At 65.0% G+C, this 42,787-nt stretch carries 44 protein-coding genes, 1 tRNA gene and 1 pseudogene; 27 read left to right on the top strand and 19 right to left on the bottom strand.

Annotated features, from left to right (window positions below; all coding sequences use genetic code 11):
- Positions 1–418: 418 nt before the first annotated feature.
- Entirely contained in the window at positions 419–2,020 is a 1,602-nt protein-coding gene (gene fadD8 / locus A5791_RS02835) for a fatty-acid--CoA ligase FadD8 (protein ID WP_067230683.1), read from the bottom strand.
- 65 nt (positions 2,021–2,085) lie between these two features.
- On the opposite strand from fadD8, the gene A5791_RS02830 reads away from it, so the two are divergent.
- The 7 genes from A5791_RS02830 (at position 2,086) to A5791_RS02800 (ending at position 10,024) form a co-directional block, all read left to right on the top strand.
- On the top strand, positions 2,086–3,690 hold the full coding sequence (locus A5791_RS02830; protein ID WP_067230681.1) for an amidohydrolase: 1,605 nt from the start codon (positions 2,086–2,088) through the stop codon (positions 3,688–3,690).
- Positions 3,690–4,667 (top strand): o-succinylbenzoate synthase, encoded by a 978-nt coding sequence (locus A5791_RS02825; RefSeq protein WP_156660967.1) that lies wholly within the window; start codon positions 3,690–3,692, stop codon positions 4,665–4,667. The genes A5791_RS02830 and A5791_RS02825 overlap by 1 nt, the downstream gene beginning before the upstream one ends.
- On the top strand, positions 4,664–5,452 hold the full coding sequence (locus A5791_RS02820; protein WP_067230675.1) for an alpha/beta fold hydrolase: 789 nt from the start codon (positions 4,664–4,666) through the stop codon (positions 5,450–5,452). Before A5791_RS02825 ends, A5791_RS02820 begins: the two co-directional genes overlap by 4 nt.
- A 206-nt stretch (positions 5,453–5,658) precedes the next feature.
- Complete coding sequence (gene menD, locus A5791_RS02815; RefSeq protein WP_067230673.1) at positions 5,659–7,308, top strand: 2-succinyl-5-enolpyruvyl-6-hydroxy-3-cyclohexene-1-carboxylic-acid synthase; 1,650 nt, start codon at positions 5,659–5,661, stop codon at positions 7,306–7,308.
- Between the two features lie 34 nt (positions 7,309–7,342).
- Positions 7,343–7,840 (top strand): DUF3592 domain-containing protein, encoded by a 498-nt coding sequence (locus A5791_RS02810; RefSeq protein WP_067230697.1) that lies wholly within the window; start codon positions 7,343–7,345, stop codon positions 7,838–7,840.
- A gap of 65 nt (positions 7,841–7,905) precedes the next feature.
- Entirely contained in the window at positions 7,906–9,060 is a 1,155-nt protein-coding gene (locus tag A5791_RS02805) for a glycosyltransferase family 1 protein (protein WP_067230670.1), read from the top strand.
- 271 nt (positions 9,061–9,331) lie between these two features.
- Positions 9,332–10,024 (top strand): demethylmenaquinone methyltransferase, encoded by a 693-nt coding sequence (locus A5791_RS02800; protein WP_067230667.1) that lies wholly within the window; start codon positions 9,332–9,334, stop codon positions 10,022–10,024.
- A 20-nt stretch (positions 10,025–10,044) separates the two neighbouring features.
- Here the strand turns inward: A5791_RS02800 and A5791_RS02795 are convergent, their stop codons facing one another.
- The 3 genes from A5791_RS02795 to menJ all read right to left on the bottom strand — a co-directional run bounded on the left by A5791_RS02795 (position 10,045) and on the right by menJ (position 12,437).
- A complete protein-coding gene (locus A5791_RS02795; RefSeq protein ID WP_067230665.1) occupies positions 10,045–10,383 on the bottom strand; it encodes a DUF732 domain-containing protein in 339 nt (112 codons plus the stop codon).
- A gap of 24 nt (positions 10,384–10,407) precedes the next feature.
- Complete coding sequence (locus A5791_RS02790) at positions 10,408–11,094, bottom strand: class I SAM-dependent methyltransferase (RefSeq protein ID WP_067230662.1); 687 nt, start codon at positions 11,092–11,094, stop codon at positions 10,408–10,410.
- 116 nt (positions 11,095–11,210) lie between these two features.
- Entirely contained in the window at positions 11,211–12,437 is a 1,227-nt protein-coding gene (gene menJ, locus A5791_RS02785) for a menaquinone reductase (RefSeq protein ID WP_156660965.1), read from the bottom strand.
- 15 nt (positions 12,438–12,452) lie between these two features.
- Here menJ and grcC1 point away from each other — a divergent pair, with 15 nt between their 5' ends.
- From grcC1 to A5791_RS02765, 4 genes are all read left to right on the top strand, one after another.
- Positions 12,453–13,460, top strand: a complete 1,008-nt coding sequence (gene grcC1, locus A5791_RS02780; RefSeq protein WP_067230655.1) for a nonaprenyl/(2E,6E)-farnesyl/geranylgeranyl diphosphat synthase — start codon at positions 12,453–12,455, stop codon at positions 13,458–13,460.
- An 85-nt stretch (positions 13,461–13,545) separates the two neighbouring features.
- On the top strand, positions 13,546–14,403 hold the full coding sequence (gene htpX / locus A5791_RS02775) for a zinc metalloprotease HtpX (protein WP_067230652.1): 858 nt from the start codon (positions 13,546–13,548) through the stop codon (positions 14,401–14,403).
- A 100-nt stretch (positions 14,404–14,503) separates the two neighbouring features.
- A complete protein-coding gene (locus A5791_RS02770) occupies positions 14,504–14,764 on the top strand; it encodes a helix-turn-helix transcriptional regulator (protein WP_067230649.1) in 261 nt (86 codons plus the stop codon).
- 266 nt (positions 14,765–15,030) lie between these two features.
- Entirely contained in the window at positions 15,031–15,381 is a 351-nt protein-coding gene (locus A5791_RS02765; protein ID WP_067230647.1) for a type II toxin-antitoxin system HicB family antitoxin, read from the top strand.
- A 4-nt stretch (positions 15,382–15,385) separates the two neighbouring features.
- On the opposite strand, the gene A5791_RS02760 is transcribed toward A5791_RS02765, so the two are convergent.
- Genes A5791_RS02760 through A5791_RS02750 form a run of 3 tightly spaced genes read right to left on the bottom strand, consistent with a single transcriptional unit; the run spans position 15,386 to position 18,411 of the window.
- On the bottom strand, positions 15,386–16,411 hold the full coding sequence (locus A5791_RS02760; RefSeq protein ID WP_067230644.1) for an NAD(P)H-dependent glycerol-3-phosphate dehydrogenase: 1,026 nt from the start codon (positions 16,409–16,411) through the stop codon (positions 15,386–15,388).
- Complete coding sequence (locus A5791_RS02755; protein ID WP_067230641.1) at positions 16,401–17,891, bottom strand: NAD(P)/FAD-dependent oxidoreductase; 1,491 nt, start codon at positions 17,889–17,891, stop codon at positions 16,401–16,403. Before A5791_RS02755 ends, A5791_RS02760 begins: the two co-directional genes overlap by 11 nt.
- Positions 17,892–17,919: 28 nt before the next feature.
- Positions 17,920–18,411 (bottom strand): YajQ family cyclic di-GMP-binding protein, encoded by a 492-nt coding sequence (locus A5791_RS02750; RefSeq protein WP_067230638.1) that lies wholly within the window; start codon positions 18,409–18,411, stop codon positions 17,920–17,922.
- An 82-nt stretch (positions 18,412–18,493) separates the two neighbouring features.
- On the opposite strand from A5791_RS02750, the gene A5791_RS02745 reads away from it, so the two are divergent.
- A tRNA-Tyr gene (locus tag A5791_RS02745) sits at positions 18,494–18,577 on the top strand.
- A 342-nt stretch (positions 18,578–18,919) separates the two neighbouring features.
- Positions 18,920–19,108: a helix-turn-helix domain-containing protein gene (locus A5791_RS27610; RefSeq protein WP_082966704.1), complete on the top strand. Its 189-nt coding sequence runs from the start codon at positions 18,920–18,922 to the stop codon at positions 19,106–19,108.
- A gap of 16 nt (positions 19,109–19,124) precedes the next feature.
- Here A5791_RS27610 and A5791_RS02740 read toward each other — a convergent pair whose 3' ends face one another.
- The gene (locus A5791_RS02740) at positions 19,125–20,150 is read right to left on the bottom strand and encodes a hypothetical protein (protein WP_067230634.1); all 1,026 of its coding nucleotides are present in this window, start codon (positions 20,148–20,150) and stop codon (positions 19,125–19,127) included.
- A 298-nt stretch (positions 20,151–20,448) separates the two neighbouring features.
- On the opposite strand from A5791_RS02740, the gene A5791_RS02735 reads away from it, so the two are divergent.
- Positions 20,449–20,895 (top strand): hypothetical protein, encoded by a 447-nt coding sequence (locus A5791_RS02735; protein ID WP_156660964.1) that lies wholly within the window; start codon positions 20,449–20,451, stop codon positions 20,893–20,895.
- 265 nt (positions 20,896–21,160) lie between these two features.
- Here the strand turns inward: A5791_RS02735 and A5791_RS02730 are convergent, their stop codons facing one another.
- Both A5791_RS02730 and A5791_RS02725 read right to left on the bottom strand, forming a co-directional pair.
- On the bottom strand, positions 21,161–21,796 hold the full coding sequence (locus A5791_RS02730) for a zeta toxin family protein (RefSeq protein WP_067230695.1): 636 nt from the start codon (positions 21,794–21,796) through the stop codon (positions 21,161–21,163).
- 31 nt (positions 21,797–21,827) lie between these two features.
- Positions 21,828–22,184, bottom strand: a complete 357-nt coding sequence (locus tag A5791_RS02725; RefSeq protein ID WP_067230628.1) for a type II toxin-antitoxin system Phd/YefM family antitoxin — start codon at positions 22,182–22,184, stop codon at positions 21,828–21,830.
- Between the two features lie 359 nt (positions 22,185–22,543).
- Here A5791_RS02725 and A5791_RS26325 point away from each other — a divergent pair, with 359 nt between their 5' ends.
- On the top strand, positions 22,544–22,894 hold the full coding sequence (locus A5791_RS26325; RefSeq protein ID WP_156660963.1) for a hypothetical protein: 351 nt from the start codon (positions 22,544–22,546) through the stop codon (positions 22,892–22,894).
- Positions 22,895–23,494: 600 nt separating this feature from the next.
- Positions 23,495–23,803, top strand: a complete 309-nt coding sequence (locus A5791_RS02720) for a hypothetical protein (protein ID WP_231995778.1) — start codon at positions 23,495–23,497, stop codon at positions 23,801–23,803.
- Positions 23,804–23,816: 13 nt separating this feature from the next.
- Here the strand turns inward: A5791_RS02720 and A5791_RS02715 are convergent, their stop codons facing one another.
- Positions 23,817–24,620: a mycofactocin-coupled SDR family oxidoreductase gene (locus A5791_RS02715; protein WP_067230625.1), complete on the bottom strand. Its 804-nt coding sequence runs from the start codon at positions 24,618–24,620 to the stop codon at positions 23,817–23,819.
- Between the two features lie 118 nt (positions 24,621–24,738).
- On the opposite strand from A5791_RS02715, the gene A5791_RS02710 reads away from it, so the two are divergent.
- Complete coding sequence (locus tag A5791_RS02710; protein ID WP_067230623.1) at positions 24,739–25,731, top strand: DNA polymerase domain-containing protein; 993 nt, start codon at positions 24,739–24,741, stop codon at positions 25,729–25,731.
- On the opposite strand, the gene A5791_RS02705 is transcribed toward A5791_RS02710, so the two are convergent.
- Positions 25,710–27,011 carry a hypothetical protein gene (locus A5791_RS02705; protein WP_067230620.1) on the bottom strand — a complete coding sequence of 434 codons (1,302 nt, stop codon included), beginning with the start codon at positions 27,009–27,011 and terminating at the stop codon, positions 25,710–25,712. The two genes, A5791_RS02710 and A5791_RS02705, sit on opposite strands and share 22 nt — an antisense overlap.
- A gap of 123 nt (positions 27,012–27,134) precedes the next feature.
- Between A5791_RS02705 and A5791_RS26990 the strand changes: the two are divergent.
- Both A5791_RS26990 and A5791_RS02700 read left to right on the top strand, forming a co-directional pair.
- Positions 27,135–27,563 (top strand): annotated as a pseudogene (locus tag A5791_RS26990) (amidase family protein); the annotation flags it as partial.
- A gap of 100 nt (positions 27,564–27,663) precedes the next feature.
- Positions 27,664–28,605, top strand: a complete 942-nt coding sequence (locus A5791_RS02700; RefSeq protein ID WP_231995777.1) for an amidase — start codon at positions 27,664–27,666, stop codon at positions 28,603–28,605.
- 66 nt (positions 28,606–28,671) lie between these two features.
- Here the strand turns inward: A5791_RS02700 and A5791_RS02695 are convergent, their stop codons facing one another.
- The gene (locus A5791_RS02695) at positions 28,672–30,354 is read right to left on the bottom strand and encodes an ATP-binding cassette domain-containing protein (RefSeq protein ID WP_067230689.1); all 1,683 of its coding nucleotides are present in this window, start codon (positions 30,352–30,354) and stop codon (positions 28,672–28,674) included.
- Positions 30,355–30,425: 71 nt separating this feature from the next.
- On the bottom strand, positions 30,426–31,979 hold the full coding sequence (locus tag A5791_RS02690; RefSeq protein WP_067230617.1) for an HD domain-containing phosphohydrolase: 1,554 nt from the start codon (positions 31,977–31,979) through the stop codon (positions 30,426–30,428).
- A gap of 93 nt (positions 31,980–32,072) precedes the next feature.
- Between A5791_RS02690 and A5791_RS02685 the strand changes: the two genes are divergently transcribed.
- Entirely contained in the window at positions 32,073–32,906 is an 834-nt protein-coding gene (locus tag A5791_RS02685; protein ID WP_067230615.1) for an adenylate/guanylate cyclase domain-containing protein, read from the top strand.
- A gap of 75 nt (positions 32,907–32,981) precedes the next feature.
- On the opposite strand, the gene A5791_RS02680 is transcribed toward A5791_RS02685, so the two are convergent.
- Together A5791_RS02680 and A5791_RS02675 are read right to left on the bottom strand one after the other, a co-directional pair.
- The gene (locus A5791_RS02680) at positions 32,982–34,151 is read right to left on the bottom strand and encodes an FAD-binding domain (protein WP_067230612.1); all 1,170 of its coding nucleotides are present in this window, start codon (positions 34,149–34,151) and stop codon (positions 32,982–32,984) included.
- Between the two features lie 26 nt (positions 34,152–34,177).
- Positions 34,178–35,446 carry a cytochrome P450 gene (locus tag A5791_RS02675; protein WP_067230609.1) on the bottom strand — a complete coding sequence of 423 codons (1,269 nt, stop codon included), beginning with the start codon at positions 35,444–35,446 and terminating at the stop codon, positions 34,178–34,180.
- Between the two features lie 60 nt (positions 35,447–35,506).
- Here A5791_RS02675 and A5791_RS02670 point away from each other — a divergent pair, with 60 nt between their 5' ends.
- A complete protein-coding gene (locus tag A5791_RS02670; RefSeq protein WP_067230606.1) occupies positions 35,507–36,055 on the top strand; it encodes a hypothetical protein in 549 nt (182 codons plus the stop codon).
- A 40-nt stretch (positions 36,056–36,095) separates the two neighbouring features.
- On the opposite strand, the gene A5791_RS02665 is transcribed toward A5791_RS02670, so the two are convergent.
- Complete coding sequence (locus tag A5791_RS02665; protein WP_156660962.1) at positions 36,096–36,599, bottom strand: DUF5994 family protein; 504 nt, start codon at positions 36,597–36,599, stop codon at positions 36,096–36,098.
- Between the two features lie 490 nt (positions 36,600–37,089).
- Here A5791_RS02665 and A5791_RS02660 point away from each other — a divergent pair, with 490 nt between their 5' ends.
- From A5791_RS02660 to A5791_RS02640, 6 genes are all read left to right on the top strand, one after another.
- Positions 37,090–37,293, top strand: a complete 204-nt coding sequence (locus tag A5791_RS02660; RefSeq protein ID WP_067230602.1) for a cold-shock protein — start codon at positions 37,090–37,092, stop codon at positions 37,291–37,293.
- A 152-nt stretch (positions 37,294–37,445) separates the two neighbouring features.
- The gene (locus tag A5791_RS27440; RefSeq protein ID WP_255397599.1) at positions 37,446–37,580 is read left to right on the top strand and encodes a hypothetical protein; all 135 of its coding nucleotides are present in this window, start codon (positions 37,446–37,448) and stop codon (positions 37,578–37,580) included.
- Positions 37,581–37,637: 57 nt separating this feature from the next.
- Entirely contained in the window at positions 37,638–38,093 is a 456-nt protein-coding gene (locus A5791_RS02655; protein WP_067230599.1) for a DUF5994 family protein, read from the top strand.
- 191 nt (positions 38,094–38,284) lie between these two features.
- On the top strand, positions 38,285–39,418 hold the full coding sequence (gene galT / locus A5791_RS02650; RefSeq protein ID WP_067230595.1) for a galactose-1-phosphate uridylyltransferase: 1,134 nt from the start codon (positions 38,285–38,287) through the stop codon (positions 39,416–39,418).
- The gene (locus A5791_RS02645) at positions 39,415–40,500 is read left to right on the top strand and encodes a galactokinase (protein WP_067230592.1); all 1,086 of its coding nucleotides are present in this window, start codon (positions 39,415–39,417) and stop codon (positions 40,498–40,500) included. Before galT ends, A5791_RS02645 begins: the two co-directional genes overlap by 4 nt.
- Positions 40,497–41,252: a Mut7-C RNAse domain-containing protein gene (locus A5791_RS02640; protein ID WP_067230588.1), complete on the top strand. Its 756-nt coding sequence runs from the start codon at positions 40,497–40,499 to the stop codon at positions 41,250–41,252. The genes A5791_RS02645 and A5791_RS02640 overlap by 4 nt, the downstream gene beginning before the upstream one ends.
- A 3-nt stretch (positions 41,253–41,255) precedes the next feature.
- Here the strand turns inward: A5791_RS02640 and A5791_RS02635 are convergent, their stop codons facing one another.
- Positions 41,256–41,741 carry a hypothetical protein gene (locus A5791_RS02635; RefSeq protein WP_067230585.1) on the bottom strand — a complete coding sequence of 162 codons (486 nt, stop codon included), beginning with the start codon at positions 41,739–41,741 and terminating at the stop codon, positions 41,256–41,258.
- Positions 41,742–41,823: 82 nt separating this feature from the next.
- Positions 41,824–42,504, bottom strand: a complete 681-nt coding sequence (locus A5791_RS02630) for an LpqN/LpqT family lipoprotein (RefSeq protein ID WP_067230580.1) — start codon at positions 42,502–42,504, stop codon at positions 41,824–41,826.
- Positions 42,505–42,787: the final 283 nt, after the last annotated feature.

Genomic DNA, 42,787 nt, shown 5'->3' with positions numbered 1-42,787 from the left:
CCGGCCGGCAAGCCCAAAGAAAGTCAACCCACAGGAGTGACAGGTGTGAAACGAGCCAATACCGGTCACCGCCTCAGAGATTATGGCTGCAGACCACAATCCCCTGGGAGAATTCAACAAGTTGGTGTGAAGCCAGGGCTTTGGCGGTGAAGCCAGGGCTTTGGGTGTGAAGCCAGGGCGGAAATTCGCGACGATCCCCGCCGCATGTTCACCCGGAAAGCCGTCACTTCACGCTCAACGCCGTCAGTTCACGCTCAACGCCGTCAATTCACACTCAAATTCGCGACAGCCCTTGGCACGCAACGGTTGTCGCTTCGAAACAGGCAAACGGGAAACTGCGACAACTCGTAACGCGTGGGACTTACGATGAACGCTCGGCCAGCACGTTCGCCGGCACGCGGGCGGACTACTCGCAAACTCAGCCGACGGCGCGCTCGGCGCCTTCCCAGAACTGTGCTCGCACGGCCTTCTTGTCCGGCTTGCCCAGCCCGGTCAGCGGCAGCGACTCGACGATCACCACCCGCTTGGGCGCCTGCACCGAGCCCTTGCGGTCCTTGACCGCGGCCTGGATCTCGGCGGTCATCGCCTCGACCGCGGCGTCGTCGCGGGCCGCGTCGGGACGCAGTACCACCACCGCGGTGACGGCCTCGCCCCACTTGTCGTCCGGCGCGCCGACCACGCACACCTGCGCCACCGCGGGATGCTCGGCCACCACGTCTTCGACCTCGCGCGGGAACACGTTGAAGCCGCCGGTGACAATCATGTCCTTGACCCGGTCGACGATGTAGTAGAAGCCGTCCTCGTCCTCGCGGGCCATATCGCCGGTGTGCAGCCAGCCGTCTCTGAAAGTCCGCGAAGTCTCGTCAGGCAGATTCCAGTAACCGCCGGCCAATAACGGTCCGCTGACGCAGATTTCACCTGGTTCTCCCTGAGGTACCGGTTTGCCGTCCTCGTCCAGCAGGGCGACGCGCGCGAACAGCGTCGGCCGGCCGCACGAGGTCAGCCGCTTCTCGTCGTGGTCGCCCTTGGCCAGGTAGGTGATGGCCATCGGCGCTTCGGATTGCCCGTAGTTCTGGGCGAAGATCTTGCCGAACCGGCTGATCGCCTCGGCCAGCCGCACCGGGTTGATCGCCGACGCACCGTAATACACCGTCTCCAGTGACGACAGGTCCCGGGTGCGCGAATCTGGGTGGTCCATCAGCGCATACAACATCGAGGGCACCACGAATGTAGCCGTAATGCGCTTCTCCTCAATGGTTTTCAACACTTCGGCCGGATCGAACTTGGGCAGCACGTACATTTCGCCGCCCTTGATCAGCGTCGGCACGAAATAAGCCGCTCCGGCGTGCGACAACGGAGTGATCATCAAGAACCTAGGCTGCTCCGGCCATTCCCATTCGGAGAGCTGAATCATCGTCATCGTGGAGATCGATTGCGCGGTGCCCATCACGCCCTTGGGCTTTCCGGTGGTACCGCCGGTGTAGGTCAGGCCGATCACCTGATCCGGTGGCAGGTCGGCGGCCACCAGCGGCTGCGGCTCATACCTGGCGGCTTCGGCGGACAGGTCCACCGCCACCCCACGCAGCGCCTCGGGCACCGGCCCGATCGTCAGGATCTGCTTGAGCGAGTCCACCTTCTCCAGCAGGCCCAGCGCGCGCTCGACGAACATCGGGTTGGGGTCGATGATCAGCGAGCTGATGCCGGCGTCGTTGAGCACATAGGCGTGATCGTCCAGCGAGCCCAGTGGGTGCAACGCGGTGCGCCGATAACCCCGGGCTTGTCCGGCGCCGATGATCATCAGCACTTCGGGACGGTTGAGCGACAGCAGCCCGACCGCCACGCCGGTCCCGGCCCCCAGCGCCTCGAACGCCTGGATGTACTGGCTGATCCGGTCGGCCAGCCGACCACCGGTCAGGGTGGTGTCGCCGAGGAACAGCACCGGCTTGTTCTTGTGTCGCTTGAGCGCGCCCACCAGCAGGTGGCCGTTGTGGGTCGGGTTGCGCAACAGCTCGTCGGTCATGTCGCAAGACTAGAACGTGTTGCAGTTCGGCCGCATCGTGCCCTCGATCAGTACGATCCCTGGACATGACCGTGGCAGATCTCGTGATCACCGGAACCGTCTTGACCGTCGACCAGACCCGCCCCACCGCCGAAGCGCTCGCCATCTCCGACGGCCGCATCGTCGCCGTGGGCGGCCGGTCTGAAATCGACCGGCTCATTGGCGACGGTACCGAGACCATCGATATCGGTGACGGCTGCGTGATGCCGGGATTCGTTGAGGCACACGGACATCCGCTGATGGAGGCCATTGCGCTGTCCGACCGGCTCGTCGACATCCGGCCGGTCACCCTGCGCAGCGCCGACGACGTCGTCAGGGCGGTACATCGCGAGGTTGCGCGCCGCGGATCCGATGGCGCATACCTCAACGGCTGGGATCCGCTGCTGCAGAGCGGGCTTCCGCAGCCAACGCTGGCCTGGCTTGACGAGGTCGCACCGGACGGGCCGCTGGTAATCATGCACAACTCCGGTCATAAGGCATTTTTCAACACACACGCCGCCCGGCGCGCCGGCTTGACCCGTGACACCCCGGACCCCAAGGGAGCCAAGTTCGGGCGTGACGCGCACGGCGAGCTGGACGGCACCGCCGAGGAGACCGGTGCCGTGTTCCCGCTGTTGGCGGGCGCGATACAGCCGGGCGACTACCCGGGGATGCTGCGCGCCGAGTGCGCCCGGCTCAACCGGGCCGGGCTGACCACCTGCTCGGAGATGGCATTCGACCCGAACTTCAAGCCCCTGGTGGAGCAGGTGCGCAGTGATTTGACCGTCCGGCTGCGCACCTACGAAATCTCCAACCCGCAGATGCGCACCGACGCCGCACCGGGCCAAGGTGACGACATGCTGCGACAGGTGGGGATCAAGATCTGGGTGGACGGCTCACCGTGGATCGGCAACATCGCGCTGTCGTTTCCCTACCTGGACACCGAAGCCACCCGCATCAGCGGCATACAGCCCGGCTCGTGCGGATGCGCCAACTACACCGCCGAACAACTGCACGAAATTGTCGGCGCCTACTTCCCGCTGGGCTGGCCGATGGCATGTCACGTACAGGGCGACGCCGGCGTCGACACCATCCTCGACGTCTACGAAGAGGCGCTGCGCCGGCATCCCCGCGACGATCACCGGCTGAGGCTCGAACATGTCGGCGCGATCCGGGCGGACCAGATCCAGCGTGCCGTCGAACTCGGTGTCACGTGCAGCATTTTCGTCGACCAGATCCACTACTGGGGTGACATCATCGTCGACGGATTGTTCGGACCCGAACACGGATCTCGTTGGATGCCAGCGGGTTCCGCGGTCGCGGCGGGCATGCGCATCTCGCTGCACAACGACCCGCCGGTCACCCCCGAGGAGCCGCTGCGCAACATCAGCGTGGCCGCAACACGCGCCGCGCCCAGCGGGCGGGTGCTGGCGCCCGAGGAACGGCTGACCGTCGAGCAGGCCATCCGCGCGCAGACCATCGACGCCGCGTGGCAGCTGTTCGCCGACGACATCATCGGCTCGCTCGAGGTCGGCAAGTACGCGGACCTGGTGGTGCTCTCGGCCGATCCGCGCGCGGTGCCCCCGGAGCACATCGCCGACCTCGACGTGCGGGCGACGTTCTTGGCGGGGCGCCAGGTTTACCGTCGGTGATGCCCGACCTGCTGGACCTGCTGGACCGCCTGCACGTGGTGGCATTGCCGATGCGCATGCAATTTCGCGGCATCACCACCCGCGAGATCGCGCTGATCGACGGTCCGGCCGGCTGGGGCGAGTTCGGGGCATTCGTCGAATACGGACCGGCCGAGGCCGCGCACTGGCTCGCGGCGGGCATCGAGGCCGCTTATCAGCGCCTGCCGCCGCCCCTACGCGACCAGATCCCGATCAACGCCACCGTGCCCGCCGTCGCCGCCGCCCAGGTGAGCGAGGTGCTGGCCCGGTTTCCCGGCGCCCGCACCGCCAAGGTGAAAGTCGCCGAGCCGGGACAACGGCTGGCCGACGACGTCGAGCGGGTCAACGCCGTTCGGGAATCGATCGCCACCGTGCGCGTGGACGCCAACGGCGGCTGGAGCGTCGAGGAGGCAGTCGAGGCCGCCGCCGCCCTGACCGCCGACGGGCCGCTGGAGTACATCGAGCAACCCTGCGCCACCGTGCCGGAGCTGGCCGAGCTGCGCAGGCGGCCAGACATGCCAGACGTGCCGATCGCGGCCGACGAAAGCATCCGCAAGGCCGACGACCCGCTGGCCGTGGTCCGCGCCGGCGCCGCCGACATCGCGGTGCTGAAAGTCGCTCCGCTGGGCGGTGTTTCGGCTCTGCTCGACATCGCCGCGCAGATTGACATCCCGGTAGTGGTGTCCAGCGCGCTCGATTCGGCGGTCGGCATCGCCGGCGGGCTGGCCGCCGCAGCGGCCCTGCCCGACCTGCGCCATGCCTGCGGGTTGGGCACCGGCGGGTTGTTCTTGGATGACGTGGCAGACGTCGCAATCCCGGTCGACGGCAACCTGCCGGTGCGGCCGGTGGTACCCGACCCCGAGCGCCTGCACGCGCTGGCCGCACCCGAGGAGCGACGGCAGTGGTGGATCGACCGGGTCAAGGCCTGCTATCCGTTGCTTGTACCGTCGTTCGGGTGATCAACCTGGCTTATGACGACAAGGGGACCGGCGAGCCGGTTGTCTTTATCGCCGGCCACGGCGGCCTTGGACGCACCTGGCAACCACATCAGGTCCCGGCATTCCTGGCGGCGGGATACCGCTGCATCACCTTCGACAACCGCGGCGTCGGCGCCACCGAGAACGCCGAAGGTTTCACCACGCAAACCATGGTCGCCGACACCGCGGCGCTGATCGAATCCCTGGGCATCGCGCCCGCGCGCATCGTTGCCGTCTCGATGGGCTCGTACATCGCCCAGGAGCTCATGGTGGAGCGGCCAGAGTTGGTGAGTTCGGCCGTGTTGATGGCCACCCGGGGCCGCCTGGACCGCACCCGCCAGTTCTTCCATGAGGCCGAGGCCGAGCTCTATGACTCCGGCACCCTGCTACCCCCCACGGCCGACGCGAAATATCGCTTGCTGGAAAACTTTTCGCCCAAGACGCTCAATGACGACAATGTCGTCGCCGATTGGATCGGCATGTTCACCATGTGGCCGATCAAACCCACACCGGGATCGCGGTGCCAACTCGAGGTCGCTCCGACGACGAATCGGTTGCCCGCCTACGGCAACGTCAGCGCGCCGGTGCTGGTCATCGGTTTCGCCGACGACGTGGTGACGCCGGCGCATCTCGGCCGCGAGGTCGCCGACGCCATGCCCAGTGGCCGCTACCTGCATATTCCTGATACCGGTCACCTCGGGTTCTTCGAACGGCCGGACACCGTCAACGCCGCGGCACTCCGGTTCTTCGCGAGCACGACGGCCTGACGGCCGGTCTCTGCGGCCGGCACCGAGCCTGCGTCCAGGGCTAGTCACGGCATCGTCCGCAGGCCCTCACCGCAGACTCGGCGCCACTACCGCAGACTCGGCGCCACTACCGCTCGTCATCAGCTGAAAACAGTCGGTCGCTGAGGCTGGTGTGACGGATGTGGCGAGGTTGCCGGCCTAGGCGGCGATTGTGACACCCTGTACTGGTGAACCCATCGACGACACAGGCCCGCGTCGTCGTCGACGAGCTGATCCGCGGCGGCGTCCGAGACGTGGTGCTGTGCCCGGGCTCACGGAACGCCCCGCTGGCATTCGCGCTGCAGGACGCCGACAGGTCCGGCCGGATCCGGTTGCACGTCCGCATCGACGAACGCACCGCGGGCTATCTGGCCATCGGGCTGGCGATCGCCGCCGGCGCGCCGGTCTGTGTCGCGATGACGTCGGGCACCGCCGTGGCCAATCTGGGCCCGGCGGTGGTGGAGGCCAACTACGCGCGGGTGCCGCTGATCGTGCTGTCGGCCAACCGGCCCTACGAGTTGCTCGGTACCGGGGCCAACCAGACCATGGAGCAGCTGGGCTACTTCGGCACGCAGGTTCGCGCCACCATCAGCCTGGGTCTGGCGGAGGATGCCCCCGAGCGGCTGGATGCCCTCAACGCGACCTGGCGGTCGGCCACCTGCCGAGTTCTGGTGGCGGCCACCGGCGCTCGGAGCGCCAACGCCGGCCCCGTGCACTTCGACATCCCGCTGCGCGAACCGCTGGTGCCCGATCGCGAACCGCACGGCGCGGTGATCCCGCCGGGCCGGCCGGGCGGCAAGCCGTGGACACATACGCCCCCGGTCAGCTTCGACCAGCCGCTGGACATCGACCTGTCGGCCGACACCGTCGTCATCGCCGGACACGGCGCAGGCGTGCACCCCAACCTCGCCGAATTGCCCACCGTCGCCGAGCCGACGGCGCCCTCGCCGCAAGGTGGCGGGAACCCCCTGCACCCGCTGGCGCTGACACTGCTGCGCCCCAGACAGGTGATCATGCTGGGCCGCCCGACGCTGCACCGGCCCGTATCGGCGCTGCTCGCCGACCCCAAAGTGCCCGTGTACGCGCTGACCACCGGGCCGCGCTGGCCGGACGTCTCGGGCAACTCGCAGGCCACCGGCACACGGGCGGTCGTTACCGGGATGCCGCACCCGGCATGGCTGCGCCGGTGCGCCGAGATGAATCAGCACGCCATATCGGCGGTTCGGGGCCAACTCGCCGCCCACCCGCTGACCACCGGCCTGCACGTGGCGGCCGCGGTCGCCGACGCGCTTCGGCCCGGTGATCAGCTGGTGCTCGGGGCGTCCAACCCGGTACGCGATGCGGCGCTGGTCGGCCTCAAGACTGACGGCATCCTGGTGCGGTCCAACCGCGGCGTGGCAGGCATCGACGGCACGGTGTCCACCGCGATCGGGGCGGCTTTGGCCCATGAACGCACCGGCAACCCCGCGCGCACCATCGCCCTGATCGGTGACCTGACCTTCGTCCACGACAGCTCCGGGCTGCTGATCGGCCCCACCGAACCGACACCGGCCCACCTGACGATCGTGGTGTCCAACGACAACGGCGGCGGCATCTTCGAGCTGCTGGAGCAGGGCGATCCCAGGTTCTCCGACGTGTCGTCACGGGTCTTCGGCACCCCACACGACGTCGACGTCGGCGCGTTGTGCCGTGCCTACCACGTGGACAGCCGGCAGATCGAGGTCGACGAGCTGGCAACGGCCCTGGACGAACCTGCCGCGGGCATGCGGGTGCTGGAAGTCAAGGCTGACCGGTCCTCGCTGCGCGGGCTGCACGCAGCCATCAAGGCGGCGCTATGAGGGCCGCGTGAAGTCGCCGAAACGGCTGCTGCACATGCTGATTCACGGCTGCGCTGACGAGCAGCCGAAGACCAGGGTGCGGATCGCGCTCCGCTGGGCACGGATCGCGGTCCTGATCGTCACCGGTCTGGTCACGCTCCAATCGGTGTTGCTGGTAGCCGGCGCCTGGCGCAACGACCTGGCGATCAAACACAACATGGGTGTGGCGCAAGCGGAGGTGCTCAGCGCCGGGCCGCGGCGCTCCACCATCGAGTTCGTCACGCCTGAGCGCGTGACCTATCGGCCCGAGCTCGGGGTGCTGTATCCATCCGAGCTGGCCGCCGGTATGCGGATTTACGTCGAGTACAACAAGAACGATCCGAACCTGGTCCGGGTGCAACACCGCAACGCCGGACTGGCGATCATCCCGGCCGGGTCCATCGCCGTGGTGGGCTGGCTGGCCGCGACGGCTGCGCTGGTCATGCTGGCCCTGATAGACCGGCGGCTGGACCGTCGCGACAAGGCAACGAGCCCGCCCAGCAAATCGAGCTGAGAGAGTTCGCGCGCCGTATGCCCGTCCGCAATCTTGGCGACAGTTGACGCTGCGACTGTGGTGGCGTGCGCGTTGCAATCGTCGCCGAGTCGTTTCTCCCGAATGTGAACGGCGTCAGCAACTCGGTGCTGCGGATACTCGAGCATCTGCGTCGAACGGGGCATGAAGCGCTCGTCCTCGCGCCTGACAATCCGCCCGGTGAACCCCGAGCGGCGCGAATTCACGACGGTGTCCGAGTCCATCGGGTACCGGCCCGGATGTTCCCGAAGGTGACCTCACTGCCGCTCGGTGTGCCCACGCCGCGAATCGTCGGTGTGCTGCGCGGATTCAATCCCGACGTGGTGCATCTGGCGTCTCCGGCGCTGCTCGGTTATGGCGGGCTGCGCGCGGCTCGCCGGCTGGGGGTGCCGACGGTGGCGGTGTACCAAACCGACGTACCTGGGTTCGTCGCCAGCTACGGCCTGCCGCTGAGTTCCCAGACGGCCCGCGTCGCGTGGGCGTGGTTCCGCCACCTGCACGGCCTCGCCGACCGCACCTTGGCGCCGTCCAGCGCGACGATGGAATCGCTTCTTGCCCACGGTGTTCCGCGTGTGCACCGATGGGCGCGCGGGGTCGACGTGCTGCGGTTCGCCCCGTCTGCGCGGGACGAGGCGCTGCGGCGACGGTGGTCGCCGGAGGGTAAGCCGATTGTCGGCTTCGTGGGCCGGCTCGCACCGGAGAAACACGTCGAGCGGCTGGCCGTGCTGGCGGCGCGCGACGCGGTGCAACTCGTCATCGTCGGCGACGGCATCGATCGGGAAAAGCTGCAATCCGCAATGCCCACAGCACTTTTCACGGGTGCGTTGTATGGAGCGGAGCTCGCTGCGGCGTATGCCAGCATGGACGTCTTTGTGCATACCGGTGAGCACGAGACGTTTTGCCAAGTCGTGCAGGAAGCGCTGGCGTCGGGGCTGCCGGTGATCGCCCCCGACGCCGGCGGCCCACGCGACCTCGTCACCCCGCGCCGCACCGGACTGTTGTTGCCGGTCAACGAATTTCAGGCACGCCTGCCCGCCGCGGTGCACCATCTGATGTCCCAACGGCACGGCTACTCAGCTGCCGCGCGGCGAAGCGTGCTCGGTCGCAGCTGGCCGGTCATTTGCGACGAGCTGCTCGGCCACTACGCGGCGGTGATGTCGCCGGCCGCGCGGATACGGCTTTCCTGGCGGCGATCCGCGTAACCGGCGGACCGCACGCGCAGCTCGGTTCGGGTGTGAATCTAAGGTTTTCGTTGTGAGCCTATGGCTTTGGGTGTGCACCCAGGGCGGGAACCGGGCATAGATTTCCGCCCAGTTTGCACTCGCAAAGCCCAGGATTCACATTCAAAGCCCGCGATTCACGCGGAATGCCTGAGACGACGAAGGTTGCCGCCCTCGCCTTCCCGGACGCTGTCCTGGTAGTCGCAACACCACCCCTGCGCCGTGCCCTACGGGCCAAGGTAGCGTCTGCATCGTGAGTCGCGCGGACCTGGACAAAGATCCTCGCGACGTCGCGTCGATGTTCGACGGCGTGGCCCGTCGATACGACCTCACCAACACCGTCCTCTCGCTGGGTCAGGACCGGTATTGGCGCAGAGCCACCCGGGACGCGCTGCGGATCGGGCCCGCCGACAAGGTACTCGATCTCGCGGCGGGCACCGCGGTATCCACGGTGGAGCTGGGAAAATCCGGAGCCTGGTGTGTAGCGGCGGATTTCTCCGTCGGAATGCTTGCGGCGGGCGCGGCGCGAAATGTGCCGAAGGTTGCCGGCGATGCCACCAAGCTGCCGTTCGGTGACGGTGTGTTCGACGCCGTGACCATCAGCTTCGGGCTTCGCAATGTCGTCGATCACGAAACCGCGCTGCGCGAGATGGCCCGGGTCACCCGCCCGGGTGGCCGGCTGGTGGTGTGCGAGTTCTCCACCCCGACCAGCCGCGCGTTCGCGACCGTCTACAAGGAGTACCTGATGCAGGCGCTGCCGCGGGTGGCCCGTGCGGTGTCAAGCAACCCCGAGGCGTACGTCTACCTCGCGGAATCGATCCGAGCCTGGCCCAACCAGGCGACGCTGGCCCGCCAGATTTCGCGGGCCGGGTGGTCGGCGGTGCGCTGGCGCAACCTGAGCGGTGGCATCGTGGCCCTGCACGCCGCCTATAAGCCCGACCGCTAAGCGGTCAAACTCCGCGTCCCCTACTGATGCCCGACCTGCTGCAGGCGGTCTACGTGCTCGGGGCAGTAGTGGTCGATCGCCGCACCGAGGAACTGGAATGCCTGGCCCTGGGTGGTGTGCAGTGGCAGGTTGCGCTGGATGAACGTCGCCGACTTGTACGCATCGGTGTCCACCCCCCGGTCCATCCGGTCGCAGCTGATCTTGGCCAGCCAGGCGTTGTAGTCCTGCGGGCCGTAGATGCCGTACTGGTGGAGCTGGGCGTTGAACGGGGCGTCGTAGTCGTCAGCCTGTGCCGGTGCGGCCAATGCGATCGCAGCGGCCGCCGTGGCACCGATGGTAGCCAGCCTCATGCCCTTCATTAGCGGGACTATACACCGCGGATATCAGCCCAGGTGGGCTGTTAACAGCCAACCGCCGACGGAACTGAAGCCGTTGGGCTCCTCGCGGATGTCGAACATCGGTGGTAGGCCGCCGGACTCGGAAGAAAATTTCGAGTACAGTCGCGCCGGCCTGATTCCGTCGACGACCCAGTACTTGGAGACCACGTCCCGCAGCTCTGCTTCGGTGACCGCGTTGATCGGGCCTTCGGGTACGGCCGCCTTGTCGAAGACGAGCACGATGTACGACGCGCCCGGCGCCGCGGCCCGGACGATCGACTGCTGGTAGCCGTCGCGGAGTTCCACCGGCATGGAGTGGAACAGCGTGCTGTCCACGATGGTGCTGAACCGCCCTGCCGATCCCGGCGGGTATGCGCTGAAATCGCTGATATCTGCGACCGCGAAGCTCGCATTGGTCAAGCCGCGTCGCTGCGCTTCATCGCGAGCCAGCTCGATGGCGGTGGGCGACATGTCCAGCCCCACCGTGTTGTGTCCTCGTTCGGCCAAAGCCAGCGAAATTGCGCCTTCGCCGCAGCCGGCGTCAAGGACGTCGCCGTGGAACTTGCCCTGCTCGATCAGGGCGGCCAGTTCGGGCTGCGGTTCACCCAGACTCCACGGCGGCCGCACGCCCTCCCCGAGCCGTGCCGATTCGCCGCGATATGCCGTTTCGAATTCAAAATCAAGCTCAGTCATAGGTTCCGGTATATCAACCAGCCTGATATATGTCAACTACCTTGATACCGTCGAGCAGACGCAAAAGCACCCCAAAGTTACCGATTTTGGGTGCTTTTGCGCCTGCTCGCCAACTCTTAGCTGAAGGGCGGGCGGCGGTCGATCAGCCGGGACGCACGTCCGCCGCCCCGCCACATCCGGGCCACCCAGTCCGCGTCGTCGTCGGTGACCAGGTTGGCCATCACCCGCACGGCAATGGTCATCAGCCTGGTCGAGCGCATCGCCACGGGCCCGGTCGCCGGCAGGAACCGCTGGAAGGTCAACAACAGCGCCAGCCGGCGCGCCACTGAGAACCCGCGGGCGTAGTGGTGTTGCAGCAGCGACGGCCATACCCGCGACAGATCGCGCGAGTCCAGCAGCTCGGCAGCGAACCGCCCGGTCTCCAGGCCGTAGTCGATGCCCTCGCCGTTCAGTGGGTTGACGCAGGCCGCCGCATCGCCGATCAGCATCCAGTTCGGTCCGGCCACTCCCGACACCGCGCCGCCCATCGGCAGCAGCGCCGACGACACCGCCCGCGGCGGTCCGTCGAAGCCCCACTCGTCGCGCCGCAGGTCGGTGTAATACGAGATCAACGGCCGCAGCGCCAGGTCGGCTTGTCGCTTGGTGGTCGACAGCGCTCCGACGCCGATGTTCGCCTCGCCGTTGCCCAGCGGGAAAATCCAGCCGTAGCCGGGCAGCACCGCACCGTCGGGGGAGCGCAGTTCCAGATGCGAGGTCAGCCAGGGCTCGTCGCCGCGGGGCGTGGTCAGGTAGCCGCGGGCGGCGACGCCGTAGACCGTCTCCTGATGCCACCGCCGGCCCAGCTTGCGGCCCAGCGAAGACCGGGCGCCGTCGGCGACGATCAACGCCCGACAGCCCACCTCGGTGCCGTCAGCCAGGGTCAGCGATACCACGCGCCGCGACGAGTCATGATGCACTGCAACGGCTTTGGTCCCCAGGAGCATGCGCGCCCCGGAATCCTCGGCGACTTTGCGGATCCGGTCGTCCAGTTCCAGGCGGGCCACCGCACTGCTGTACGACGGGAACGACGGCCCGGGCCACCGAACTTCCACCTCGCCGCCGAATCCGCTCATCCGCAGGCCGTGATGCCGGATGCGGCCGTTCAGCCAGTCGCCCAGGCCCAGCCGTTCCAGCTCGGCGATCGCGCGCGGTGTCAGCCCGTCGCCGCAGGGCTTGTCGCGGGGAAAGCCGGCCGAGTCGACGACGAGCACATCGCTGCCCGCCCGGGCGGCCCAGGCGGCCGCCGCCGACCCGGCGGGTCCGGCGCCCACGACCACCACTTCAGCGCTGGTCTTCATGCTCACCAGTATGTTGGTCGGGTGGGGACTCCGGCGACGGTGGTGGCGGGCGTTGACTTCGGCGACGCCGAATTCGCCGCTACCGTGCGCGGCGGTGTGGCGCGGATCGAAGAGCTCATGGACACCGAGCTGCGCAGCGCCGACGAGGTGATGATCGATTCCCTGCTGCACCTGTTCAAGGCCGGCGGCAAACGGTTCCGGCCGCTGTTCACCGTGCTGTCCGCGCATACCGGGCCCAATCCGGAGGCGTGGGAGGTGACGCTCGCCGGCGCGGTCATCGAGATGATTCACCTGGCCACGCTGTACCACGACGACGTGATGGACGAGGCCGAGGTCCGCCGCGGCACGCCGACCGCCAACGTGCGCTGGGGCAACAATGTCGCGATCTTGGCCGGGGATTACCTGCTGGCGACGGCGTCGCGGCTGGTATCCCGGCTGGGACCGGAAGCGGTGCGGATCGTCGCCGACACCTTCGCTCAGCTGGTGACCGGCCAGATGCGCGAGACCCGCGGGGTGGCCGACGGAGTGGATTCGGTCGAGCACTACCTGAAGGTGGTGTACGAGAAGACGGCGTGCCTGATCGCCGCGGCCGGCAAATTCGGCGGCATGTTCTCGGGTGCGGACGGCGAACAGGTGGAACGGCTGAGCCGGCTCGGCGGCTACGTGGGCACCGCGTTCCAGATCTCCGACGACATCATCGACATCGACAGCGACTCCGAGGAGTCCGGGAAGCTGCCCGGCACCGACGTGCGTGAAGGCGTGCATACGCTGCCGATGCTGTACGCGCTGGCCGACACCGGGCCCGACGGCGTGCGGCTGCGCTCGCTGCTGTCCGGGCCCGTCGACGATGACGCGGAGGTGCTCGAGGCGCTGACGCTATTGCGGGCGTCCCCGGGCATGGCGAAGGCCAAGGAAGTGCTCGCTGACTACGCGGCGAAGGCGCGCCACGAACTGGCCCAGCTACCTGACGTGCCCGGCCGGCACGCGCTGGAAGCGCTGGTCGACTACACGGTCAGCCGGCACGGCTGAGGGTGTCCTGGAACCCGGCGGGTCATCTCGGGCGTTGATTAGCTGAAATGCAAAATATCCCAGGTGTTCGCAGGAGGACACACTGATGACCTGGCATCCCCATGCCAACAGGCTGAAGACCTTCGTCCTGTTGGTCGGTATGTCCGCGATGATCGTCTTCTTCGGCCGGCTGTTCGGCCCGACGGCGATGTGGCTGGCGGTGCTGTTCACCGTCGGAATGAACGTCTATGTGTACTTCAACAGCGACAAGCTGGCGCTGCGGGCTATGCACGCGCAGCCGGTTTCCGAGCTGCAGGCGCCGACGATGTATCGCATCGTCCGGGAGCTGGCCACCAGCGCGCACCAACCGATGCCGAGGCTCTACATCAGCGACACCAACGCGCCCAATGCGTTCGCCACGGGGCGCAACCCGCGCAATGCCGCGGTGTGCTGCACCACCGGCATTCTGCAGATCCTCGACGAGCGCGAGCTGCGCGCCGTGCTGGGCCACGAGCTGTCGCACGTCTACAACCGCGACATTCTGATTTCGTGTGTCGCAGGAGCGCTGGCGGGTGTCATCACCGCACTGGCCAACATGGCCATGTGGATCGGGTTGGGCGGCGACCGCGACAATGACAATCCCTTTGCGCTGCTGGTGGTTTCGTTGCTGGGCCCGATCGCGGCGACGGTGGTGCGGCTGGCGGTGTCACGATCGCGGGAGTATCAGGCCGACGAGTCGGGTGCCGTGCTGACCGGTGACCCGCTGGGCCTGGCGTCGGCGCTGCGCAAGATCTCGGGTGGCGTGCAGATGGCCCCACTGCCGCCCGAGCCGCAGCTGGCCAGCCAGGCACACTTGATGATCGCCAACCCGTTCCGCGCCGGCGAGCGGATCGGGTCGTTGTTCTCGACGCACCCACCGATCGAGGACCGCATCCGCCGTCTGGAGGCGATGGCGCGCGGGTAGCCCGGCGGCTCGGGCAAAAGGCCCCTTGCTCCCACTGCGTCGGGTCCTGTTGTGTCCGCCCCACGACGTTTACATTGGAATTAATATTCGGTGGCAACTTATGAGAGCTGTGATTCCAATGGCGGAAATTGAATCGATGGATATCCATGAAGCCGGATTGTCATTGGATCTGTCGGATTTGGTGTTCGAGACGCGTGTCGGCGCGAATATGACCCAGACCGAGCTCGCGACTGCGCTTGGCACGAGCCAGGACACGGTGGCCGCCTGGGAAAGCGGGGCCGAGGTGCCCCGTGTCGACGAATTGGCGAAACTGGCCCGGGTATGCGGCAAGCGGCTGCATATCTCAATCGACGTCGATTGACCGTTGCTGCGCCTGTTCGGCGGCCGGCGTCGTCGGAACTACGAGTGCCTGCTCGGTTTTGCTAGCGCCGGTGCTAGCGAATTCGTGAAGCGACTGGCCCGGCCCTCGTGTGACTAGTGGGGCCCATGGTGCACGTGCCCGGCGTCGTCGGAACATGCATGCCTGCTCGGTTTTGCTAGCGCCGGTGCTAGCGAATTCGTCAAACGACTGGGCCGGCCCGTCTTGTGACTAGCGGGTTCAATGGTGCACGTGGTACCACGTCCCGCGTGAATCGTTATACCTACCGCGTGGAATGGTCGCCCGAGCATGACGAGCACGTCGGCTTCTGTCTCGAGTTCCCTTCGCTGTCGCACTATGCGCCCAGCCTGCCCGAGGCCCTAGCGGGCATCGAGGAAGCGGTCGACGAATACGTCGACGACATGCAAACCAACGGCCAGACACCCCCCGCACCGCTGGCCGAACGCAACTACAGCGGAACACTTGTCGTCCGCACATCATCGGCGCTGCACGCGCGCCTCGTCCGCGAAGCCGTTGAGCAAGGTGTGTCGTTGAATCAGTGGATGGTGCAGAAGCTAGCCGAACGTCGAATAGACTTCGGACCGTTCGGTTTCGACTAGCGACTCAGAACCCTGAGCCGTGCACCTCGTGGCCCGGGGTTTCGGCGATCAGGCCCCGATAAGCTTGCTCAACCGTCGAGCCATGGTTGACCACGGCGTCCACTTCGCGCGCAATCGGCATGTTCAGCCCGAACCCGTCGGCGAATTCCATGACCACGCTGGCTGCTTTGACCCCTTCGGCGACCTGATTCATCGAGGCGATGATCTCGTCGATCGGCTTGCCCGCACCGAGTTGCTCGCCGACGTGGCGGTTGCGGCTGCGCTGACTGGTGCAGGTGACGATGAGATCGCCCAGACCGGCAAGCCCGGGGAAGGTCTCGGCATTTCCACCCGTCGCCACGCCCAGCTTTGTCATCTCGCGCAACGAGCGGGCGATTATCAGTGCACGCGTGTTTTCACCGATGCCCATCGCGTAACCCATCCCGACAGCGATCGCGAACACGTTCTTCAGCGCGCCGGCCATCTCGACCCCGACGACGTCGTCGGTGGTGTACACCCGGAATCGCCGGGTGCGGAACAAGCCCGAGAGCCGGGTTGCCAGGTGCTGGTCGGGCATCGCCAGCACCGCCGCGGCGGCATAACCCTCGGCTACTTCGCGGGCGATGTTTGGTCCGGCCAGGATGCCTGCCGGATGACCGGGCAGCACCTCCTCGACGATCTGCGACATCCGCATGTTGGTGCCCTGCTCGAGGCCCTTCACCAGTGAAACCACCGGCACCCAGGGCCGCAATTCCTTGCTGAGCTCGGTGAGCACGCCCCGGAAGCCGTGCGACGGCACGCCCATCACGACGACGTCGGCGGAGTGTGCGGCCTCCGCGAAGTCCGTGGTGGCGCGCAGGGTCTCGCTCAGCTCCACGTCGTTCCCGAGATACCGGGAGTTGCGGTGGTTTTCGTTGATGTCCTTGGCGGTCGCCTCGGAACGCACCCACTGCAGTGTGGGCGCGCGGCGTGCGCAGATTGACGCCACCGTGGTTCCCCAGGAACCACCACCAAGAACGACGACTTTGGGTTCGCGCTTCTCAGCTGCCATGAAGATCAGCGTATTGCCGAACGCGGCCGAACACCATCGCCTCCTCGATGCGGTCGAACTTGTAGTCCAGGGCGTCAGCGAAATAGTTCTGCCGAACATTCCACGGGCGCTTGGTGCCGGACTTGGGCAGCGCGTGCAGCGCACGCTTCACGTAGTTCGCCTGGATGTCCCAGGATGGCTTTTCGGCCATCGACTGATCGCCGAGGTGCGGATAGGCGTGCGTGTAGCCGTGAGAAGCCATATGCGCCAGCAGCTTTGCCGTCGCACGCGCGGTGATGTCGGCGCGCAACGTCCAGGATGCATTCGTATAGCCCACACACCAGAACAGGTTGGGCACGTCCTCGAGCATGTGGGCTTTGTAGACGAAGCGGTCCCGCGTATTGATCTCTACGCCGTCGAGGCTGATCGTGGCGCCGCCCAGCGCCTGTAGTTGCAGGCCCGTGGCGGTGACGATGATGTCGGCATCGAGATGCTCACCGGATTGCAGCGCGATACCGGTGGCGTCGAAGTGGTCGATGTGATCGGTGACCACCTCGGCGCGGCCCGCACTGATCGTGGTGTACAGGTCCGCGTCGGGGATCAGGCACATCCGCTGGTCCCATGGGTTATACCGCGGTTTGAAGTGCCTGTCGACGTCGTACCCGTCGGGCAGGTTGGTGATCGCAGTGCGGCGCAGCAGCCACTTCACGAAACCCGGAGTCTTTCGGGACAAGAACCAGATAAGCGCTTCCTGCAACGCCGCCCACATGCGGATGACCAAGTGGGAGGCCTTGGGGGGCAACACTTTACGCGCGACGGCGGCAACCCGGCTGTATTTGGACGCCGAGATCATGTAGGTCGGCGAGCGCTGCAGCATGGTCACCTTTTCGGCGCGCTCCGACAGCGACGGGAGCAGCGTGACCGCGGTGGCCCCACTGCCGATCACCACGATCTTCTTGCCGGTGTAGTCCAAGTCCTCCGGCCAGTGCTGCGGATGTATGACGGTGCCGCCGAACTTCTCGATGCCGGGGAAGTCCGGCGTGTAGCCCTCGTCGTAGTTGTAGTAGCCGCTGCCGAAGAACAGGAACCGGCTGCGGTACTGCTTAGCCACCCCGCCCTGTTCGAAAGTCACCGTCCAGGTGTCAGTGGCGGAATCCCAGTCCGCTGAGCGGACGTAGCTGTCGAACTGGATGTGGCGGTCGATGCCGTACTTGTGCGCGGTGGCGGTCAGGTATTCGCGGATGTGGTCGCCGTCAGCGACGCCTTCCTTGCGCGGCCAGGGCTCATAGGGGAAGGACAGGGTGAAGATGCTGCTGTCGGAGCGCACGCCTGGATAGCGGAACAGATCCCAGGTGCCGCCGATCTGCTCGCGCCGCTCCAGGATGGTGTAGCTCAGTTGCGGGTTGCGCTCGGTGATTCGATAGGCCGCGCCGATGCCCGAGATGCCGGCGCCGACGATGATGACGTCGAAGTATTCGGCTTCCTGGGGAGTCAGGGTCATAGCAAACCTCGCTTGAAATCTCGGACCGTCACCGGTAGTTGACGAACTGCAGCGCCACATCCAGGTCGGCCTTCTTCAGCATCGCGATGACGGCCTGCAGGTCGTCGCGTTTCTTGCTGGTGACGCGGACCTCGTCGCCCTGGATCTGGGTCTTGACGGTCTTGGGTCCCTCGTCGCGGATGAGCTTGGTGATCTTTTTGGCGTTCTCGCTGCTGATGCCCTGCTTGAGCGCGCCGGTGACCTTATACGTCTTGCCGGAGGCCTGCGGCTCGCCGGCATCGAAGGCCTTCAGGGAGATGTCCCGCCGGATCAGCTTCTCCTTGAAGACGTCGACGGCAGCCTTGACGCGCTCCTCGGTGGACGACGTCAGCTCGATGGCCTCGTCGCCCTTCCACGCGATCTTGGTGTCGGTGCCGCGGAAATCGAAACGGGTGGCCAGCTCCTTGGCCGCCTGGTTGAGCGCGTTGTCGACTTCCTGCCGATCGACCTTGCTGACGATGTCGAACGATGAGTCCGCCATTCGATGCTTCCCTCCTCCATGGCCCTATTTCGGGTGACGCCCGTTTGTGCTCTGTCTACCCGTTCGTTGTAACCTGCTAGGCGGCAGGTTGCCCGAGCGGCCAATGGGAGCGGACTGTAAATCCGTCGCGAAAGCTTCACAGGTTCGAATCCTGTACCTGCCACCAGTAAAACCGCAGGTCAGGGCCGGTTTCCACGCCGACCGGCTCACGGCGTGCGATGAAAATGCGATCCCGCACAGCAAAACTACCCTCGCATCCGGTTGCTGGCACCCTCACCGGCTCCCCGCGACCCTGTATCTGTTCGGCTCCGCACACTCCGCACGCCTGACACCGCAGCCACGTTAGCTACGCTTCGCACATTTCGCCCTGAATTCTGCTAATATCGACAGCAGCAATTAGACACTAGAGGCGGCCTAGTCATAAACGCGCTCCCTGTCGAAACTGGCTTCTAGCACGTGCTACGCCTGACGTAAAAAGGTAGCGTTCTATGTCCATTTCCAACTCTAAATCGAAGCTTGTCGATCTGCCTGGATTGATTTCAACTGCCGAAGCTGGAAGCGTCTCGGAATTCATCCCAACACGATTCGCGCTCACATCGCAGAGGGACACTTAACAGGGTATCGAGTTGGGCGATTAGTCAAGGTCGATCCAGAAGACTTCGAAACCTTCGTCAAAACGGTTGATAACCGCTCATGATCTGTTAGCCAGACGATTAATTGCTGTATTCCGGTGTCCACGCTTCCAGTATGTCGACAACAAAACGGAGCAACTCTATATACGTCTTATTCAGAGCGTCTTCGCTCAGCCTTGGCACGTTTCGTAAGTTCCCGTGAGCGAGATCACTTCGGGTTCCGTACACTTCGTCGAAATACTTTCGTGGCGATTTTCCTCCGTACTCGCCGGTTAGCCGATCAGTCAGTTTCAGGCCAAGCTGACGAACCGACTCGTACCTGTCAGAATCAAGTAGCTTTAAGACCGCGCTTCTGGTTGCGTTATCAATTTCGGTTGCAGACATGTCGTTGACATGCGAGACAAGCTTTTCCAGTACCGTAACGACTTCGGCTACGCGCTCGCGGTACGGGATCAGCGCCTCAATCGCCGTCACTGCCAGAATCAACCGGGGTTCGTAATTTTCATTCGCGAGCGAACTATGTACCAGCTGATACGCAAGCTTTAATTCATCACGCCAGATCCCGCTATGCCGTTGCAATGCTTGCCCAACACTGTCGTACGTCGCTTGTTCGTTCAACGATACGTGAACCGATACTTCGCCCATTGAAAGGTGCACAAAAGGACGTACCGGTTCGGTCTTATAAATCGACAGACCATGACGATCCTCGTAAATGATGGCTCCCGGCTTTATGCCAATCATCTCAAGACCTGTTCCTGTGACCATGGTTTCAGGTAAAAGTACTTTAGATTCATCGACATCATCACCCAAATCGACGGATAGAAACATTCGGGCGAAAACTGAGGACAGCACTTGCCGCCACTTTCGGCCTGCACCGAGTGCGGCTTCGGGGCTATCGTAACCGCGTCCCGAAATAATTAGTTCGTCGACATCTTTCAGCTTTTTACTTGGATAGCCAGGACGGGCGATGATGATCTCATTCGAGCTTTCCGGACTCAAACGGAATTCGGTCGCGTCGACTTCTAATTTCTTGCCGTCTTTGATTCTGATTCGATTTCGAAAAGAGTAGACCACGCCCCCGATGCTGCCACGAAGCAGCCGCAGCATCGCGGAAGTCGGTCAACCCGGTCGGTTACGGATTACCGGTCGCGGACTACCTGCGCGCGGGTTATGTGGCGGTCTGCGCCACGTCGTGCCGTTGGCAGCACCGTAGGGCACCGCTGGCGGCTCATAGGTTGTCGTCACGGCTGGCCCTTCAGACGGTTGCGCTTGGCCCGTACCCGCGCGATGCGCGCCGCTGCAGTGTTGGCTTCAGCAAACGGGGCCAAAGTAGCCAATTCCGTTTAAACGCAGCCCGCTATGGGCACGCAGACGCAACCGCAGCAAACGAGAGAAAGGAACACGTGTGGAATACGCACGAATCGGTTCTGTGGCCGCAGCAGCAGCCATCATCGTGTCCGGGTGCGGTGGGGGAAGCCATTCGGGCTCAGGTACGTCGTCGGGGTCGGGTACGTCGTCGGCATCGTCGACGTCGGCGGCTCCGGCGTTCGACATGCGTCACATCGAGAGTGTCGCGGCCAGCCAGATTGAGAATGATCAGGGCGGCAAGCTGATCAACGCTACGGCGAGTTGCCCAGCCGCCAGCAGCATCGAGCCCAAGGCGGGCACGAAGTTCGATTGCAACATCAGCGCCCGGCCCGTTAACGCCAACGTGGATAGCGTCGGAGGAAGCGCCACCGTCGTCCTCAATGACCCGGAGGGTAAGACGTTCTCGCTGGACTACAAGTTAACGGTCCACAGCAGACGGAGCGGCGACACGACCCTCTCGGGGACCCACGCCTCAATCGGCTGACCAGACTGACCGTCACGAGATGATTTCTCTTTAACGCTTTTTGCGTTGCCGCGCAGTCGCTTTAGCGCGTCGACCGATCTTGGTGTTGCCCTTGGCCTTTGCCTGTTTGGCGAACTTGGCGCGATGTGCTTTTTGCTGTGCAATTGTCATCTGTAATCGTTTCCTTTCGGTCAGCGTCTGCGTCTGCGCGGTGGTCGTTTGCGAACGTCGGCGACTGACCCCCGCGCGGCGGGCCCCAATTGTTCGGCCGTGCACTGCTTACTCCCTATCGAGCAAGGCCCGGCTCCAACGCTGCCGCGACAATGGGCTTGGCCCAAGCCGGCGTCAACGTCAAATCGGATGGCCCGACGATGCGGCCACGCTGCATGTTCAGCACCAGGACCGGCTGCGGTGCCTGGCCGGTGGCGGGGTCGGCGGTCGCAGAATTGTCATACACCCGTAGCTCGCTCAGCACCGGCAGCAATGTCACGAGATTGATCAGGCTGTGGCGGTAGCGACGGCGGATGTCGGCTTCGGGAATGTCATGCCCGCCGGCGCGGACCCGTTGTCGCACCCGCTGGATGTGGGCGTCGGCGCTATCGAGCCCGACGTAGAAGACGTGAACCTCGATGCCACGCTTGGCGGCCTCGGCCAGCAGTTTCGGCATCGTGTTGCCGCCCAGCGTGGTCTCAAAGGTGAAGTCCAGGTCGTGAGAAATCGCCCGCTCCAGGAGCTTTCGGCCCTGTTCCCATGCCGCCGCGTTAGCCGCGGTTTGGTTCAGTCCGGGGCTGGCCACCATGATCACCCTTGCGGCCTCGTCAGGGTTGTAGTACTCACCGCCCATATCGCGAATCGCCGCGCCGACGATGCTACTCTTGCCGGCCCCGTTGACGCCGGCCACCACATGTATCTGCGCAGGCATCGTTGTTTTGCGGATCATGGACCGCGCTGGATCAGCGTGGTGGTGCGGTGCGCGCCGCCTTCACCGCGGCGGCGCCCAGTTCCTCTGGGGTAGCGTCGAATGCCGCGGCGACGCCGGCTTTGGCTTGCGGCGTCTGCATGGTGGCCAACAGCGTGTCGAAGCGCTCACTGAGGTCGTCCAGCGTAGGTGTGGCCGACGCGGTCAGAGCCTCGAATTCGGCATACGAGAGCAGCACCGCTCTGGGGGTGTCGTGCTTGGTGATCACCACCGCCCCGTTGAGTGCGGCCTGCTCAAAGACCGTGCCGAACTCGTTTTTGAGACGGCTTGCGGCCACCACGGGCACATCGACCAGCTTGCCGTCGCGGTTGCGGAACGAGACCGTGGACATGGCGGTTCCTTTGGTTGTCCTGCACTCCGGCTATTTTAGCCGTTTTGTCTATTTTATGCTAATTGGACATTTCACGTTCGCCCGGCGCGGGCGATCCAAGCTCTGCGTTCGGATACGCCCCAGTTGTCTCGTTTGTATTCGCCCGAAGGTTGGGCAGGTTGCTGCGGGCCAAGGAGGTGTTCTGCGACGGCGTTGAGCAGGCCGGCAATGCCGATGATGTGGTTGTTACTGCGCTGCGACCACGGCCCGGAAGTGCGCGTCACCCGAGCGCACTCGGTTGATGTCGGACATTGCAAAGGTCTCGACCATCGGCCGGACTCCAGTGCGGGCTGCGAAGTTGAGCATCTGGATCGTTTCGTTTGACGACGCCGGTATTCCGCCGGATCTTCTTCTCCGAGATCAACAACGACCTGTTTAAAACATCCTGCCGTTGTCGACGCATCGAGTCATTCTGCAATTCGATGCTGACTTGGTTCGGCTATCGCCGTATCGGCAGGCGGTGTTCGGCCCGCAAGCCGCTAACGGGCGCAGCCGAATTCGGCGTCGCCGCACTGCGGCCAGCGGGCGAGCCGTGCAATACCGTCCCCGTCGTCACGGCCGCAACGATTGCATCTGCCGGAACGGCTCTGGCCACGGCGGCAACAATGCGGCTTTGTCCAGCTACTGAACGCCTTGTACACCTGCATTGGTGTCACCTGTCCGAAATCTGAAGGAGCGGATCGTGCGTCGGATAGATCTTTCCATAACGAAGGTGGACCGAGATCGGCAGTTCCAGGGCGAAATTGCAATTGTGGGTTTACCGAAGTAACTCGCTGTCTAAACTCGGGTCAAGCTCGGGGTCGGGACGTTTGCGAATGGGAGGCCGTTGATGAGTATGTTCGTTCGCCGCATGGCTGGCGCCGCCGCGGTGGCATTAGCGCCCTTGGCGTACGCGACAGTCGTGTCGCCTGGGGTGAGTTCTGCTCAACCCCCCGATTGCGGTCCGGGTAACTGGTGGAACCCAGGAACCAACGCGTGCCAGCCCATAGCGCCGCCGCCGCAGGATTGCGGGCCGGGCAACTGGTGGAACCCAGGAGCCAATGCGTGCCAGCCCCTAATGCCGGCAGCACCCCCGGACTGCGGTCCCGGCAACTGGTGGGACCCGGGAGCCAATGAGTGCCGGCCGGTGGTACCACCGCCGCCGTCCTAAACCCGGCCGGATCGCCGTCGGCGAGCCCCACCCTGCTTCCAGGCGGGGCAGGAAAACTGCTGCCGCTGTCGTGGCGATAGTCCTGGCAGGTTGCGGCGGCGGCAGGTCAACGACGACCACCGTGACGGTGACGTCCACCGTGGAAGTCACCAAAACGGTGGCGGTGACCGCGCCGCCGTCCTCCGCCCCCAAGACGACCATCGAAACCGATGGCACGTATCGAGTGGGCATCGACATCGTGCCCGGCACGTATCGCTCGGCCGGAGCCAATCCCCAAGGCGAATCCGACTGCTACTGGGCGAGGCTGAACAGTCTCAATCCAACCCACATCATCATCAACGGCCTCGGCACGGGTCCTCAGGTCGTGACGGTCCAGCCGGGTGACACGGCATTTTTGACGCACAGCTGTCTGACCTGGCAGAAGGACTGATCCGGGAAGGTGGTCAGTGAATGCGCGCGCTCCCGCCGAGACCGACTTCGAGAACGCTGCCGGTGATGACGCCCGGATCGGTGACCAGGTAGAGCACTCCGCGGCTGACGTCCTCGGGTTGCAGCCACGGCTGTGGTATCGGGTTGGCCTTCATCATTCGGCGCACCAGATCGTCGGGAACGTCGTCACCTCCAGCGGGCTGCACCATCGGCGTCTGCGTCGTGGTGGGACAGATGACGTTGACCGTGATGCCTTCTTTGGCGACCTCCAGGGCAACAGACTTGGCCAGCCCGATGATCCCCCACTTGGTGGCGTTGTACGCCGCCAGATCTGGAATGCCCATGCGACCGCCCATCGACGACGTCACCACGATCCGGCCGAAGCGCTGGCGCCGCATCACCGGTATGGCCGCCCGCAGGGTGTGGAACACGCCGGTGAGGTTGGTGTCGACCAGCTGCTGCCAAACCTGGTCACTCACCTGCTCCAACGGTCCGGTGCTGACGACGCCGGCGTTGGCCAGCACGATGTCGAGGCTGCCCAGGTCTTTCACCGTCTGCTCGACCGCCGTGGCAACCTGACCGGCGTCACGCACGTCGACCGCAAGCGGCAGACAGCGTCGGCCCAGCTCTTCGACTTGCTTGGCGGTGTCCCCCAGGTCGTCTTCGGTGGCCAGCGGGTAGGTCAGGTCCGCCATCGCACCCGGCGCATCGGCCGCGACGATGTCGGCTCCTTCGGCCGCCAGCGCAAGGGCATGCGCGCGGCCTTGGCCCCGACCGCCTCCGGTGATCAATGCAACCCGTCCGTCCAACGCACCCATGGACGGCTAGCCTAGTCGTAGCGTCGGGAAGCTCACCCGCCAAGTGCCGCAACAGATTTCCGGGGTCATCGTTATGTGGCTATGCGGTCGGCGCCATGTCTGCACATAGGCTGGGTAAATGAGCGCCGGTGAGCAGCGCGCTGGAATCGATCTGACCAATCTCGACCAACCGCTGAGCCCGGGCGCCGAGGCCACCAAGCGCGACTTGGTGGACTACCTGGATGCGGTGGCCGACAGGATGCTCCCTGGACTTGCCGGCAGGCCGCTCACAGTGCTCAGGGTCCTGCGCGGGCGGGCGCCGTTCATGCAGAAGAACGTGCCAAAGTACACCCCGGATTGGGTGCCAACGGCTTCGATTTGGGCGGAGGCGTCGCAACGGGAGGTTCGTTATGCGGTTTGCAACGACAGGCGCACGCTGTTGTGGCTGGCCAACCAGCGTGCCGTCGAGTATCACCCCACCTTGGGGTTGGCCGACGACATCTATCGGCCTACCCATCTGGTCCTCGATCTCGACCCACCCGCCGACGATGACTTCAAAGCGGTGGTAAACGTCGCATACCTCGTACGGCAGGCTCTCGCCGACAGCGGACTCGTCGGCTCCGTCAAAACCAGCGGCGCGAAGGGCATTCATGTCTTTGTGCCTATCGACGACACTGCCCCGGTCGACGACGTGGCTGCGGCGACACGCGCGCTGGCCGCACGCGCGGAGGCACTCGACCCCTCTCTGGCGACAACGGCTTTCATCGTCGAGGACCGAGCAGGCAAAGTGTTCGTCGACTCAACCCGGGCTGGCGGCGCGACCGTCGCTGCTGCGTACAGCCCGCGGTTGCGTCCGGGCATACCGGTGTCCTTCCCGTTGGATTGGTCAGACCTGGACCGCGTCAACCCTGCTGACTTCAACGTGCACACGGCAGCCGACGCGCTTTCCGCTTACGATCCCTGGGCCGACATGATGGTCGCACCGCAGCGCCTGCCGAATGATCTCATCGAACAAGGCCGCACGATTCCGGTCGCCCGAGTTGCTGCGATGCACGAAGGCAAGCGACGCGCGCGGGCACGCCGGGCGGACGGGCCAGTCAGGCCGTCAGATCAGATCCAGGGGCCTGGGTAGTGGCCGTTCTCGTCTTGCACTAGGACGATTTCCTTGCATTCGCCGCTGGTGGGTGTCTCGCCGCGGCACACCAGCGTCCACCCGGAAATGCGTCCGAAAGGCCGGACGGACCAGGTCGACGCGAGCGTGTTGGCGGTCGGAAGACCGAGCACTGAAAGGGTGCCGCCGGCGTAGGTGACATAGAGACGGTCGCCGAATAACGCCAGTTTTGAAATCGACAACTTGGCGGCTTCGTCTCTGGTTTTCAGCAGATCCCACTGCTGTGTGCGTAAGTTCCATACGCCGAATCCAAACTGCGAGTTATCCGAGCCGCGGGCGTCGACGAGCAATTTCCCGTCGGACAAGGTGGCGGCCAGCCCACTACCCGAAATACGGTCGCTGTCACCGAGTTTGACGATGGCTCTGGTGTTCACGTCCCAAAATATCGTCGACACGACGGAGGGATTGGCCGGATCTCGGCGTGTGATTTTCACCAACTTGTCGGACCCCTCGGACAATTCGGCTTCGACGGCCTCAATGTCGTTGTCCTGATATACCGCTTCGCCGGTCGATAGCCTCAGCTCCGCCCCCGACGTCTTGCCTGGCATCGTATTGCGTTGGAACGCAAGAGCATCCTGCCACACCCGTCCGGGCTGCGGATCAGTCCAACCCATTGACAGGTCGGTGTTGGACAGAATAACGGTCCGGGGCGGTGACGCTGAGCCGTGCCCATCGCTGAAGGCGTTCACCCACGCCACACCGGATATGGTCGAGCCGAGCCGCCATTCCTTCGGTGCGGAGAAGCTGAGATCGGGCGCCGGCGGCTGCAGTTCCTTGGTGGCCAGCGGCCGCTCCGATTTGAGGTCGAAGAGATACGCCGTCGTCTTCGTGGCACCGTGTCCCGGAGAGTCCTGCGCGACAGTCGAGACGACGATGTAGACGACTTTCATGTCGTCGGCAGTGTTGGACAGCGCGCATACACCGCCGGTCACAGTCTCGCCGGCAGGCACGGCAGGGATGGCCGGCGAGGTGAATTGCCCTGTTTTGATGTCGAAGATCTTCGGGCGGATGTCCTCGAGCGCCGATTTGCTCGACGAGAATCCCTCGGGACAGCCGAAGTAGACGGTGCCGCCGTAGCTTTTCCAGTCTTTCGCCAATGGACTGGTTGCCGGAGCAGGAGCGGCGACCGGGCGGGCGGTGGTTGCCGAAGTCGAGGTGGCGGATCTTCCCGCCGGCGGTGACGCGGTCTGCGAAGTTGAGCAGGCCGCAAATAAGACGACGGCTGACCAAATCGCCGACATCGTGGCGATTCTGTGTTTAACCACACCCGGCGGTCTATTCACACTTATCCGCAATCCCCCGCTAGTCCTGTGCGCAAAAAGCCTAAAGCCGTTCGTCGGCCACTGCGACTCAAGCGTCGCGGGATGGCGCGCCATGGTAAACCGAAAGCCATGAGTGGGCTTGCCGAAGAGACGCGCTGGATGGACGCCACCGACCAGGCGGCGCTGGTAGCGAAGGGCGAGGTCACGCCCAGCGAGCTGCTGGAAGCGGCGATCGCGCGCATCGAGGAAGCGAACCCGTCGTTGAACGCCGTGGTCATCGAGTGGTTCGAGCATGCCCGCACGGTGGCCGCCGATCCCGGCCTTCCCGCCGGCCCGTTCCGCGGCGTGCCGTTTCTGCTGAAGGATCTCTACACGAGCTTCGCGGGCCAGACCCTGTCCAACGGCAATGTCGCGCTGAAAGAGGCGGGCAAGATCGACACTGCCGACACCACATTGGTGGCCAGGTTCAAGGCGGCCGGGCTGGTCATCGCCGGTCGGACTAATAGCCCCGAAATGGGCAGTCTGCCAACCACACAACCACTGGCATGGGGGCCGACCCGCAATCCGTGGGCGCTGGATCGCACCCCGGGGCGGATCGAGTGGCGGCGCCGCCGCGGCGGTGGCCGTCGGGATGGTTCCGTTCGCCAACGCCTCGGACGGGGGCGGCAGCATCCGCATTCCCGCCTCATGTTGCGGGTTGGTGGGGCTCAAGCCGAGCCAGGGCAGGATCTCGGTGGGTCCGCAGCGCGCCGAGGTCGGGCTCGGAGTCGAACTGTGCGTCAGCCGTACGGTGCGGGACACCGCAGGTCTGCTGGATGCCGTGCGCGGTCCGGGCATTGGTGACAGCGTGATCGCGCCCGCGCCGCAGCGGCCCTACCTCGACGAGGTCGTCGCTGAACCAGGCCGGTTGCGCATCGGGCTGCTCGACGTCCACCCGCGCGTTGAATTCCTGCACCAGGACTGTGTTTCGGCCGTGCGGGGAGCGGCGTCGATGCTGGAGGGACTTGGGCACATCGTCGAGCCGGCATGGCCGCCGTGTCTGGCCGATACCACCTTGGTCCACAAGTTCATGGCGCTGTGGGCGACGCAATTGGCGATGGCGGCGCGCGGATTCAGCGAGACGCTCGGACGCGAGGTGACTTCCGATGACATCGAGCCGGTCAACTGGGCGCTGATCGAGCGAGCGACGGAAGTGACCGCCGTCGACTACGCCGCGGCGCAGGCCGCGGTATATGCGTTTCGGCGTGCGCTGCAACAGTGGTGGGCCGACGGCTGGGACCTCCTTCTTACGCCGACCGTCGCCGAGCCGCCGCCGCTGCTGACGGACTTCGAGAACGATCCCGAGCACCCAACGGTGCCGATGCGCCGCGGCGGCCAGTTCGCCGCGTTCACCCCGCCGTTCAACATGAGCGGACAGCCGGCGATCAGCCTCCCGTTGCACCGCAACGCCGACGGGCTGCCTATCGGCATCCAACTCGCCGCCGCCTACGGCGCCGAGGACGTGCTCATTCGTGTGGCCGCGCAACTGGAGGCGGCGCATCCCTGGCACGCAGCCCGACCAGACGCACAGTAGCGCGAGCAGACGCAAAATCGCCCCAAAGTAGTTGATTTTGGGGGATTTTGCGTCTGCTCGCCGCCTTCAGCGGGCGCCGGGAGCGGACCGCCGGTCCAGCACCCACACCGTTGCCAGCGTCAGCACGACGGCAAATGAGGCCAACGCGATGAGACTGCCGGCGGCGCCGCCGTGGAAGGTTTCGCGGTAGGCCGACATGGCCGGCAGCGTGCCGGTGTACCTGTCCAGATTCAGGTGGCGGCCCAACGCGTCGAAAGCGTGGCGGTTCGACAGGACGAGGCTCATCAGACGTCCCGGGGTGGCCATCTGGTCAACGGGGACGATGGCGCCACCGAAAAGGACCTGCGGGAAGCACAGCATCGGCAGCGCGAGTGCGGCCTGCGCGGCGTTGGACACCGCGGCCGAGGCGAGCAGGCCCAGCGCCAGCGCCGACGTCGCCTCCACCACAATCGTCATGAAAAGGACTGCGTACACGTCCCACCCGACGGCGGGCAGCCGACCGAGTGCCCGCAGCACGCCGAGCAGCATTGCGCTCACCGCCGCCAGCACCGGAAGCAGCGCCGCGATCTTGGATGCCACGTAGGCGCCCACACTCAGTCCTGAGAGGCGTTCCCGCCGGAAAACCGCCATCTCCCCGACGATTTGGAGCAGCCCGTAGGTCAGGCCGAAGAAGAACCCGGCGAACGCGATCCAGAACACGATCTGCGCCGGGCCCACGTCGGCGGGGCCGTGCGGATCGAATGAACCGCGCTTGAACAGCGTCGCCATCATCACCGTCACCAGCACCGGCGAACCGAGCAGTACCGCCAACGTCAACCGGTTGCGAAACAGGACATCGACATTACGTCGGGTGAGCAGCCACCATTGCCGGACTGCGCTCACGCGGGCTACCCCTGAGTACAGCGGTTGGGCCACAACGGGTTTCGCATCCGGACCGCTGTCCGTGAATCGCATTGCCCAAGTCTGCGGATCCTCACCCGCCAGCCTTGCGTAGACGTCGTTGAGATCATGCACGCCGAAGTAACGGCGAGCTTCGGCCGGGCTGCCGGTGAAGGCATGGTGGCCGTCGCGCGCAAGGAACACCACCCGATCGCACCGGTCGATGGCGGCCGGCTCGTGCGTCGTGAGGACAACCGCGACCCCGCGGCGGCTGAGCCTGCGCAGCAGCCGCATCACGTCGGTGGCGGTAGCCGGGTCGAGCCCGGAAGTGGGTTCGTCGAGGAAGAAGATCCGTGGATGGGTCAGCAGCTCCACCGCGATGCTGGCCCGCTTGCGCTGCCCGCCGGACAGGTCACGGACCGGCACGTCGGCCCGGTCAGCCAGGTCGAGGTCTTGCATGGTTTCCTCGACTATCCGGTGCGCCTCGGCCGCCGACGTGCCGGCGGGTAGCCGCAGCCGCGCGGCGTAGCGCAGCGTGCGGCGCAACGGCATCTCCAGGTGGATGATGTCGTCCTGGGGCACGTAGCCGATGCGGGACTGGCAGCTCACTCGTGCACCGCACGGGACGCCGTCGTGGCGAACCTCGCCCGCCGACGGCGGCGTCAGCCCCGCGAGGACCTCTAACAAGGTGGTCTTGCCTGCGCCGCTGCCGCCCGCGATGGCGACCAGCTCGCCCGGTTCCACGGACAGCGACATTTGCCGCAGGATCTCGCGAGACCCCGCATGTCGGGTCACGTTCACCGCGTCGACCCGCGCGCCGCGGGTGCTGACGCCGTTGTGTGTCGGTGTGGTTTGTAATTGCTTGGTCATGGAGCGATCATCGGTCGCTGCCGTCGTGGTCACATGAGGCGTTTGCCTCAACATGTCGTCTGCTCGCGCAACTAAGCCAGGCCCCGGTCGATCGCCGCGAGGGTCGCCTGTGTCCGGTTGTTTACGCCGAGCTTGGTGTAGACATGCTCGACGTGGTTGCGCGCTGTTTTTTCGGCGATGACCAGCTCGGCAGCGATCTCGCGGTTGGACCGGCCCTGCGCGACCAGCCGCAGCACCTCGACCTCTCGCGATGTCAGCCCTCCTGACCAAGGCGTTCGCCGCGATGCCCGATGCCCCGCCGCGGTCAACACCGCCTCTACCGACTCGGCATCGAGTCGTCCGGCGCGCGCCTCTTGGCGCAACTGATTCGCCGCCCCACCGGCGTCGAACGCGGGCCGATCGGGACGTGGCTCGAGCAGTTGGTGATACGCCACCGCCGCGGCCAGCAACCGATCCTGTCTGCTCAGCTCCGCGCCCGCCAGCCCGCGCGGAAAGCCGGACCCGTCAATACGTTCCTCGTGCTGAGTCGCCAGCGACGCCACCGACTCCAAACCACCGACCCGGCTCAGGATCCGCCCGGTGAGATACGGGTACATCCGCAGCCGCTCCCATTCTGCGGTGGTGAGCGGCCCCTTCTTCTCCCAGATCTGGTTGGAAACCCCCAGCCTGCCGAGGCCGTGCACCAGACCGGCCCGGTACAGGCGCGTGACGTCCGGCGACGGCATGTCGAGCTGGCGTGCGGCGGCGGCCGCCAGGTCGCCGACTCCGCGCGAGTAGCCCGGCGAGCTCGGACACTTCAGGTCCACGAAATCGGCGATCGCTCTTAATAACTCGTCGATCTCGTCATCGTCGAGGATGCGGTCGCGATCGGGTGCCTGCGACAACACCGCTGCCCAGACATCGATTTCCAGCAGCCCGTCGAGAATCGCAGCGGCGTCGCCGTCGAAAATCTGGGCCACGGCGGGGCTGAACTGCGTGCCGCTGCGGGAGCGCACGACGTCGACCGCCGCTTGAACCCCTCCGGTTCGAAAATGCACCTCGGCGACATCAGCGAGGTGAACGATGTGGATCTCGACCGGAATATCTTCTCCGCGAGCACCATTGGGCATCCCGCGGCCGTCCCAGCGCTCGAAGACATATGCCAGCGCCGCTCCGACACGTCGGTCCAGACCCATCCGATCGGAAAGCACGCCCGCGGAACTGCAGTGCGAATGGATCATCTTGGCAACCTGGTTCCGCGCCGTGAGCACGAACGCCGCCGAGCGGATGCCGCGCTCCCAGCTCGGCAACCCGCGGCCCAGGTGGCTGACCATCAAGCGCAGGAACGGCAGCCCGGTCATGTCCACGGCGTAGGTGTCGGCGCGGTAGGCGATGTCGTCGCCGAAGAGCGCAGCGAGTTCGTGAGAGTCGGCGTGACAACCGATCCAACCCAGCAAATTGGCGTAGTACACCGTCGCCCGCTGTCCGGCGTCGAGACCCATCCGCTCGGCGATTCGCGTCGCGATCAGCGCCGACCGAAGCATGTGCTCCATCGGCTGCCCCAGGCCCAGGTCGATCGCCAGCGATATCGCAGCCAGCAACTCGGCTCTGCGTAGACCTTTTGTCGAACCCTGCGTTGGGTGCACGCTCTAATTCTGGCCTGAATACGTCGTCCGCTACGCGGCTTTTGGGGCGGATGCCCCATGTGTCGAAACGGTCTGGCGGCAATCATTTGTCCCATGACTGCTACCAACGTGCCACTCGAAGTCTCGCGGCAGCCGTGGGACAAGGTGCTCACCGAAGGTCACGCGTCCTTGGTGAGGGCGCGACGGGTGTTTCGCTACCTGCCCTCGGCGCCGCGATGCAAGGTGTGCAACAACCCTTTCGGCGGACCGGCAGGACGGGTACTTGCTGCCGCGGGGTTCACCCCGTCGCGCAAGAACCCCAACCTGTGCAGCCGATGCTGTGACTCGCTTCCCCCGGGTGGGGCGGAGGTGGACGTCGCCGTCCTGTTCGCCGACGTGCGCGGCTCGACGGCCCTGGGCCGGCGCGGTGTGGCCGCAGACTTCGCCGCCCTGCTCAACCGGTTCTACGTCGCTGCGACCAAGACCCTGCTGCGCCATGACGCGGTGATCGACAAGCTCATCGGCGACGAGATCATGGCGTTCTTCGTCCAGGGCATCAGTGGTCCGCACTACCGGCGCCGCGCCGTCCTGGCAGGGATGGAGCTGCTGGAGGCAGTGGGGTACGGCAGCGACGACGGTCCCTGGATCGAGTTGGGCGTCGCGGTGAACGCCGGCGTCGCGTACGTCGGCAACGTCGGCGGCGCGGTGGTCGACTTCACCGCCCTCGGCGATGCGGTCAACGTCTCGGCGCGCATGCAGCAACACGCCGCCGGCGGGGAATTGCTCGTGGCGTCAGGGGTCGCCGACGAGTTGATGGGAAGGACGGTGCAGCGCCGCCTGAACCTGCGCGGACACGACCGACCCGTCGACTCGTTCGTCCTCGACATGTCGGCGGGGCGGGGGGCGGTGACCGCGCGAGCAGACGCAAAAGCAGCCCAAAATGGTTGATTTCGGGTGCTTTTGCGTTCCCCCGCAAGCGGGAGGTGCCCCCAGCTCGCCGTGCTTAGCGGGAGTCCCGTCAGCTCACGGCAAGTCGTAGTCGGGCAACTCGAAGTCGTCGCGCACGCTGCCGGCGAAAAGCGTTGCCAGCGGACCGAAATTCATCGCGCGCATCGCCACGTTACGGAACCACAACCCGAATCGGGTCCGGGTGGTGAAGAACGAGATGTACTTTTTGGCATCGGCTTGCTTGGTCCTGACGAACGGATGCAGGCGCTTCTCGTAGGTTTCGAAAGCGCGACGATAGTCGGTGCCGGCCCGCGCGAGTTCGCCGGCCAGGACATACGCCTCGGTGATGGCCAGGCCGGTGCCTTCACCGCCGAGCAGCGAGATACACCCGGCGGCATCGCCGATCAGCAGCACCCGGTCGCGCGACCAGTGGTCCATCCGGATTTGGCTCACCACGTCGAAGTAGAGGTCGTCGACATCGTCGAGCGCCGCCAGCATGTTTGGGCATTCCCAGCCTGCGTCACGAAACTGGTTGCGCAGCTGATCTTTTGGCGGCAGGTCTGGATCAGCGTGCTGGTCGCGAAAGATGAACAGAAACATGGTGCGGTCGTCGCGCAGCGAAACGCGGCTCACCTGTCGGCCGGAAATGTTGTAGGTGAAATAGACCAGCTCCTCACGGGGCCGGTACCCGTCGACCACGCATGCGGCGACCTTGCAACCCAGGTAGTGCTCGAAGTCGCTTTCGGGCCCAAACACGAGTTGCCGCACATTGGAGTGCAGGCCGTCGGCGCCGATGAGCAAGTCGAATTCGCGCGGCGGGCCCTTGTCGAAAGTCAGGTGCACACCGTCACTGTGTTGCTCGACGCTGGCGATGCTGTCGCCGAAGATCGTTTCGACCTCGTCTTCGATGGTTTCGTAGATCGCGGCGGCCAGGTCGCCGCGCGGCAGGCTGGTGAAGTCCTCGCCCACCATGTGGCGAAAGGCGTTGACTCCCAAATCCGCTTTGACTTCGCCGTTGCGGCCCACCGAACGCAGGGATTCGATCTGGTATCCGGCTTTGCGAATCGGCTCCTCGATGCCCATCCGCTTGGCCGCTTGGTAGCCAACGCCCCAGAAGTCGGTCATGTAGCCACCGGTGCGAAACTTCGGCGCCTGCTCGATGAGAGTGGGGACATGGCCGGTGCGGTGCAGCCAATGAGCAAGTGCTGCTCCAGCCACCCCGGCACCGCTGATAGCTAATTTCATAGGGAAATTGTATCCTATGGCATCAATCAGCCGATTCGAGCCCCGTGCGCCGACGTCCCGTAGGCGACTTGCCAGTGCTTGATGCCGGTGATGAACGAGGATCGCAGCCGTTCGGGATCGCCCAACGGGGTCAGATCGGGCAGCTCGTCGGCGATCGCGTTGAACATCAGGTCGACGGTCATGCGGGCCAGGTTGGCGCCGATGCAGTAATGCGCTCCGGTGCCGCCGAATCCGACGTGCGGGTTGGGGCTGCGCAAGATGTCGAACGTGTACGGGTCTTGGAAGACCTCCTCGTCGAAGTTGGCCGAGCGGTAGAACATCACCACCCGTTGGCCCTTCTCGATCCGCACCCCACCGAGCTCGGTGTCCACCAGAGCGGTGCGCTGGAACGCCGTGATCGGAGTGGCCCAGCGAATGATCTCGTCGGCGGCGGTCTTCGGGCGCTGCGACTTGAACAGCTCCCACTGATCCGGGTATTCGGTGAAAGCCATCATTCCCTGCGTGATCGAGTTACGGCTCGTCTCGTTGCCGGCGATGGCCAGGGTGACCACGAACATGCCGAATTCGGCTTCCGAGAGTTGCCCGTCGGCATCGGCGTGCATCAGCGTGGTGACGATGTCCTCGCCGGGCACGGGCTCTTCGGCCTTGCGCGCTGCCAATTGCATTGCGTACCACATCATTTCACCGGCAGATGTCAGTGAATCGTGGTCGGCGAATTCCGGATCGTCGCTTCCGATCATTTGGTTGGACCAGTCGAACAGCTGTTCCCGCTCCTCAGCCGGCACACCGAGCAGGCCGGCAATCGCCTGCAGCGGCAACTCGCAGGCGACCTGACGGACGAAATCGCCCGAGCCCTCGGCAGCGGCCCGTTGGGCGATTCGCCGGGCGCGCTCGGCGAGGTCGGCACGCAGGCGTTCGACGGCCCGGGGGGTGAAGCCGCGCGCGACGATTTTGCGCAGCCGGGTGTGCTCGGGATCGTCCATCATGATCATGGACGCGCGCCCAGCCTCGATCTGGCCCTGCGCCTGATCTTCCCGATACCGCGGCACGATCGACTTCTCGGCCGACGAGAAGACGTCGCTACGCAACGAGACCTCGCGTACGTCGCGGTGCTTGCTCACCACCCAGTAGCCGCCGTCGCCGAAGCCGCCTTCATTCAGCGGCTGCTCGTTCCACCAGATCGGGGCCGTCGCACGCAGTTCGGCGAACTCCCGGACCGGTATCCGGTGGGCATAGATGTCGGGATCGGTGAAGTCGAACCCCGGGGGCAGGTTCGGCAGGTTCCGAGTGGCCATTGCCCGATAGTAAATCCGCAAGTCGCGACGGCGGCGACGAATTGGGGCAAGAATCGCACCATGCTGTTGATTCCGGCGTGGGTATGGCGCGGCGGCCCGGTGTATCGGGCCGTATGTGTGGGCGTTCCGGTCGGTATCTTCCTTGCTGCGTTGGTATTTGCCGAATCCGGCGTGCTGCTGGGTGCGCTGGTCGCGTTCGTGGTGATCGGCGTCTTCAACGGGATCGTGGTGTCCCGCCGGATGAGCAAGGCCTGGCCTGCGGCCGACGAGCTCAACCCGGCCGAGCGGGTCGCCGTGTGTGCTGCGGTCCGTCGCGGCCGGCAGATCGACGACCCCAGGCTGGCTCCCGCGGCGCTCGCGTATGTCGGTGCCTTGCGTACCGCTCGCGAGCAGTCCCGGCGTGTGCAATGGGTCTTTTGGCCTTGTGCGGCAGTGGTTTTGGTCCTTGCAGTGTTCGACACTTACACCGCCACTACCCGCCTGGCTGTGGTTTCGTGGCTGTTCGTCGTCTTCTTCGCGGTCGAAATATTCTGGTGGCCGCGGATTCAGGATCGTCTGTTGGCCAATGCCGAGCGCACCGCGCAATCAGCCTCGCGCTGGACTGGCTAAGCGATAGCCCATCCGCGCCGGAATCGGATTCGGCCAATTGTCAGGGCTGAAGCCGTGGTGCCGCGGCGCTGGGATCGAGCTCCCGCAGTCGTTGGGCGCACCGCGCGCCTTCCGCGGCTGCGGAGCGCACAATCTGGTCAGCAGTGAGGAAAGGTTCGCCAATCTGTTCTCTGCTTGCAATGTGCAGGCCGGCGGCACAACGCAGGATCATCACTGCCAGGACGACGGACGTTCGACTGGGAATCACGATGAGTGTGGCCCGCGTTTTGGTGCCGCTGATCGTCATAACGCGCTGGCTGATCGGTCGACACGGACGCGCCAACAGTGGGCGACACAGCGAGTCCAGGTCCGGTGAACTGGCCAAGGACGACCAGTTGATGCTGATATCGAGGAGTCGGCCCAATCGTGGGAACAGGGAATCAGCCAGTTCGGGAAGTTCAGCACCTAATGCGACCGTGTGGGGCCACCACGCTCCGTCGAGTTCGCCGCCGAGTTCGGACGCCAAGGACACCCGGACCGGGCTGGCCAGACGACGTGCGCTCACTGCACTATTCACTACGCAGCTGCTGTCAGCCGAGCGCTGCTTGTACTACAGGCGGCAAAACCCAAGTAATACAAGCGCGTTGACGCCGTGTGAAGGGGGAAGACCCATGATCCCTTGCAATCCATACAATTCCCTCACTCAGTTGGTCCCGGCAGATGATCGCAGGAGTCGGGAAGCGGATCGGATCGCAGGTTGGGCTCTCGGCCGGTATCACGCCTGAGGATTACCGTTGGTTACGACGCGGTTCATTGTCGACGGTACACCCACATCGGCTACCAGCTCCACCGGACACGAAGATCGCGGTGTCGGAAAGCGTTTGAGGGGCAGGTGTGGTCGCGGCCGTTTGGCGAAGGAACTCACCGAAACCGCCCAGTTACGGCCTTTTACGCGGTGGTGCACCCGATCTCGCGAGCACATTGGCTTTCCAGGCTCGTGCTAGGCTCACTCCGGGATGTTTGCTACATCCTTTCGAATGAGAGAAGTTGAAGGTATGGCACAAGGAATTGTGAAGTGGTTTAACAACGATAAGGGCTTCGGGTTCATCGCTCCTGACGACGGCGCAGAAGATCTGTTCGTTCACTACAGTGAAATCCGCGGGAGCGGGTTCCGATCACTCGAGGAAAACCAGCGGGTTCAATTCGACGTCGGCCAAGGGACCAAGGGTCCTCAGGCAGTCGCCGTGACACCCGTCTAGGGACTCTTCGTCGGATGTGGGCTGGCAGGAAACTGCCAGCCCACATTCCATTCTGAGGTCACGAGCCTTCTCGCCGCGGCCGCCAACGCGTAACGACAAGCGTATGCTCGGGGAACCGGGACCAGCCAGGCCCCATAGATAAGGGGTCGGTGATGTCCGACAAGTCTCCGCGGCAAGCTCTGAGCAAGAAATCCAGTCAGACGCTCAAACAGAAGCGCGCCGTCAAGCGCGCCCAAGCCGATGCTGCAACGCCGGCCGTCGAAATCCCGAAGACCAAGCGGCGCTGAGTAATTCCGCCCGGCAGCATGATTTGGCTGAGCCGCGGCCAAGGACAGGAGCGTCACATGACGACACAACGAGGCACCCTCCCCGCGGCGGGCAAACAGTCAGGACCCGAGCACACACCCCGTCTCAGGCTGAAGCCCAAGGCGCCGACCACCGGGTATGTCGACGGGGCATGGTGGCCACACACCGATGACCTTCAGACTGAACTGCCGGATCTGCTGGCAGTGCTTTCGGTAAGGCTCGGCCCCATTGATCAGGTGCTGTACAACCTGGCCGAGTGGGCGCAGGCCCCAAAGAGATTGACGACCGACCGGCCGGCGGTACGGCTCGCCGGCTACCACCGGCAGCCGTTGAGCACGATCGAGGTTTGCGGTGCGAATCGCGACAAGATCGTCCTGTTGGTAATACCTGCGGATACCGATCCAGACCGCGCACACGATGTCATGATGGCCGCGGCAACCCGAGATGACGTCTCGACCGTCGACGGCCTACTCGCGACGATAAATCCAGCATGACCAGCCCAACCTGCAATGTTCTCGTTGAATAGTGCTGCCAGCGTGCAGGATCGGTACGTCTAGGGGCAACCCCGGGTACCAAGCACGCGCCGCTGACCTGAGTGTCCACGATCTCGACCGCCCAAACCGTACGCGCGTCCGGCTCGCGTTGCCTCACTTCGAGCCGTCCGTATCGGGACCCGGACCTGACAATGCCTTGGCTCTCCGAACCGCGTCCCGGCGGCCAAGCTAGTTTTGACCGCGTGACAGAACCGACGCGGGCACAGCTGGCCGATGGCCGCGACCTGCTGTTCTTCGCGTTGCCCGGGCACTGTCCAGCACCGGTCCCGGATCGTAGGCCGTTGCCGGCGCGTGGCACCGATCAGTCGCAGCTGCGATTCGACCGATCAACCGGGCAGTGGGTGATCGTGGCCGCGTTGCGCCAAGACCGCACCTACAAGCCGCCGCCGGACGAGTGCCCGCTATGTCCGGGTCCGACCGGGCTGACCAGTGAAGTGCCCGCTCCCGACTACGACGTCGTCGTCTTCGAGAACCGGTTTCCGAGTCTGTCCGGCGGGTCATCGCCGGAACCGCTGCCCACCGGTGACGGATTTGTGTCCGCTCCCGGCCACGGCCGGTGCGAGGTCATCTGCTTTTCCAGCGACCACACCGGGTCGTTCTCGGAATTGGAACCGGTGCACGCCCGGCTGGTCGTCGAGGCGTGGCGGCACCGCACCGCCGACCTGATGGCCGCGCCGGGCATCGAGCAGGTGTTCTGTTTCGAAAACCGCGGCGAGGAAATAGGTGTCACGCTGACCCATCCGCACGGTCAGATCTACGGCTACCCCTATCTGACGCCGCGAACCGCCGCGATGCTTCGGCAGGCACACGAACACCGAACGCGCTACGGCGGCAACCTCTTTGCCGATCTATTGGCGCGTGAAATCGCCGACAGCAGCCGCGTCGTGGCACGCACCGAGCAGTTCACGGCGTTCGTGCCATTCGCGGCGCGCTGGCCGGTCGAGGTGCACATCTACCCAAACAGGTTCGTGCACAACTTAGTCGATCTGGATGCGGGCGAACTGGACGGGTTGGCGCAGGTCTACCTCGACGTGTTGAAGCGGTTCGATCGCATGTATTCTGCTCCACTGCCATACATTTCGGCGCTGCATCAATTCGCCAACACCGAGGCTCAGGTCGACGGCTACTTCCACGTGGAGCTGATGTCGATCAGGCGCAGCGCCGCCAAGCTCAAGTACTTGGCGGCCTCCGAATCGGCGATGGAGGCGTTCATCAGCGACGTCACGCCCGAAAGCGTGGCGCAGCGGCTGCGGGAGCTCGGATGACGGTCCGCTACGCCGCACCGGGGCGCGTGAACCTGATCGGGGAGCACACCGACTACAACCTCGGGTTTGCGCTGCCGATCGCGCTGCCGCAGCGCACCGTCGTGACCTTCACCCCCGACGCCAGCGATGTGATCACGGTAGCCAGCGATCGCGCGGACAGCCCGGTACGCATTCCGCTCGGCGCGGCTCCCGGTGACGTGGACGGCTGGGCCGCATATGTAGCCGGGGTGATGTGGGCGCTGCGGAGCGCCGGCCATCCGGTGCCCGGTGGCGCGATGTCGATCACCAGTGATCTGGAGATGGGATCGGGACTGTCTTCGTCGGCCGCACTTGAATGTGCGGTGCTGGGCGCGGTCGCGTCGGCCGCCGGTGTCCGGATCGACCTCAAAGATCAGGCCCGGCTCGCGCAACGTGCCGAAAACGAGTATGTCGGCGCCCCAACGGGTTTGCTCGACCAGCTGGCGTCGTTGTTCGCCGCGCCGGCGACGGCGCTGCTTATCGACTTTCGTGACGTCACCGTCGCGCCCGTGCCCTTCGACCCCGATGCTTCCGATATTGCGCTGCTGCTGATCGACTCCCGGGCACGCCACCGTCATGCGGGCGGCGACTACGCGGCGCGGCGCGCGTCGTGCGAGCGGGCCGCCGCCGACCTGCACGCGTCGTCGCTGCGCGAGGTGCAAGGTCCGTCGGCGCTAGCGGCGGTGACCGACCCGGTGGACGCCCGTCGTGCCCGGCATGTGCTGACCGAGAACCAGCGGGTGCTCGATTTTGTTTCCGCCGTGGGTGATTCGGAATTCGCCGAAGCGGGACGCCTCATGATCGCCTCGCACGACTCGATGCGCGACGACTTCGAAATCACCACCGAGCATATCGATCTCATCGCCGATACCGCGGTGCGTGCCGGTGCGCTGGGCGCCCGGATGACGGGCGGAGGCTTCGGTGGCTGTGTGATCGCGCTGGTTCCGGCCGATCGGGCGGATGCGGTGGCGCAGGTGGTGCGACAGACAGTCGGCGGGGCTGGGTTCGAAGAACCGGTGATCACGCGCACCCGAGCGGCCGCGGGCGCGGGACTCTGCGGATGAATGACGCAGGCGGCTACGTAGACGTTCGGGCATACGCGGAGCTGAACGACTTCTTGTCAGCCGAATCCCGCGGCGTGACTGTGCGCCGCCCGTTCCGGAGTCATCAGACCGTCAAGGATGTGTTGGAGGCCATGGGCATTCCACACACCGAGGTCGACTTGATCCTCGTCAACGGATCTCCGCGGGGCTTCGACTACCGTCCCAACGTCGGCGACCGCATCTGCGCCTATCCGATGTTCGAAGCGCTGGACATCGGGTCGACGGCGCGGCTACGTCCGGTGCCGCTGCGCAATCCGCGGTTCGTCGTCGACGTGAACCTCGGCCGGCTGGCGCGGCTGCTGCGCGTCCTCGGCCTGGATGTGTGGTGGTCGAGCGACGCTGACGACCCGACCCTGGCCGATATCAGTCGCGACGAGCAGCGGATTCTGCTGACCCGCGACCGCGGCCTGCTGAAACGCAGCGCCGTCACGCACGGCTTGTTCGTGCATTCTCAGGATCCTGAGCAGCAGGCGCTCGAGGTGATCAGACGACTGGACCTCGAGCATCGGCTGGCGCCGTTTACCCGTTGCCTCCGGTGTAACGGCACGCTGGACGCCGTCTCCAAGGACGAGGTGATGGATCGCCTCGAGCCGTTGACGCGTCGCTATTACCAAAAATTCAGCCGCTGTTCGGGGTGCGGGCGCATCTACTGGGCCGGGTCGCATCACGCACGGATGGTCGGTCTCGTCGAACGACTACGCGCCCAACTCTGACCGCTACTGCGCCGGCGTGAATCGGATGGCTGCCATTTTGATCCGGTCGGTCGCCTCGGCGAACTCGTCCAAAGTCGGAATTTGCTGGTCGCGGAATTTCAGCCCAATCATGCGTTGCGCGCGCTTGACTCCGTAGCCTTGCGCGCACTTCAGGTAGAGGGCGGACACAGCCGCACGGTCGCGGATGAGTTCGCCGCGCATTGTGGTGGTCTTTCCGTCGTAGACGACCTGGGCGGGCGCGCCGTCGCGAAAGTTGTACTTCCATTGGGCATAGACCAGTGCGTACAGGTCACCGTCGATCACATGAGCGCTAACCGGAATGGTGAACTGGCGCCCAGACTTTCGCCCCGTGAACTTCAGCACCATCAGCTGCTTGCGGGCTGAGCCCGCCAGCGGAGTACGCAGCAGGGCACTCAGCATCGGATTGACCAGACGGAGTAGAGCCGACGGCGGGTGCCCGACATCTATCGCATTCGACTGTTCTGCCATGCCAACACCGTAAGGCCTTGGCCGCGAGACATAAAAGCCCGCCAAACAGTGGTCTTGGCGGGCTTTCACGTCTGTCGTCAGATCAAAGGGAGATCGTCGTTTGCTCGTCGATGACATTGGTGGCGTCCATCAACGGCCCTTGCTCGCTTTCCAGCGAGTCGGCGTTGAGCTGCAGCACGAATACCGCGTCCCCGCTGGGGATGATTACGGTCTTCTGCGCGATGGCCCGCCTTTTGCCGTTCTTTTCGTAGGTGCCGCCCAACTGCCATGCGGCAAAGCCGCCCAGGGTGGACGTGTTGCCATTGCCGGAGCCTTGGTATCCCGGCAGATTCTGCAACTCGCCCGGCGCGTATTCGATGAGCTTGGCTTGGTCGACGTTGCCGGTGAGCTTGGCGACGAGCGCCACGATGGTGGGCGGGTCGCTGGGGTCGGCGGGCTGCGTCAAGACAATGCCGCCGTACGGTGCGCTGGAGCTTTCTTTGAGCACTTGCCAACCGTCGGGCACTGGCAGATCGATGGTGGGTGAGCCGGGATCTCCGTGATGGATTGGAGTCTCGGTGATCTTGTTGTCCTTGATGTAGTCGGCGATGGTGTACTTGGCGCCCGAGGCAGGTGCGGTACTGGTTGCCGACGACGCCACCGTCGTCGCCGTCGAGGTCGAGGTCGACGTGGACGTCTTGGTCGCGGACTTGCTGTTCGAACCGCAACCAACGAGCGCCAGACTCACCGCCACCGTGGCAATAGCCGCCGTAAAGTATTTCATCAATCGCCTTTCCCAAAAACGGGCCGGCACTGCGCTGGCCGGGTCGGCACTGAGGGTAACCCAGCCGTTTGCGCGGCATTACTACAATTGTCATTCAATTAATTTCGTCGTGAGGAGAAACGCGTTGTCAGGGCAGTGTTTGGTGACATCGCGGAAATGGCTGGTCAAGCGTGCATCATAAGTCCCACGCGCACAACATGTCGGGCACGTGTCGTTTGGTCCGACTCGGAGGACAACTGTTGCGCGCCAACTGGTTTGTCGCGCGACGCTCATGGCCCTGGCT

The organism is Mycobacterium sp. 852002-51163_SCH5372311, assembly GCF_001667115.1.
Taxonomy (GTDB): Bacteria; Actinomycetota; Actinomycetes; order Mycobacteriales; family Mycobacteriaceae; genus Mycobacterium.
The sequence above is the reverse complement of the archived record's forward strand: the minus strand, read 5'-3'. Positions and strand labels throughout refer to the sequence as shown.

What these genes read in the sequence shown, in the direction of transcription:
- fadD8 (WP_067230683.1), bottom strand. Translation starts at nt 2,020, where the DNA reads ATGACCGACGAGCTGTTGCGCAACCCGACCCACAACGGCCACCTGCTG.
- A5791_RS02830 (WP_067230681.1), top strand. Translation starts at nt 2,086, where the DNA reads ATGACCGTGGCAGATCTCGTGATCACCGGAACCGTCTTGACCGTCGAC.
- A5791_RS02825 (WP_156660967.1), top strand. Translation starts at nt 3,690, where the DNA reads ATGCCCGACCTGCTGGACCTGCTGGACCGCCTGCACGTGGTGGCATTG.
- A5791_RS02810 (WP_067230697.1), top strand. Translation starts at nt 7,343, where the DNA reads ATGCTGATTCACGGCTGCGCTGACGAGCAGCCGAAGACCAGGGTGCGG.
- A5791_RS02795 (WP_067230665.1), bottom strand. Translation starts at nt 10,383, where the DNA reads ATGAAGGGCATGAGGCTGGCTACCATCGGTGCCACGGCGGCCGCTGCG.
- A5791_RS02790 (WP_067230662.1), bottom strand. Translation starts at nt 11,094, where the DNA reads ATGACTGAGCTTGATTTTGAATTCGAAACGGCATATCGCGGCGAATCG.
- htpX (WP_067230652.1), top strand. Translation starts at nt 13,546, where the DNA reads ATGACCTGGCATCCCCATGCCAACAGGCTGAAGACCTTCGTCCTGTTG.
- A5791_RS02770 (WP_067230649.1), top strand. Translation starts at nt 14,504, where the DNA reads ATGAGAGCTGTGATTCCAATGGCGGAAATTGAATCGATGGATATCCAT.
- A5791_RS02760 (WP_067230644.1), bottom strand. Translation starts at nt 16,411, where the DNA reads ATGGCAGCTGAGAAGCGCGAACCCAAAGTCGTCGTTCTTGGTGGTGGT.
- A5791_RS02755 (WP_067230641.1), bottom strand. Translation starts at nt 17,891, where the DNA reads ATGACCCTGACTCCCCAGGAAGCCGAATACTTCGACGTCATCATCGTC.
- A5791_RS02750 (WP_067230638.1), bottom strand. Translation starts at nt 18,411, where the DNA reads ATGGCGGACTCATCGTTCGACATCGTCAGCAAGGTCGATCGGCAGGAA.
- A5791_RS02740 (WP_067230634.1), bottom strand. Translation starts at nt 20,150, where the DNA reads ATGCTGCGGCTGCTTCGTGGCAGCATCGGGGGCGTGGTCTACTCTTTT.
- A5791_RS02730 (WP_067230695.1), bottom strand. Translation starts at nt 21,796, where the DNA reads ATGCCTGCGCAGATACATGTGGTGGCCGGCGTCAACGGGGCCGGCAAG.
- A5791_RS02725 (WP_067230628.1), bottom strand. Translation starts at nt 22,184, where the DNA reads ATGTCCACGGTCTCGTTCCGCAACCGCGACGGCAAGCTGGTCGATGTG.
- A5791_RS02715 (WP_067230625.1), bottom strand. Translation starts at nt 24,620, where the DNA reads ATGGGTGCGTTGGACGGACGGGTTGCATTGATCACCGGAGGCGGTCGG.
- A5791_RS02710 (WP_067230623.1), top strand. Translation starts at nt 24,739, where the DNA reads ATGAGCGCCGGTGAGCAGCGCGCTGGAATCGATCTGACCAATCTCGAC.
- A5791_RS02705 (WP_067230620.1), bottom strand. Translation starts at nt 27,011, where the DNA reads ATGTCGGCGATTTGGTCAGCCGTCGTCTTATTTGCGGCCTGCTCAACT.
- A5791_RS02700 (WP_231995777.1), top strand. Translation starts at nt 27,664, where the DNA reads ATGGTTCCGTTCGCCAACGCCTCGGACGGGGGCGGCAGCATCCGCATT.
- A5791_RS02695 (WP_067230689.1), bottom strand. Translation starts at nt 30,354, where the DNA reads ATGACCAAGCAATTACAAACCACACCGACACACAACGGCGTCAGCACC.
- A5791_RS02685 (WP_067230615.1), top strand. Translation starts at nt 32,073, where the DNA reads ATGACTGCTACCAACGTGCCACTCGAAGTCTCGCGGCAGCCGTGGGAC.
- A5791_RS02680 (WP_067230612.1), bottom strand. Translation starts at nt 34,151, where the DNA reads ATGAAATTAGCTATCAGCGGTGCCGGGGTGGCTGGAGCAGCACTTGCT.
- A5791_RS02675 (WP_067230609.1), bottom strand. Translation starts at nt 35,446, where the DNA reads ATGGCCACTCGGAACCTGCCGAACCTGCCCCCGGGGTTCGACTTCACC.
- A5791_RS02670 (WP_067230606.1), top strand. Translation starts at nt 35,507, where the DNA reads ATGCTGTTGATTCCGGCGTGGGTATGGCGCGGCGGCCCGGTGTATCGG.
- A5791_RS02660 (WP_067230602.1), top strand. Translation starts at nt 37,090, where the DNA reads ATGGCACAAGGAATTGTGAAGTGGTTTAACAACGATAAGGGCTTCGGG.
- A5791_RS27440 (WP_255397599.1), top strand. Translation starts at nt 37,446, where the DNA reads ATGTCCGACAAGTCTCCGCGGCAAGCTCTGAGCAAGAAATCCAGTCAG.
- A5791_RS02655 (WP_067230599.1), top strand. Translation starts at nt 37,638, where the DNA reads ATGACGACACAACGAGGCACCCTCCCCGCGGCGGGCAAACAGTCAGGA.
- galT (WP_067230595.1), top strand. Translation starts at nt 38,285, where the DNA reads ATGCCTTGGCTCTCCGAACCGCGTCCCGGCGGCCAAGCTAGTTTTGAC.
- A5791_RS02645 (WP_067230592.1), top strand. Translation starts at nt 39,415, where the DNA reads ATGACGGTCCGCTACGCCGCACCGGGGCGCGTGAACCTGATCGGGGAG.
- A5791_RS02640 (WP_067230588.1), top strand. Translation starts at nt 40,497, where the DNA reads ATGAATGACGCAGGCGGCTACGTAGACGTTCGGGCATACGCGGAGCTG.
- A5791_RS02635 (WP_067230585.1), bottom strand. Translation starts at nt 41,741, where the DNA reads ATGGCAGAACAGTCGAATGCGATAGATGTCGGGCACCCGCCGTCGGCT.
- A5791_RS02630 (WP_067230580.1), bottom strand. Translation starts at nt 42,504, where the DNA reads ATGAAATACTTTACGGCGGCTATTGCCACGGTGGCGGTGAGTCTGGCG.